The sequence below is a fragment of the Methylotenera sp. genome (genome assembly GCF_029945535.1).
GTDB lineage: Bacteria > Pseudomonadota > Gammaproteobacteria > Burkholderiales > Methylophilaceae > Methylotenera.
The window spans coordinates 1-57,671 of the sequence record NZ_JAQSCU010000008.1 but is presented as its reverse complement, the minus strand read 5'-3'; the positions used below and the strand labels follow the sequence as shown (position 1 = coordinate 57,671).

53 protein-coding genes, 2 pseudogenes and 1 riboswitch (1 of these 56 running past the window's edge) are annotated in these 57,671 nt (G+C 41.7%); of the genes and pseudogenes, 47 read left to right on the top strand and 8 right to left on the bottom strand.

Annotation, left to right across the window (positions count from 1 at the left end; genetic code table 11):
• The 3 genes from PSU72_RS02470 to PSU72_RS02460 all read left to right on the top strand — a co-directional run.
• Positions 1–414 carry the 3' portion of a cytochrome b gene (locus PSU72_RS02470; protein WP_300430318.1) on the top strand. Its footprint begins 147 nt before the window's first position, so 414 of the gene's 561 nt are visible here — the last part of the coding sequence; the start codon falls outside the window, past its left edge; it ends in the stop codon at positions 412–414.
• Between the two features lie 18 nt (positions 415–432).
• Complete coding sequence (locus PSU72_RS02465) at positions 433–984, top strand: YceI family protein (RefSeq protein WP_300430538.1); 552 nt, start codon at positions 433–435, stop codon at positions 982–984.
• An 89-nt stretch (positions 985–1,073) separates the two neighbouring features.
• Positions 1,074–1,790: a methyl-accepting chemotaxis protein gene (locus PSU72_RS02460; protein WP_300430316.1), complete on the top strand. Its 717-nt coding sequence runs from the start codon at positions 1,074–1,076 to the stop codon at positions 1,788–1,790.
• Positions 1,791–1,809: 19 nt separating this feature from the next.
• Here the strand turns inward: PSU72_RS02460 and PSU72_RS02455 are convergent, their stop codons facing one another.
• Positions 1,810–2,220, bottom strand: a complete 411-nt coding sequence (locus PSU72_RS02455) for a helix-turn-helix domain-containing protein (protein WP_300430314.1) — start codon at positions 2,218–2,220, stop codon at positions 1,810–1,812.
• Positions 2,221–2,281: 61 nt separating this feature from the next.
• On the opposite strand from PSU72_RS02455, the gene PSU72_RS02450 reads away from it, so the two are divergent.
• The 4 genes and pseudogenes from PSU72_RS02450 to PSU72_RS02435 all read left to right on the top strand — a co-directional run bounded on the left by PSU72_RS02450 (position 2,282) and on the right by PSU72_RS02435 (position 4,742).
• Positions 2,282–2,899 (top strand): cation diffusion facilitator family transporter, encoded by a 618-nt coding sequence (locus PSU72_RS02450; RefSeq protein WP_300430312.1) that lies wholly within the window; start codon positions 2,282–2,284, stop codon positions 2,897–2,899.
• Positions 2,900–2,965: 66 nt separating this feature from the next.
• The gene (locus PSU72_RS02445) at positions 2,966–3,499 is read left to right on the top strand and encodes a DUF4337 domain-containing protein (protein ID WP_300430310.1); all 534 of its coding nucleotides are present in this window, start codon (positions 2,966–2,968) and stop codon (positions 3,497–3,499) included.
• Between the two features lie 307 nt (positions 3,500–3,806).
• Positions 3,807–4,211 (top strand): annotated as a pseudogene (locus PSU72_RS02440) (integrase core domain-containing protein); the annotation flags it as partial.
• A 177-nt stretch (positions 4,212–4,388) separates the two neighbouring features.
• Positions 4,389–4,742, top strand: coding sequence for a cupin domain-containing protein (locus PSU72_RS02435; protein ID WP_300430308.1), 354 nt, complete (start codon positions 4,389–4,391; stop codon positions 4,740–4,742).
• Positions 4,743–4,810: 68 nt separating this feature from the next.
• Here the strand turns inward: PSU72_RS02435 and PSU72_RS02430 are convergent, their stop codons facing one another.
• The gene (locus PSU72_RS02430) at positions 4,811–5,266 is read right to left on the bottom strand and encodes a GNAT family N-acetyltransferase (protein WP_300430306.1); all 456 of its coding nucleotides are present in this window, start codon (positions 5,264–5,266) and stop codon (positions 4,811–4,813) included.
• A gap of 14 nt (positions 5,267–5,280) precedes the next feature.
• Positions 5,281–5,919, bottom strand: a complete 639-nt coding sequence (locus tag PSU72_RS02425) for a helix-turn-helix domain-containing protein (RefSeq protein ID WP_300388950.1) — start codon at positions 5,917–5,919, stop codon at positions 5,281–5,283.
• A gap of 231 nt (positions 5,920–6,150) precedes the next feature.
• Between PSU72_RS02425 and fae the strand changes: the two genes are divergently transcribed.
• The gene (gene fae, locus PSU72_RS02420; protein WP_013148118.1) at positions 6,151–6,699 is read left to right on the top strand and encodes a formaldehyde-activating enzyme; all 549 of its coding nucleotides are present in this window, start codon (positions 6,151–6,153) and stop codon (positions 6,697–6,699) included.
• A 1-nt stretch (position 6,700) separates the two neighbouring features.
• Here fae and hutG read toward each other — a convergent pair whose 3' ends face one another.
• Positions 6,701–7,510 (bottom strand): N-formylglutamate deformylase, encoded by an 810-nt coding sequence (gene hutG, locus PSU72_RS02415; RefSeq protein ID WP_300430303.1) that lies wholly within the window; start codon positions 7,508–7,510, stop codon positions 6,701–6,703.
• 285 nt (positions 7,511–7,795) lie between these two features.
• Between hutG and PSU72_RS02410 the strand changes: the two genes are divergently transcribed.
• The 16 genes from PSU72_RS02410 (at position 7,796) to ribBA (ending at position 23,422) form a co-directional block, all read left to right on the top strand.
• The gene (locus PSU72_RS02410; RefSeq protein ID WP_013148116.1) at positions 7,796–9,037 is read left to right on the top strand and encodes an FAD-dependent oxidoreductase; all 1,242 of its coding nucleotides are present in this window, start codon (positions 7,796–7,798) and stop codon (positions 9,035–9,037) included.
• Between the two features lie 40 nt (positions 9,038–9,077).
• A complete protein-coding gene (locus PSU72_RS02405) occupies positions 9,078–9,356 on the top strand; it encodes a sarcosine oxidase subunit delta (protein WP_013148115.1) in 279 nt (92 codons plus the stop codon).
• Positions 9,353–12,247, top strand: coding sequence for an FAD-dependent oxidoreductase (locus tag PSU72_RS02400; RefSeq protein WP_300430299.1), 2,895 nt, complete (start codon positions 9,353–9,355; stop codon positions 12,245–12,247). Before PSU72_RS02405 ends, PSU72_RS02400 begins: the two co-directional genes overlap by 4 nt.
• A 1-nt stretch (position 12,248) precedes the next feature.
• On the top strand, positions 12,249–12,929 hold the full coding sequence (locus PSU72_RS02395) for a sarcosine oxidase subunit gamma (protein ID WP_300430297.1): 681 nt from the start codon (positions 12,249–12,251) through the stop codon (positions 12,927–12,929).
• Between the two features lie 146 nt (positions 12,930–13,075).
• Positions 13,076–14,410 (top strand): type III glutamate--ammonia ligase, encoded by a 1,335-nt coding sequence (gene glnT, locus PSU72_RS02390; RefSeq protein WP_013148112.1) that lies wholly within the window; start codon positions 13,076–13,078, stop codon positions 14,408–14,410.
• A 61-nt stretch (positions 14,411–14,471) separates the two neighbouring features.
• Positions 14,472–15,368, top strand: coding sequence for a glutamine amidotransferase family protein (locus PSU72_RS02385; RefSeq protein ID WP_013148111.1), 897 nt, complete (start codon positions 14,472–14,474; stop codon positions 15,366–15,368).
• Positions 15,356–16,048, top strand: a complete 693-nt coding sequence (locus PSU72_RS02380) for a protein glxC (protein WP_013148110.1) — start codon at positions 15,356–15,358, stop codon at positions 16,046–16,048. Before PSU72_RS02385 ends, PSU72_RS02380 begins: the two co-directional genes overlap by 13 nt.
• A 1-nt stretch (position 16,049) precedes the next feature.
• A complete protein-coding gene (locus tag PSU72_RS02375; protein ID WP_300430292.1) occupies positions 16,050–17,411 on the top strand; it encodes an FMN-binding glutamate synthase family protein in 1,362 nt (453 codons plus the stop codon).
• A gap of 338 nt (positions 17,412–17,749) precedes the next feature.
• The gene (locus tag PSU72_RS02370) at positions 17,750–18,046 is read left to right on the top strand and encodes a hypothetical protein (RefSeq protein WP_300430290.1); all 297 of its coding nucleotides are present in this window, start codon (positions 17,750–17,752) and stop codon (positions 18,044–18,046) included.
• Between the two features lie 9 nt (positions 18,047–18,055).
• On the top strand, positions 18,056–18,448 hold the full coding sequence (locus PSU72_RS02365) for a hypothetical protein (RefSeq protein ID WP_300430289.1): 393 nt from the start codon (positions 18,056–18,058) through the stop codon (positions 18,446–18,448).
• Positions 18,449–18,474: 26 nt separating this feature from the next.
• Positions 18,475–18,657 carry a hypothetical protein gene (locus PSU72_RS02360; protein ID WP_013148106.1) on the top strand — a complete coding sequence of 61 codons (183 nt, stop codon included), beginning with the start codon at positions 18,475–18,477 and terminating at the stop codon, positions 18,655–18,657.
• Positions 18,657–20,051, top strand: a complete 1,395-nt coding sequence (locus tag PSU72_RS02355; protein WP_300430286.1) for an APC family permease — start codon at positions 18,657–18,659, stop codon at positions 20,049–20,051. Before PSU72_RS02360 ends, PSU72_RS02355 begins: the two co-directional genes overlap by 1 nt.
• A gap of 62 nt (positions 20,052–20,113) precedes the next feature.
• A complete protein-coding gene (locus PSU72_RS02350; protein ID WP_300430284.1) occupies positions 20,114–20,794 on the top strand; it encodes a hypothetical protein in 681 nt (226 codons plus the stop codon).
• A gap of 11 nt (positions 20,795–20,805) precedes the next feature.
• Complete coding sequence (locus tag PSU72_RS02345; RefSeq protein ID WP_300430282.1) at positions 20,806–21,096, top strand: hypothetical protein; 291 nt, start codon at positions 20,806–20,808, stop codon at positions 21,094–21,096.
• Between the two features lie 271 nt (positions 21,097–21,367).
• On the top strand, positions 21,368–22,243 hold the full coding sequence (folE2, locus tag PSU72_RS02340; RefSeq protein WP_300430280.1) for a GTP cyclohydrolase FolE2: 876 nt from the start codon (positions 21,368–21,370) through the stop codon (positions 22,241–22,243).
• Between the two features lie 102 nt (positions 22,244–22,345).
• Positions 22,346–23,422, top strand: coding sequence for a bifunctional 3,4-dihydroxy-2-butanone-4-phosphate synthase/GTP cyclohydrolase II (gene ribBA / locus PSU72_RS02335; protein WP_300430536.1), 1,077 nt, complete (start codon positions 22,346–22,348; stop codon positions 23,420–23,422).
• 191 nt (positions 23,423–23,613) lie between these two features.
• Here ribBA and PSU72_RS02330 read toward each other — a convergent pair whose 3' ends face one another.
• Genes PSU72_RS02330 through PSU72_RS02320 form a run of 3 tightly spaced genes read right to left on the bottom strand, consistent with a single transcriptional unit; the run spans position 23,614 to position 25,436 of the window.
• A complete protein-coding gene (locus tag PSU72_RS02330) occupies positions 23,614–23,898 on the bottom strand; it encodes a hypothetical protein (protein ID WP_300430278.1) in 285 nt (94 codons plus the stop codon).
• Positions 23,899–23,919: 21 nt separating this feature from the next.
• Positions 23,920–24,987: a DMT family transporter gene (locus tag PSU72_RS02325; RefSeq protein WP_300430276.1), complete on the bottom strand. Its 1,068-nt coding sequence runs from the start codon at positions 24,985–24,987 to the stop codon at positions 23,920–23,922.
• 29 nt (positions 24,988–25,016) lie between these two features.
• Positions 25,017–25,436 carry a group II truncated hemoglobin gene (locus PSU72_RS02320; RefSeq protein ID WP_300430274.1) on the bottom strand — a complete coding sequence of 140 codons (420 nt, stop codon included), beginning with the start codon at positions 25,434–25,436 and terminating at the stop codon, positions 25,017–25,019.
• A gap of 411 nt (positions 25,437–25,847) precedes the next feature.
• On the opposite strand from PSU72_RS02320, the gene PSU72_RS02315 reads away from it, so the two are divergent.
• The 10 genes from PSU72_RS02315 (at position 25,848) to PSU72_RS02270 (ending at position 39,364) form a co-directional block, all read left to right on the top strand.
• Positions 25,848–27,545, top strand: coding sequence for an APC family permease (locus PSU72_RS02315; protein WP_300430273.1), 1,698 nt, complete (start codon positions 25,848–25,850; stop codon positions 27,543–27,545).
• 194 nt (positions 27,546–27,739) lie between these two features.
• On the top strand, positions 27,740–29,932 hold the full coding sequence (locus PSU72_RS02310; RefSeq protein ID WP_300430271.1) for an FAD-dependent oxidoreductase: 2,193 nt from the start codon (positions 27,740–27,742) through the stop codon (positions 29,930–29,932).
• Positions 29,933–30,059: 127 nt separating this feature from the next.
• On the top strand, positions 30,060–32,186 hold the full coding sequence (locus PSU72_RS02305; protein ID WP_300430269.1) for a heterodisulfide reductase-related iron-sulfur binding cluster: 2,127 nt from the start codon (positions 30,060–30,062) through the stop codon (positions 32,184–32,186).
• Position 32,187: 1 nt separating this feature from the next.
• Positions 32,188–33,591: a hypothetical protein gene (locus tag PSU72_RS02300; RefSeq protein ID WP_300430267.1), complete on the top strand. Its 1,404-nt coding sequence runs from the start codon at positions 32,188–32,190 to the stop codon at positions 33,589–33,591.
• A 25-nt stretch (positions 33,592–33,616) separates the two neighbouring features.
• Positions 33,617–34,411: an electron transfer flavoprotein subunit beta/FixA family protein gene (locus PSU72_RS02295; RefSeq protein WP_300430265.1), complete on the top strand. Its 795-nt coding sequence runs from the start codon at positions 33,617–33,619 to the stop codon at positions 34,409–34,411.
• Between the two features lie 2 nt (positions 34,412–34,413).
• Positions 34,414–35,379 (top strand): electron transfer flavoprotein subunit alpha/FixB family protein, encoded by a 966-nt coding sequence (locus PSU72_RS02290; protein ID WP_300430263.1) that lies wholly within the window; start codon positions 34,414–34,416, stop codon positions 35,377–35,379.
• A 207-nt stretch (positions 35,380–35,586) separates the two neighbouring features.
• Complete coding sequence (locus PSU72_RS02285) at positions 35,587–36,708, top strand: aminomethyltransferase family protein (protein WP_300430535.1); 1,122 nt, start codon at positions 35,587–35,589, stop codon at positions 36,706–36,708.
• Between the two features lie 2 nt (positions 36,709–36,710).
• Positions 36,711–37,307: a dimethylamine monooxygenase subunit DmmA family protein gene (locus PSU72_RS02280; RefSeq protein WP_300430261.1), complete on the top strand. Its 597-nt coding sequence runs from the start codon at positions 36,711–36,713 to the stop codon at positions 37,305–37,307.
• On the top strand, positions 37,304–38,257 hold the full coding sequence (locus PSU72_RS02275) for a PDR/VanB family oxidoreductase (protein WP_300430259.1): 954 nt from the start codon (positions 37,304–37,306) through the stop codon (positions 38,255–38,257). The genes PSU72_RS02280 and PSU72_RS02275 overlap by 4 nt, the downstream gene beginning before the upstream one ends.
• A gap of 66 nt (positions 38,258–38,323) precedes the next feature.
• Entirely contained in the window at positions 38,324–39,364 is a 1,041-nt protein-coding gene (locus PSU72_RS02270) for a DUF3445 domain-containing protein (RefSeq protein ID WP_013148087.1), read from the top strand.
• A 20-nt stretch (positions 39,365–39,384) separates the two neighbouring features.
• Here the strand turns inward: PSU72_RS02270 and PSU72_RS02265 are convergent, their stop codons facing one another.
• The gene (locus PSU72_RS02265; RefSeq protein WP_300430256.1) at positions 39,385–40,746 is read right to left on the bottom strand and encodes a PAS domain-containing protein; all 1,362 of its coding nucleotides are present in this window, start codon (positions 40,744–40,746) and stop codon (positions 39,385–39,387) included.
• A gap of 111 nt (positions 40,747–40,857) precedes the next feature.
• Here PSU72_RS02265 and PSU72_RS02260 point away from each other — a divergent pair, with 111 nt between their 5' ends.
• The 13 genes and pseudogenes from PSU72_RS02260 to PSU72_RS02200 all read left to right on the top strand — a co-directional run bounded on the left by PSU72_RS02260 (position 40,858) and on the right by PSU72_RS02200 (position 57,396).
• Positions 40,858–42,642: a histidine kinase gene (locus PSU72_RS02260; protein WP_300430243.1), complete on the top strand. Its 1,785-nt coding sequence runs from the start codon at positions 40,858–40,860 to the stop codon at positions 42,640–42,642.
• Between the two features lie 83 nt (positions 42,643–42,725).
• Complete coding sequence (gene narL, locus PSU72_RS02255; RefSeq protein ID WP_300430241.1) at positions 42,726–43,364, top strand: two-component system response regulator NarL; 639 nt, start codon at positions 42,726–42,728, stop codon at positions 43,362–43,364.
• Positions 43,365–43,381: 17 nt separating this feature from the next.
• On the top strand, positions 43,382–43,840 hold the full coding sequence (locus PSU72_RS02250; RefSeq protein ID WP_300430239.1) for a DUF4440 domain-containing protein: 459 nt from the start codon (positions 43,382–43,384) through the stop codon (positions 43,838–43,840).
• A 153-nt stretch (positions 43,841–43,993) separates the two neighbouring features.
• Positions 43,994–44,353: pseudogene (locus tag PSU72_RS02245) on the top strand (transposase); the annotation flags it as partial.
• A gap of 457 nt (positions 44,354–44,810) precedes the next feature.
• Positions 44,811–46,256 carry a site-specific integrase gene (locus PSU72_RS02240; protein WP_300430238.1) on the top strand — a complete coding sequence of 482 codons (1,446 nt, stop codon included), beginning with the start codon at positions 44,811–44,813 and terminating at the stop codon, positions 46,254–46,256.
• Between the two features lie 604 nt (positions 46,257–46,860).
• On the top strand, positions 46,861–47,052 hold the full coding sequence (locus tag PSU72_RS02235; RefSeq protein WP_300430237.1) for an AlpA family transcriptional regulator: 192 nt from the start codon (positions 46,861–46,863) through the stop codon (positions 47,050–47,052).
• Positions 47,053–47,064: 12 nt separating this feature from the next.
• Positions 47,065–47,364, top strand: coding sequence for a CHC2 zinc finger domain-containing protein (locus PSU72_RS02230; RefSeq protein ID WP_300430235.1), 300 nt, complete (start codon positions 47,065–47,067; stop codon positions 47,362–47,364).
• Entirely contained in the window at positions 47,364–49,496 is a 2,133-nt protein-coding gene (locus PSU72_RS02225; protein ID WP_300430233.1) for a DUF3631 domain-containing protein, read from the top strand. Before PSU72_RS02230 ends, PSU72_RS02225 begins: the two co-directional genes overlap by 1 nt.
• Positions 49,496–49,693 (top strand): hypothetical protein, encoded by a 198-nt coding sequence (locus PSU72_RS02220; RefSeq protein WP_300430232.1) that lies wholly within the window; start codon positions 49,496–49,498, stop codon positions 49,691–49,693. The genes PSU72_RS02225 and PSU72_RS02220 overlap by 1 nt, the downstream gene beginning before the upstream one ends.
• Before the next feature lie 137 nt (positions 49,694–49,830).
• Positions 49,831–52,488, top strand: a complete 2,658-nt coding sequence (locus PSU72_RS02215; protein WP_300430230.1) for an AAA family ATPase — start codon at positions 49,831–49,833, stop codon at positions 52,486–52,488.
• Between the two features lie 490 nt (positions 52,489–52,978).
• Positions 52,979–53,054: riboswitch (cyclic di-GMP riboswitch) on the top strand.
• Positions 53,055–53,277: 223 nt separating this feature from the next.
• The gene (locus PSU72_RS02210; RefSeq protein WP_300430228.1) at positions 53,278–55,977 is read left to right on the top strand and encodes an amino acid permease; all 2,700 of its coding nucleotides are present in this window, start codon (positions 53,278–53,280) and stop codon (positions 55,975–55,977) included.
• Positions 55,961–56,338: a response regulator gene (locus tag PSU72_RS02205; RefSeq protein ID WP_300430226.1), complete on the top strand. Its 378-nt coding sequence runs from the start codon at positions 55,961–55,963 to the stop codon at positions 56,336–56,338. The genes PSU72_RS02210 and PSU72_RS02205 overlap by 17 nt, the downstream gene beginning before the upstream one ends.
• The gene (locus tag PSU72_RS02200; RefSeq protein WP_300430224.1) at positions 56,338–57,396 is read left to right on the top strand and encodes an HD domain-containing phosphohydrolase; all 1,059 of its coding nucleotides are present in this window, start codon (positions 56,338–56,340) and stop codon (positions 57,394–57,396) included. Before PSU72_RS02205 ends, PSU72_RS02200 begins: the two co-directional genes overlap by 1 nt.
• Positions 57,397–57,671: the final 275 nt, after the last annotated feature.

The window sequence follows — 57,671 nt, the reverse complement described above, 5'->3', positions numbered from 1 at the left end:
ATCTATTCTTGGCATAAATGGGCAGGGGTGACGGCATTTCTACTTGTCATGATTAGGCTAGTGTGGAGGTTTACGCATAGTCCACCTCCGCTACCCATTAACATGTCTAAATCCGCTGAAGTGGCGGCACATATTGGGCATGGGTTGCTTTACTTGCTGATGATTGCCATCCCTCTTACTGGTTGGCTGATGAGTTCGGCAAAAGGGTTTCAAACTGTCTATTTTGGCATTATTCCAATCCCTGATTTACTGACTAAAAATAAAGAGCTTGGTAACGTGTTAAGAGAAGTGCATGAAACTTTGAATTTTGTGATGATTGCAATAGTAGTTGGGCATGCCGGCGCAGCATTTAAGCATCACTTTTTTGATAAAGATGACGTACTGACGCGTATGTTACCTAAACGCAAACATTAATTGATGAAAGAAAATATGATGAAAAAACAAATAATGGCTATCTTAATAAGCGGTTTGGCAATGACTTCTTTTGCTAATGCGGCCGAATACAACAGCATTCAAGCAGACAAGAGTAGCCTTGCTTTTGTGTATAAACAGATGGGTGTGCCGATTGATGGTAACTTTAAGAAGTTTGCTGTGCAACTCAACTTTGATCCAACCAAACTTGCTGCCGCTAAAGCAGTTTTAGATATAGACCTTACTAGTATTGATGCAGGATCCGACGATGCTAATGATGAAGTCGCTGGAAAAGAGTGGTTCAATACTAAAGCGTTCCCACATGCCAAATTTGAATCATCGAGCTTCAAATCATTAGGGGTAAATCGATATGAAGTGACTGGCAAGATGACGATTAAAGGGCGCACACAGACGGTTAGCGCGCCCTTTACATTTAACCCCCAAGGTTTGGTGGATGGTGTATTTGTGCTAAAGCGCGCTGATTACGCTATTGGTGAGGGATCTTGGTCAGACTTTGGTACGGTAGCCAATGAGATTCAAATCAAATTTCACTTTTTAGCTAAAGCCAAGTGATTTCTAGTTTAATACTCATTAAGAAGTATAAGTAATGGAGGCGTTCTGTAGGACAATCTCTTCTATACTTTAAAGATTGTGAGCATTGAATGTTACAAAAAGAGATTGGTAGTAACGAAGCAAAGCAAGACAAGATATATGCTGAATTAATAGCTATTAAGAAGAAACTTGAAGATTTGGAGCTTGCAGGCTCAGCTATTACAGAAGGCATTTGGGTTCTGCATATGGTGAATGGTGATCCTGACCACAAAGATAGCAGAATCGAATGGTCTAAGCAGTTTAGAAAGCTATTAGGGCATGAAAGGGTAAGCGACTTTCCTAACGGCTGGGATAGCTGGCTAAATGCGATACATGCTGATGATAAACAACAGGCATTGGATGCCTTTAGTGCGCATTTGAATGATGGCAGTGGACATACTCCCTATAGCGTTGAGTATAGGCTAAAGACTGCAGGTCGTGGATATGTCTGGTTTCGTGAGCGCGCCATCACGGCTCGCAATGAGTCAGGTTTAGCGCTTCGATCTGCTGGAGCAATTCGAGATATTAGTGATGAGAGAGCAGCCAAAGAGCTACACCAGCTTAATGTTGTTCGCAATGAAGAGAACATGCGACAAATATTGAATGTGGCTGATACTATTAATCAAATCGCCATGCAAATTAATATTCTAGCTATTAATGCTGCGATTGAAGCTGCTCGTGCAGGTGACGCGGGTAAAGGTTTTGCTGTTGTGGCTAGTGAAGTGCGCAAACTGGCAGAACGAACAACTCAAGCGATGAACGAAATACGTTCTATGGCAAATAAATAGATTTCACAGTAAATAATCTTTAATTGCAACAAGACCGCTGATCTAGCGTTTCAATCAACCTGCAATGTTCTGCAGTATGGCTCTGGCAAGCGACTATTTTTGTTAGTACTTCCTGCATGGCCTGTAAGTCTTTAATTTTGGTCTCCACTTCTGTCAGATGAGCCTGTGCAAGTTGGTCGGCCTCTTTGCATGGGTGCTCTGGATGATCTGCAAGTTCTAGCAGCGTTTTGATTTCTGCAATCCCAAATCCCAGCTCTCTGCCTCGTCGAACGAATCGCAGCCGCTTGATAGCTGACTCATCATAGTGACGGTAGCCATTCACTGACCGTGACGGTTTATTGAGTAAGTTAATCTTTTCGTAATAGCGTATGGTTTCAAGATTAACCCCAGACTCTTTGCTTAAAGCCCCAATCGTATATTTTTCTAACATGGCTTGACCCTGTAGTAGCTACAGACTTTATGATACTCGTTCTAAATTGGAAAGGGTATTTATGAGCGCACATTGTTGTCAACCTCCTGAACCAGAACAAGGCAAAAGTCTTGATGGACGTTATCGCAAAATATTATGGATTGCTTTGATAGTCAATATCACCATGTTTGTGGTTGAAATTGTGTCAGGGGTAAAAGCTAACTCAGTCTCTTTGTTAGCTGACTCCTTAGACTTTCTTGGTGATGCAGCAAATTATGGTATTAGCCTATGGGTACTTGGAATGGCGCTTACAGTGCGAGCTAAAGCTTCATTAATTAAAGCTTTATCAATGGCTGCTTTTGGGGTTTGGGTATTAGGTAGCGCAGTATGGCATTTTGTCTCGGGTGTAATCCCCAGCGCAGAAACAATGGGAATCATTGGTGTGGTCGCGCTAGCCGCCAACCTTGGTGTAGCCGCTTTGCTTTATGCCTATAGAGACGGTGACAGTAATATGCGCAGTGTTTGGCTTTGTACTCGAAATGATGCACTTGGTAATGTCGCCGTTATTCTTGCGGCAATAGGTGTGTTTGGCACAGGTGCTGCTTGGCCAGATTTGTTAGTAGCAATAATCATGGCAAGCCTCGCCTTGCATTCCGCTTGGAGTGTCATCATGCATGCTCGTAGTGAGTTGTCAGGCTAATGTAAGCATTAGTTGGTAAAACTATGATGGTGTAATTTCTACACCATCATAGTCAGGACTACTTAAATGTTAGAAGAAAAGAAAGATGCTTGGCTGAATTACTTAGCATTAACCACCATCATATTTGCAGTATGTGCAACGCTCTCCACCTTCAAAGGTGGCGGGTTCTCCACCAAGTCCGTGATTACTCAGGCACAGGCATCTGATGAATGGGCTTACTATCAGTCAAAAGGCATTAAATCTTATATCTGTCAATTACAGTCAGAAAAGTTGGAGCTAGATTTAATGGGTCTTAAGCCAGATGCAGCAAAGCTGTCTACTATTTATACGGATAAAATAGCAGATTACAAAAAGAAGATTGAAAAGTACGAAAAAGAAAAAACCCAGTCCCAAGAGAAAGCCAAAGCGCTAGAAGCGGTAAGAGATGAAGCGCAAGTTCACTCTAAAGCGTTTGGAATAGCCGTGATTTATTTACAGATTGCTATTTTACTTTCCTCTATCGCTGGGCTTTTAAAGAAAAAAACCATTTGGTATGGAGGAGTTGCAGCAGGATTGGTCGGACTAGTCTATTTTGCAGACGGCTTTCTCGTCTTTATATAAATGCTTAACTTATCTTAATTTAAGCATAAGTAAGCGGCCTAAAGTAGCCAAGATCGACGACATGCTTATGGCAATGCTAACCTCGGCAGCGCCAGAGCATATCGTATTGGCACCTCTGCTTAAACAGTCCCTTAGGAAGTAAGGCATTAGCAGTCTTTTAAAAGCTTACTTTTTAAAATTGTGGAATATTAGTCGAATAAAAGGCTTAGGCAATAAAAAAGAGCTAAGCCGTTAAGCTTAACCCTTTGATATTACCTACTATATTTGGTGCGCCCGAGATGATGAAAGTGGGCACTGGGTAGATGTTGTTGACGATTGCACGCGTGTCAGGGCTTTAAAAGTCTACGAGCAACACAATCAGTGAAGTTCCATCTACTTTATTAACTAAGTGGTTGATAAATTCCCATTTAGAATTAAAACCATACGTACCGACAACGGTCATGAGTTCCAAATCAAGTTTCATTGGCATGTTTCAGATCTAGGCATGATGCATGTTTATATTAAACCTGCCATGCCAAAGCAGAACAGCAAGGTTGAGAGGTCTCACCCCACCGACCAGCGCGAGTTTTATCAAATGTTGGATTACGACGGCGACGTGGACTTAAGAAAGAAACTTGGGCAATGGGAAGATTGTTACAACTACCTGAGGCCCCCTTCAGCACATGCAGGAAAAACTCCTTATGAAATGTTAAAACTGCGTATGCTGGGGTAGTATTACGATGTCAGCCTAAGTCGGATAAAAGACACAAATTAGTGATGTAGATGATATAAATGGGTGAATTCAAATGAATAGATATGCTACTTAAATAGTACGTCTAAGTGGTGATTGTTAGTTTGGGGAAGTCGCGATTAAATAGTCGACACTTAAACAACCATCAGGAGAAGCAAAATGAGCAGTAAACCATTTAAGTTTAAAAAACAAGCGATCAAAGACTCTCAGCCATCAATGAATGTGGCTGGCGTTCCTGCTTGGCTTGGCGACACATTTATATCTGCGGATGCGGATAAAAGAATTTGTGCAGGTTTCTTTCGTTTAGAGAAAGGTAATCCTCTGAACTATAGCTATGATTATGAAGAGATGAAAATTGTTGTAGAAGGTACATTTATTATTTCTGACGATACAGGCCAAAAAGTGACTGCAACCGTTGGTGATGTACTTTACTTCCCATCTGGAAGTAATATTAAGTTTGAAACGCCAGACCATGCAATTGGCTTTTTCTGCGGCCAACGCGTACCACTGTAAGTAGTTGATTATTACCTCTGTAATTCATTTGCAGAGGTAATATCACTGGCATATATAATTTAATCAGTTTATATAAATACTCTACGCGCCTGTAATTGTGTAGTTTCCCACTTTAAGTGCTCGTAATAACCTAGAGCTTCTTTATTCTCAATATCTACCAAAAGTTGCGCGCGTGTTGCGCCATTTTCTTTTGCCCAATCTAAAGTTCGCTGAAGCAGTTGTTTGCCTATTCCATGGCTGCGATAGGATGAATGGACCACCATGTCCTCAATCCAAGCCGAGGCTGCACCTTGTGCAGTAGAAATCACTAGTTGAGCAGTGACCATGCCAATCACTTTGCCGGCGGTATTCTTAGCTACTTGTACAGTCGCAGTGTTGCGATTTTTAATGATTAACTCTAGCCCTTTTTTTTGTTTAGATAAATCTGGGCTAAAGTCTTTTTCAATGGTAAATAAGTCTGATAACAAGCTAACTAAGTCATCAATGTCAGATTCATTTGCTACTTGATAGTTAATATTTTCCATGAGTTGAATTTTGCCTACTCTTCAAAATTTTCTTTATCAGGTGCATCGTAATGAATAATGGCTAGAAATTTAATCGGGGTTTCAATCAAGTTTTCAGGGCGATGCGGAATTTCTCCCTGAAAGGTAAGAGAATCACCTTTGTTTAATACAAACGTGTCTTTACCAACTCTATATTCGAGTGTGCCTTCAAGCATATGAATAAACTCAGTGCCAGGGTGCTCAAAGGCTGGGAACTCTTCACATGAATCTTCAAGTGAAATTAAGAAGGGTTCGAAAGTCTTGTGAGGGCCTTGGTCATAGGCCAGCAATTGGTAGGTGTGACCAACTCGCGTGCCTCTTCTAACCACTTCCATGCCTTCACCTTTTTTAACAAGCTGGGCGGCACCACGCGGTAGATTATAGTTTTGAAAGAGTTTAGATAAAGTTACACCTAAGGCATTGGCAAGCTGCTCTAAGGTTTCTAAGCTAGTAGCTGCTAGGCTATTTTCAATCTTACTCAGCATCCCACGACTAATGCCAGCACGTTCAGATACGTCTGCTATGGTGAGATTATGTTCTAGCCTCAGTTGGCGTATGGTTGTGCCTAAATGTCGACCGAGCGATTTATTGCGCTCATCTACTTTTACATCTTCAGTTTCTTTTTTTGCAGCCATATAATTGTCCGAAGCTATTAACAATCCTAATATTACAAGAGACTTCACCTAACTTGTAAATAAATTCTTTTTATTCACTAAAGTTGCAGAAATTATAACAAACATTCATAAAAGTTTCACTCAGGTAATAATAGTTAATGTAAAATTAAAAAATGATATGTTTTATTGATGTTTCTTTAATGTATGCATTTTATGCTTACTAAAAAATTACTTAATTATTAGGAGAGTATTGTGAGTGAACGTATTGTAATGAGAACGGGTGAGGCTTTGGTAGCAGGCGGGCCTCCAGGTACAGCGGCTGAGCCAGAAGTGATCATTGGTGAGTTAGACGGGCCAGTAGGAACGGCAATTGCAACTTTGACAGGTGATCAGGTTGCAGGGCACACGCGTGTTTTTGCTTTATTGAATACAGATATTCAAGTAAGACCAGTGACATTAATGGTAAGTAAAGTGACTGTTAAAGAAACTAAATATACCAATATTTTAATGGGTACCGTGCAGGCTGCAATCGCGAATGGTGTGCTTGATGCAGTTCGCGCAGGTGATATCCCTAAAGAGCGCGCTAATGATTTGGGTATTATTGTTTCAGTTTGGTTGAATCCAATGGTGACAAAAGACGATAAATTAGACCATAAGATTTTGTTTGATATTCACCGCAAGGCTACTGCAATGGCTATTCACAAAGCCATGAACAATAAACCTGATATTGATTGGTTGCTTGAGAATCAAGACAAAATTACTCACAAATATTACCAAATGGGTTTAGACGGTAAGCTTTAAGCTACTTTTGAGCCTCAGCCCAGTTGAGGCAAGTCTTGAGTAGATCGGCTAGCAAGGGCTTAACTTTCAACGCCAGTTCGGCATCATATTTATATGGAGGATTTTCCTCCATATAAATGCATTGGCTCATTTCCAGCTGTACTGCATGTATATTCATACTACGCACTCCATAATGCCTTGTGATGTAACCACCTTTAAAGCGTCCATTGAATACATGGCTATAAGCTTTAGCATGAATCGATTCACGCATGGTTGCTGCTAGGGCATCTTGCAATGAAGTGTCGCATGAGCTTGAATCTGCAGTACCAAAATTCAAATCAGGTAATTTCCCACTAAAGAATCTTGGCACCTGCGATGCAATAGAATGCGCATCCCACAATACCGCCACACCATGAATAGCTTGTATTCTTTGAAGCTCAGTGGTTAGTTTTTGGTGATAAGGCTGCCAAAATTGTTCAATACGACTTTCTATCTCCTTTTCATCTGGTTGTTCTTCATCCAGATATATTGCGCTTTTGGCAAAGGTATCAATTGGGCATAAACCCGTCACATCCTGCCCTGGGTAGAGTGAAGTATTCTCAGGTGATCGATTTAGGTCTATCACATAGCGTGCGTATTCAGCTGATATAACAGAAATATCTAACTCTTTAGCCATGTCATACAGGATAGGCAAATGATAATCAACGTCTGGTAATAGTGCCGCATCAGGCGTTAGCCTGCGTTTAATATCTTTAGGTATGCCAGTGCCAGCATGTGGCATAGAGATCAGCAAGGGCGAGTTTCCGCTGTGAAAATGATAAGTTTTATCCATTGCTACCTTTTCCTTTACATATTCTCTAACTACTACTTTAGTAGTACTACCAAATTCCTAATTTACCTAACTTATTCATATATATAGTAAACATACTATGACTTTATCATAAGTTTCATTGTAATTAAAAAAGTTTCATTTATGTATTGACATACGATATTGTGATATGGCTTAATACGTCAACAAAGTTTCATACAGATTAAAAAAGTTTATGAAGCTTAATGAATGGCAAAGCAGTCGTTAATTACTTTAAAGATTAATAATTAGGTTTCATGGAGTTAAGAAATGCCCTTAAGATTACTTAAATTCGCACTGTCAAAAGAGCATCCAGCACCACGCTTTTTTAAGTCGCACGAGACCCCAAAGAAATCATACGACGTAGTGATTATCGGCGGCGGTGGACATGGTTTAGCAGCAGCTTATTACTTGGCTAAAGACCATGGTATTACTAATGTGTGTGTGCTTGAAAAAGGTTACATAGGCGGCGGTAATACAGGACGCAACACGACCATCGTTCGTTCAAACTACCTCACACCAGAAGGCGTTAATTTCTATGATGCCAGCGTCAAGATCTACGAAGGTCTTTCTGAAGAGCTAGATTTAAATCTTTTCTATTCAACACGTGGTCACTTCACCCTTGCACATACTGAATCAGCGATGCGTACTATGAGGTGGCGTGCTGAAGTAAATAAACATGTAGGCGTTGAGAGTCGTGTAGTTGGTCCTGATGAAATCGCTAAAGCTTGTCCTCAGTTAGATTTAAGCTGTAGTGGTCAAGCGCCAATCTTAGGTGCTTTGTTTCATGCGCCTGGTTCAGTGGCTCGTCATGATGGCGTAGCTTGGGGTTATGCACGCGGTGCAGACCGTTTAGGTGCCGAAATTTACCAAAATACTGAAGTGCTTGGTATTGATGTTAAGAATGGCAAGGTCTGCGGTGTTAAAACCAATAAAGGTTACATAGAAACTAAACAAGTGCTATCAGCAGTGGCTGGCTTTACGCCACGTATCACAGAGATGGTAGACCTTGAAACACCGATTGTTATTCATCCATTACAAGCCTGCGTGACTGAGCCTATGAAACCTTGGTTAGACACTATTTTGGTTTCAGGCAGCTTACATGTGTATGTGAGTCAATCTTCTCGCGGAGAGTTAGTGATGGGGTCATCGCTTGACCCTTATGAAGTGCATTCAACGCGTTCTACATTAGATTTCGTAGAGGGACTTACTTCTCATATGTTGGATATGTTCCCTTTCTTATCCAATGTAAAAGTTGTGCGCCAATGGGCAGGTATGGCTGATATGACGCCAGATTTCGCACCGATTATGGGTAAAACACCTATCGAAGGTTTTTATCTAGATGCAGGTTGGGGTACTTGGGGCTTCAAAGCTACACCTATTAGCGGCAAAACCATGGCACAAACCATTGCAAATGATAGTGCACCAGATTTAATTCACTCATTCCGCTTGTCACGTTTTGAAGATTACGAACTGACTGGGGAAAAGGGTGCGGCGTCAGTGGGCCATTAGCGGCTTATTCACGCGAGTTAAATAATCAGAGGAATATGAAATGAAATTACTCACCTGTCCCATGAATGGAACAAGACCGCTAAGCGAGTTTGTCTTCGGTGGCGAATATAGACAAGCGCCAGATCAGGATACTTGTACTGATGCTGAGTGGGCTGCTTATGTGCATAACCGCAGCGGTGCGCCTGGCGACAAAAAAGAATGGTGGTATCACTCACCAAGCGGCACATGGTTTATTGCAGAGCGCAATACGCTGACAGATAAAGTCACACGTACCTATCTTCTTGGCCAAAACAATACAACTCAGGAGGAAGGCAAATGATTTTTCGTACACCCAAGCAAGCCGGGGAATGGGTTAACCGAACAAAAAAAATCAACTTCACTTTTGAAGGTGAAGCGTTTTCAGCATTTGAAGGCGATACCATTAGCAGCGCATTGTGGGCTGCTGGTCAAAAAGTATTAGGTCGTAGCTTTAAATATCACCGTGCACGTGGGGTATTGAGCTTAGCAAACCATGATGTGAACGTTCTTGTGACTGACGGCATAGATACTAACATTCGTGCCGATGTGGTTGAAGTGAAAGAGGGCATGGTCTTGACCGCAGTGAATACCAGTGGAGGCGTTAAAAAAGATAAGAATAGCTACATTGATTCTATTTCACCATTATTGCCGGTTGGTTTTTACTATAAAGCTTTCCATACGCCACGTCGATTATTTCCATTTTGGGAAAGCGTCATTCGTAAGGCTGCTGGTTTGGGTATCGTCAATTTTGATTACCCTCGCATCTTAAAACGTAAAACACACTCCCATTGTGATGTGCTGGTGATCGGTGCAGGTCCAACAGGTTTAACAGCAGCTTGTGCTGCAGCAGAAGCTGGCCTTGAAGTGACGATTGTGGATGAGAACCGTCAGCTTGGCGGCAGCTTAGGCTATAACCGTGCTGGTGACTCAAGCGTGGTTTCACAGCTTGATATTTTATTGGCTAAGGCTGCCAATATGCCAAATATTAAGGTAATGGCAGGTGCTTATGCCGCTGGTTACTACCCAGATCATCTTATTCCTGTAGTAAGCGATTCTGGCATCAATAAAGTCCGTGCTAAGGCTGTGATTGTTGCCAGTGGTGCTTTTGAACAACCACCAGTATTCAGATACAACGATTTACCAGGTGTGATGTTAGGCTCTGCTGTGCAGCGTTTAATCTACCGTTACGCAGTGAAACCGTTTAATAATGGCATCGTCGTAACAGCCAATGATTACGGCTATCGTGTTGCCTTAGATTTGTTGCAAGCTGGTACCAAAATTGCAGCTTTGGTCGATATGCGCCAAACAGGCAGTGCTGCATATAGTGCTGTACTTGCAAAGCGTGGTGTTAAAGTTTATATCGGTCATTGTGTTTATGAAGCGATTGCATCTTCAGACAAATCTGGTGTTCGCGGTGCAGTGATTTGCGCGTATGACGAAAAGCAAAATATTGCCTTAACTGATAACAAATTTACACTTGAGTGTGATGGTGTTGCGATGAGCGCAGGCTGGGCACCAGCAGGTGCTTTACTGTATCAAGCTGGTACAGGCATGCAGTTTGATTATGACGTAGAGCAATTTGTCCCAAGTCGCTTACCAAATGGTATGTTTGCCGCTGGTAAAGTGAATGGTGTCTTTGAGCTTGAGCAGCGCGTGCGTGATGGTGTTCGTGCAGCGAATGATGCAATCCGTCATTTAGGTCTGCAAGCCCCACAAAATGAGGCTGAGAAGCATGTAGGCATTTCTCCTAGCCATCCTTACCCTATGGTGCCACATCCTAAAGGTAAAAACTTTGTAGACTTTGACGAAGATATTCAAATCAAAGATTTTGTGAACGCGGCTAAAGAGGGCTTTGACAATATCGAGCTAATGAAGCGCTTTACTACAGTGGGTATGGGTCCTAGCCAAGGTAAGCATTCCAATATGAATGCGATTCGAATCTTAGCTAAGATTCGTGACTTGCCAGTGGAGAAAATTGGCACAACGACTTCAAGACCATTTTTTCATCCAACACCAATCGGACACTTAGGCGGACGTGGTTTCCATTCACACCGTTTGACTTCCTTGCATGATTGGCATCAGGCAAATGGCGCAGTGTTTACAGATATTGGCGCATGGAAACGTGCGGCTTATTACCCCGCAGCTGGTCAGTCTAAAGAAGATGCAATTCAAACTGAAGCACTTGCAGTGCGTAAAACCGCTGGCATCATTGATGGTAGCTCATTCGGCAAGATTGAAATTCATGGTCCAGATGCAGCTTTGTTCTTAGAGCGTTTTTTCACTGGTGTTTATACAGACCAAAAAGTAGGCTCATGCCGTTATGTGATGTTGCTTGATGAGTCAGGCGTAGTGGTTGACGACGGTATTGCAAGCCGCCTTGCAGATGATTTGTTCTATCTTTCTATCGGCACATCCAATGCAGCCGCTGTTTACCGCGAAATGCAACGTTCGCAACAGATGTGGCAACTTAATCTTGGTTTAGTGAATGTGACTGGGGCTTTTGGTGCTATCAATATTGCCGGCCCAGCTGCGCGTGAGATTCTCTCAACACTGACCGACTTAGACCTGTCCTACGAGTCATTCCCGATGAGTAGTGTGCGTGAAAGCCAAGTAGCTGCTGTAGAAACACGCATGATTAGAGTGGCATTCGTAGCAGATAACGGATATGAATTACACGCACCGATGGGGCAAATACCATATCTTTGGAATGCCTTGATAGCCGCTGGTAAGAAGCACGCGTTACGTCCATTTGGTAGTGATACACAACGCTTGTTACGTCTTGAAATGGGTCATGCGATGCCAGGGGTTGATACTGACGGCTTAACTAATCCATTTGAAATTGGTGCTGAGTGGGCAATAAAAATGAGCAAGCCTTACTTTATTGGGCAACGAAGCTTAACAATTTTAGCTAAACGTCCATTAAGAAAACAATTAGTGCCTTTTGTATTGGCTGAAAACTACACAGGTGAAATGCCTATGGATTGCAACTTGGTTGTAGATGGACGCGATATTTTAGGTCGTGTGACGAGTATCAGTTACAGCAAATACCTTGATCGTTGCATAGGTTTTGCCTATGTGACACCTTCTAAAAAAGAAGCAGGTTCAGTATTCCAAATTCGTGTGGATAGTGGCGCATTAGTCGCCGCGACCGTGATTAGAACCCCATTTATTAAGACTTTAAAGGGAGCATGATATGCAACAGTTTGACGTCAAAAGTATCATCCAAACATCACCTGTAGCGCATGCTCAACCAAGAGACTCTGCTAAATGGGAAGTGATTAACGGCATGGATACAGCAGTGGAGTTTGCAAGTACCGCGATTGAAGATGCCAGAAAAAAAGTGCTAGGTGTTGCTGATGTAAGTTGTTTATCGCGCTATGGCGTGAAAGGGCCTAACGCAACGCAATGGTTGCTTGAGCGCGGAATAGCGATTCCAACTACACCGAACTCATGGACGATATGTGAACAAAAAACATTGGTTTTACGCCTGGGTTCAAGCGAATTCTTGATTGAAGACCAGCTGGGCGGTTCAGCCTGTACTCGATTAGCCAGTGATGCAACGCGTGTAGCAAGTGTTTACAAAGTGCCACGTGCAGATGCTGCATTTATTGTCAGTGGTAGCGAAGCACTTAACTTGTTTTCTGAACTTTGCTCACTCGATTTACGTGAGAAATCACTTGCTACAAAAGACCTCATCATGACTCAAGTAGCAGGGATTTCGGCCACCGTTATACGCCAAACCTTAAACGGAGAACCAGTCTACCGTGTTTGGTGTGATGGTACTTACGGACCTTATATGTGGGAAGTGTTAATAGAAATTGCGACAGAACTAGGTGGCGGTGCAGTAGGGCTTGCTCAGTATCAGAACTCTTAGTATCAAAACTGGAGTTTAGTGTCAGAACAAGAGCTTGCGATAAAAAATAAAGCTAGTGCTGAGAAATCGTTGGAGATGACTTAATTTAAGGTTGATGCGGATACATTTTATTAATGTAGAAACATCGGATTTTCAGGGAGAAATGAATGAAAACGTTTGATGAAGCAAAAAAGTTTCTAAAAGATAATGATGTTAAGTACATATTAGCTCAGTTTGTGGATATACATGGTGTTGCTAAGGTTAAGTCAGTGCCAGCCGAACATCTCGGTAGTATTCTTAAAGGTGGCGCTGGCTTTGCTGGTGGAGCAATTTGGGGTATGGGCATTGCACCTAATGGTCCAGATTATATGGCGGTCGGTGATTTATCAACCCTCACATTAGTACCTTGGCAACCAGGCTACGCGCGCATTGTTTGTGATGGCCACGTTAATGAAAAGCCTTATGGACATGACTCACGTGTAGTCCTCAAAGCGCAAACTGACCGTCTTGCCAAAAATGGCTGGATTCTTTACACAGGACTAGAACCAGAATTCTCTTTGCTGCGTAAAGATGAAAAAGGCGGTATTCACCCGTATGACTCAACTGATACATTGCAAAAACCTTGTTATGACTATAAGAGCATGTCAAAACAATCAGCGTTTTTGGAGCGATTAACAGAAACGTTAATTGCAGCTGGCTTAGATATTTACCAAATCGACCATGAAGATGCAAATGGTCAATTTGAAATCAACTATACCTACGCAGACTGTTTAAAAAGTGCAGATGATTACTTGATGTTCAAAATGGCGGCCAGCCATATTGCCAATGAGTTAGGCATGATTTGCTCGTTCATGCCGAAACCTTTTGGCAATCGCCCAGGCAATGGTATGCATATGCATATGTCGATTGGCGACGGCAAGAAAAGCTTGTTCCATGACGATAGCGATACAACTGGCCATGGTTTATCAAAATTAGCATATCACTTTATGGGCGGTATTCTTGCGCACGCGCCTGCAATCACGGCCTTAGCTTGCCCAACGGTTAACTCATATAAACGTCTAGTGGTGAGCCAGTCTCTCACCGGCTCTACATGGGCGCCAGCGTATATTTCTTATGGCAATAACAACCGTTCAACGATGGTACGTATTCCATATGGTCGTTTAGAGCTGCGCTTACCAGATGGTAGCTGCAACCCATATCTAGCGACGGCTGCAGTGATTGCTGCGGGTCTTGATGGTGTTAAACGTGAACTGCATCCAGGTGCTGGTCATGCCAATAATTTATATGACTTGTCTCCTGCACAAATGCGCGAGCAGGGCATCGGAATATTGCCACAAAGTTTGAGTGAAGCTATAGACGAATTTGAGGGGGACAAAGTCATTCGTGATGCATTGGGTGATTCGCTATCTGAAGAATTTATCAAAATTAAGCGTGCGGAATCGATGGAGTATCAGCGCCATGTTTCAGATTGGGAAATCAATCGCTACGTAGAGTTTTTCTAGATTTTAGTGACTGGTTTTATTGTAAGAGCAAAAATTTAACTATATTTGTAAGGAGAAAAGTATGTGTGGAATTGTCGGATTATTAGTAAGAAATCCCAAATTGCGTGACTCAATTGGTGAGCTCATGATGCCTATGCTAATCGGCATGACTGAGCGTGGGCCTGACTCAGCTGGTATGGCGATGTTTACGGCGCCAGTAGCCGCTGATGCGAGAAAATTCAGCCTGTATTCTGGTGCTACAGATTTCAACTGGACTAAATTAGGCCATGATTTTGAGAAACACTTAAGCATCAAGGCTAAGATTGAACCAAAAGAAAATCATGCTGTGTTAACGACAACGCTTGAGCCAGCAACAGTAAAAATGTGGTTGAAAGAACATTACCCACAATTACATTTGTTGTCTGTTGGTCAGTTAATGGACATCTATAAAGACGTAGGCACACCACAACAAGTGGCTGACCGTTATGACTTTAAAAACTTCAAAGGCACGCACTTGGTTGGTCATACGCGTATGGCAACTGAATCTGCTGTGACGCCTGCACATGCACACCCATTTACCGCTGGTGAAGACTGGTGCTTAGTACATAACGGTTCTTTATCAAACGCGAATAGTCTACGCCGTAAATTGCAAAAAGAAGGTATCGAGTTTGAAACAGATAACGATACTGAAGCTGCTTGCCGCTTTTTGCAATGGCGTATGCGTGAAGGTGATGATCTTAAAACTGCATTGAATCATGGTTTTGAAGAGCTGGATGGTTTTTACACATTGTTAATGGGTACAAGTACTGAGCTTGCTTTAGTGCGCGATCCATATGGCTGCAAACCAGCGATTATTGCTGAACATGATGACTATGTTGCAATTGCTTCTGAGTTCCGCTCATTAGCCCATTTGCCAGATATTAAAAACGCGAAGGTGTTCGAACCTTCACCTAAGGAGATGTATGTATGGAAACTCTAAAATTTGACTTAGACACCAAACCATTACGTGAAGTGAATCAATTCCTTCATGGTGATGCGAGTAGTCTGAATGGAAAAAAGGTTGTCATTGAGAATCCAAATGGCGCGCATAACGTAGCAGTAGGTTTGAAAGCCGAAGTGGACGTGACGATTAAAGGCCATGCTGGCTATTACGCAGCTGGTATGAATCAAATCGCTAAAGTGACCATTGAAGGCAGCGCAGGTAGTGGTGTGGCTGAAAACATGATGTCAGGTGTTGTGCATGTGAAAGGTTTCGCTTCAAATGCGGCTGGCGCAACTGCCAACGGTGGCTTGCTGATCATTGATGGTGATGCTGGCTTACGTACAGGTATTGCGATGAAAGGCGTTGACATTGTAGTTGGTGGTTCAGTGGGTAGCTTCTCAGCTTTCATGGCGCAAGCAGGTAACTTTGTCATCTTGGGTGATGCAGGTGAAGGTCTTGGCGACTCAATTTATGAAGCTAAGTTGTTTGTGCGCGGTAAGGTGAAAAGCCTGGGCGCGGACTGCGAAGAAAAAACAATGAATGCGGAAGATAAACAAATTCTAGCTGATTTGTTGAAAAAATCAGGTCATGCAGATGTCAGCCCAGATAGCTTTAAGCAATATGGCTCTGCCCGTACCTTGTACCACTTCCATGTTGATAATGCAGGAGCATACTAAAATGAGTGACGATAAATCAAAAGAAGTACATAAAATCCCTCAAACGACACCGCGTTATTCTGCAACGTTTGATGAATATACTAACTCGGAAATCAGACGTGCTGCCGCAACAGGTATCTACGATATTCGTGGCGCAGGTTCAAAACGCAAATTGCCGCACTTTGATGACTTGCTATTCCTAGGTGCATCAGTCAGCCGCTATCCGTTAGAAGGCTACCGTGAAAAATGTGGTACTGATGTAGTTTTGGGTACACGTTTTGCTAAGAAACCAATTCATTTAAAAACACCAGTGACAATTGCTGGTATGAGTTTCGGTTCATTATCAGGCCCAGCTAAAGAATCATTAGGTCGTGGTGCAACAGCTGCTGGCACAAGTACAACGACTGGTGATGGTGGCATGACACAAGAAGAACGTGGCCACTCTACAACACTCGTTTATCAATACCTGCCTTCACGTTACGGTATGAACCCAGACGATTTACGCAAAGCAGACGCGATTGAGTTGGTGATTGGTCAAGGCGCTAAACCAGGTGGCGGCGGTATGTTGCTAGGTCAAAAAATTACAGCACGTGTTGCAAAAATGCGTTGCTTGCCAGAAGGTATCGACCAACGTTCCTCATGTCGTCATCCTGACTGGACTGGTCCAGATGACTTGGAAATTAAAATTGCTGAACTGCGTGAAATTACAGACTGGGAAAAACCAATCTACGTAAAAATAGGGGCAACACGTCCTTACTTCGATGTGGCGCTTGCTGTTAAAGCCGGTGCAGATGTCATTGTGTTGGATGGTATGCAAGGTGGTACTGCGGCGACTCAAGAAGTATTTATTGAGCATGTTGGTATACCAATCTTGGCTGCAATTCGTCCAGCAGTGAAAGCATTGCAAGATTTAGGTGTTTATCGCAATGGTAAAGATAGTGTGCAATTGATTGTTTCTGGTGGCATTCGTAACGGTGCTGATGTCGCTAAAGCAATTGCTTTGGGTGCTGATGCAGTGGCGATTGGTACAGCGGCTTTGATCGCACTTGGCGATAATGATCCGCATCTTGAAGAAGAGTACCAAAAGTTAGGTACAACTGCTGGTGCTTATGATGACTGGCACGAAGGTAAAGATCCTGCAGGTATTACTACGCAAGATCCTGAACTAATGAAACGTGTTGACCCAATCAAAGCGGGTCATCGTTTGGCTAACTATATTGCAGTGATGACAATGGAAGCACAAGTAGTTGCACGTGCTTGCGGCAAATCACATTTGCATAATCTAGAGCCAGAAGACTTGGTGGCATTAACAATCGAAGCTTCAGCAATGGCACAAGTGCCTTTAGCTGGTACTAGCTGGATTCCAGGAGTTTCTAAATTCTGATTCTTTTCTAAAAGTTTCCCTCCCAATTTTATTGGGCTTTATGAGGGTATGCGTAATGAATAGTTTTTTCTACTTTAAGGCGGGCTTATCCTCCAACTACCAAATTAAGGTAGAAAAAACGTTCATATTAAATGCGCATACTCTCACTTTTTATTTGTGCGGCTTAACCATAGCCGCATTTTTTTCGCCTAGAGGAATAGCTTTATTACAAAACCCATGTCGATACTTAATTAACCTACCATTTTGGTGACTACAGTAATCGTTCTTTCAACAGGTTTTATGTCACACGTTCTATTTCACAAGTATTCCAATATATAAAAAATTATGAGGAGAGTGTTATGAGAGATGATAATAAAAAAAGAATGAATGACATGTATACACGAGACTGCCTGATGGCTTGGTTCGATGTTGCATTGTTATGGGCAGCTGTAATTTTTGTGCTAATTGCGATATTAGGCATAGTGAAAGACGACAACATTCGCACCGTACTTTACGTGGCTAGCTTTATGTTGATGCTTTTCAATACAGCGTCAGTTTTTGCCATGACCAAGCACTTCAAAGAAGATAAAGACTTCATCTATGGTTTAGATATCAAACATCTAGACGCCAACCGTGCCGCTAAAATCAACCATTAGGAGAACCGTATGAGTAAAAATTATACCCCTCCAAAACAGGGCATGTTCGGTCAAATCTTTGACACAATTTTAGTTTTAGTCTTGGTTTACGCCAGTTTAATGGTGCCATTGCTATTCAAGGCAGAAGCGAAAGCTGAAGCTGCCGCAGCAAATGCAGCAGCCGTTGTAAAAGTCAGCTGGGAATCTTTAGGCCAGAATGAGATACAGCAACAGCAATGGGTAAAACTTGGTTATGACCCTGAAAAAGCTGCAACGTTAATTAACAGCAGGTTCGATTACAGCATCGATCCAATGATGTTGATTATTACCATACTTGTGGTTGCTGGTTACTTCATTTTTATGTTGAAGGTGTCAGATAAACAATACCGCGAAGTCATTAGAGAAAAATTCGATAATAAATAGTTGCTCACTTTAAAGGGAGAAATATCATGAAATTTTGGGATATTCTGGTGTATGCAGCATGGAGCATATCAGCGGTCATGTTGGTTTGGATGGTAGTAGATGCATTTATGATTTCTTCGCAATACGACGAAGAATATTTGATGAGCTCACGTGAAGGCGGTGAAGACGATGTCGTTCATGGCGTTCATATGGAAGAGGAGCGCACATAATGGCTAAAGAGAAAATTACGACTAGCAATAGTAAGCCTATCGCTATGCTTAAAGTACTCAACCCATTTCACATATGGGCTTTGGGTGTTGGTATTGTGTTGGTGGGTGAGTTTATGGGCTGGAACTTTACAGTAGGTAAGGGCGGCGCTTACGCTTCGCTGATTGCTTGTTGGGTGATCGGGTTGTTATACACCTGTGTAGCGATGATCGATTCTGAAGTGACTTCAACAGTGGCTGCAGCAGGTGGGCAGTATACGCAGGCTAAGCACATTATTGGCCCACTGATGGCGTTTAACGTCGGATTGTACCTGGTGATGGCATACACTATGTTATGTGCTGCTGACGCGCTGGTGGTGGGGGATCTGATGAAATCAGGTGCAGAGGTGATGGGTTATGCCAACCTTGATACCAAGCCGTTCGTGGTGTTGACTGTGGCCTTTTTGGCATGGCTTAACTATCGTGGCGTATTTGCAACATTGACGCTTAATTTGGTCATTACTTTTCTTGCCTTTACTTCTTTAATCGTGCTGTTTCTGGCTGTTGATCCTCTTCATCAAGGTGTCGTGCTGCAGCATCAGGCATTACTCACAGATTTGCCTTATGGCTGGATAGGGGTGGTTGCTGCGCTTCAATTCGGTATGTGGTATTACTTGGGTATTGAAGGCACATGTCAGGCAGCAGAAGAGGTTCGTTCTGCAGGCCGTTCTATCCCGCTTGGTACGATGGGCGGCATGATGACATTGTTAGTCGCTGCCACAATTACATGGTTTGTGGCAACAGGTTTGATGCCTTGGCAATACTTAGGACAAGCAGTGACACCTATGTACGATGCGGCAACCTTGTTAGGTAGCAGTCAACTGCAATTGATGTTATTTGTGGCGACAGCTTTTGCAGCAATTGCTTCAGCAAACGGTTGTATAAATGATGCGTCACGCGCTTGGTTCTCGTTAGGTCGTGACCGTTATATGCCAGTGTTCTTTGGCGCCATCCATCCTAAATATCGCACGCCTTATCGCTCAGTACTATTTTTAGTGCCAATCGCGATTTCGTTTGCGTTTACAGGGTTGTTGGATCAAGTGATTACGTTCTCTATCTTATCAGGCTTGCTTGGCTATACGTTTATGACATTTAACATGATTAAATTCAGAAAAATGTGGCCATTGGGTTCGATACACCGTGGTTATATTCATCCGTTCCATCCGATACCGGCGATTACCTTGTTAACCTTGTGTTGTGCAACTTATTTTGCAACATTCTTGGGTTATGGTGCTTCACTGCTATCTATCATGGCGTTCTATATCTTGGCATCCATCTGGTTTGTGTTGCGTCGTTATAAGTTTGTAAAACGCGCAGACCAGTTCACGATGCCTTGGCCTCGTCCAAAAGGTTATTAGCCTTATCAAGTGATGTAAACCATTGGCAGCGGCTTAAACCCCGCTGCCACATAAGGCTTAATATGAATATAGTCGTTTTACTATTACTCATTGTGATGACTGTGATGCTGTATCGCAAATACAGTCATGCTGTACATTACAAGACCGATGCTAGAGGTCGGATCTTTGACGAGTGTTCACCATTAGTGACAAATGCGCAGCAACGTTTAGACAAAGCAAATTTACCAGTACTTGAAGGTGATTACGACGGTTATAAGGTGTCGCTGAGTATTGTAGAAGATACACTGGGCTGGCGAAAAGTGCCTCCGCTCTGGCTGTTAGTTAAGGTGGAAGCTAATGTGCATAGTACTGGCACTTTAGACTTCATCGTTAGGCCTTCTAATAACGAGTTCTATAGCCCTTCATGGCAGTGGAATGGGAATTTAGCTATTCCAGCAAATTGGCCACAACATGCCATTCTTAAATATCAACATCAAGCAGCTGATTTGGCTTTAATTAATACTTTCATTCCACAACTGTTTGTCGATGCGAATATGAAGGAGTTATTGATCATGCCTAATTTCACTAGATTGACCTATATGGTGAAGCAGGCTGAGCGGGGCGAGTACCTCATCATGCGAAATGCTATTTACGAAAATACACCTATTTCCAGCTCTGTAGTTGAGGCCTTATTAAAACAGGCTATCGCTATACGTCTAAATATTGAGAATTCAGAAGCCGATGCATTAATTCAAGCGGCATAAAAAGGTAATCTATGACAACTAATGATAACCAACCTTTACAAAAACCTTTAGACGCAAAACTGGTATTACTTGTCGCTATTTTCCTGCCAGGTATGGGGCAGGTAATCAATAATGCACCTAAGAGAGGCTTCTTTATGGCGTGTTTTATGATTATTCTCGGGCTTATTACCTTCAACTTAGCGCAACCACATATTTCAATGGTTGGTAAGTTATCAGGTGGAATTTTCATCTATGCGATTTCTATCTTAGATGCCTATTATTGGGCGAAATATCGCATGGAAATATTTTCAAGCGAGCATTAATTAGACATTTATGTTTGTTTGGCATACCTACCCAAACGTAGTAGTACTTAAAGAGAATTGTTAAGAAAGCAGCCAAGAATGAGAATGTATTACGTAAGTTTGACGATAAGTCATCTCCTAACCTTACGTTGAGTAGCAACCTTAAAGGAGGCAAGCAGTTTACATATTGGGTTTGCACTTGCCTCCTTCTTTTTAAGTGTTTTTAAATTGCATCTCAGTACATTATTCAAGTGATTGGTATGAATAAAGTAATTTTAGAAAGTAGATACATATGAATTTGCCTATAGATTTTTCATTACAAGATGTACAAAACTTAGCAGACACTCGCCAGCTGGCGATTGATAAAGTAGGTATTCGTGGAATACGACATCCAGTTATTGTAAAAGATAAGGCTGGCAGTGCTCAGCACACTGTTGCAATGTTTAATATGTACGTGCACTTGCCTAAGCATTTTAAAGGCACGCATATGTCTCGTTTTGTCGAGATACTCAATGAAAATGAGCGTGAAATATCGGTAGAGAGTTTCAAGAGTATCTTGCAAGAAATGGCGATAAGGCTGGAAGCGAAATCTGGTCATATCGAAATGACTTTCCCGTATTTCATCAATAAATCTGCGCCGGTTTCTGGTGTGAAAAGTTTACTTGATTATGAAGTTACTTTAATTGGCGAGATCAAAAATGGCAAACATGATGTAAAAGTGAAGGTGTTAATTCCAGTCACCAGTCTTTGCCCTTGTTCTAAGAAAATTTCAGCTTACGGCGCACACAACCAGCGCTCCCACGTCACTATTACTATCGCCCTACACGAGTTTATGTGGCTTGAAGATATGATCAAGATGGTCGAAGCGCAAGCATCTTCTGAACTTTACGGCCTGCTTAAACGACCCGATGAAAAATATGTGACTGAACGGGCTTACGATAATCCTAAATTTGTAGAAGATATGGTGAGAGACATTGCGACAGTATTTAAAAATGATCCTCGCGTTAAAAGCTATGTAATTGAATGTGAGAATTTTGAGTCTATACACAACCATTCAGCATATGCATGTATCTCAAGTGAACCCACAGTAAATATTGAAGATAAACCTGTTAAACGATATGAAGCTAACGCTGTAAGCCCATGTGTTTCTAGCGAAAGTGGTTATTGAGAGTAAGTGATGAACAACATTGTTAACCTAAAATATTTAGAGCACGCACTCACGATACCTTCGTTTGAGCTGTTGGATAAGCCTAGCGTAACTATTAGCCCAATGATTGAAATTATTGAAGAAATGCGCCAAGGCCGTATGGTGGTGCTTTTGGATGATGAAGATCGAGAGAATGAAGGCGACTTAGTCATGGCGGCACAGTTTGTGACACCATCTGATATCAACTTTATGGCTAAACACGGACGCGGCTTAATTTGCTTAACGTTGACTGAAGAGCGTGGCAAGCAGCTTAATCTTGAGCCTATGGTAACTAAAAATGGTACCAAGATGGGTACCAACTTCACTGTTTCCATTGAAGCTGCTGAAGGTGTTACTACCGGCATTTCAGCGGCAGATAGGGCACATACTATCCAAACCGCAGTCGATGTAAATGCTCGACCAGTCGATATTGTCAGCCCTGGCCATGTATTTCCTTTAATTGCACAAAAAGGTGGCGTGCTGGTACGAGCAGGGCATACAGAAGCAGGCTGTGACATTGCTAAACTTGCTGATCTTGAGCCTGCCGCTGTGATCTGCGAAATATTGAAAGATAACGGCGAAATGGCAAGGCTGCCAGACTTACTTGAGTTTGCAGCAAAGCATGATTTGAAAGTGGGTACGATTGCCGACTTAATTAGTTATAGAAGCCAGACTGAGCGTTTGGTGACTAGAGTAGCTGAACGTAACATCGAAACAGCTTATGGTGAGTTTAAACTAATAGCGTTTAATGATGCCACCGCCAACGAAACACATTTGGCGCTTGTAAAAGGTAAGGTAAGCGCTAGTCAAAGTGTGCTTGTCAGAGTGCATGAGCCTTTAACTTTAATTGATTTGTTAGATGCAAGTAGTAAGAGCCACAGCTGGAGTTTGCCGCATGCGATGGAACACATTAGCAAAGCAGAATCTGGCGTCATTGTTATGCTTAGACGACAAGAAGAAAGTGAGGATATGGTTCATGCAATCAAATCAGCAGGTCAACCAGTTAGCAATCAATATACGCTTAAAGATTATGGGATTGGTGCGCAGATACTACGAGATTTGGGAGTGGTAAAAATGCGCCTGATGGCTGAGCCTCGTAAGATCCCAAGCATGGCTGGATTCGGCTTGGAAGTGACTGAGTTTATAAGTTACGAGGTTTAAGTTGTATCTTGAGTCGCGGTGCTTAGAAAGTGGCACTTAGTAATGGTACCTAGAGTGCCGCTATTTTCCGTAGTTGGAAACAAATACTCTGGCACAAATCAAGCAGATAAAACTTACTGCGCCAATCACTACTATCGCTAAAATATCAGCCCCCGCATAACCCCAAAACTCACTCATCGTTATTCCTTTTGTTAAGGTAGAAGTAGTCCAGTATCTACCATTCTGGTTATTCCAAAATCTGAAACCTGGTATTTAAACAACAGCTTGGCTTTACCATTAATTGTTTCAAGTTTATTTTCAATACGCTTTATCAATCCCGCCGCCGCTAATTCATCTAAAGCAATGCGTATGGTTTTTTCCCTGAAGTCACCAGATTCATCATACTCAGTAAATACTTTCTCAATGAGTTGTTGATCCCAAATCCCACCAGATTTAGAGATGGTGACTAATAGAAATCCTTTGTGATGAAGCTTCATGGATGTGCCTGACGAATATACTTAGGAATACACTTTGGCATCGCTATTGTCACGTAACTCTGCAACGGATTCAGCAGATTCGCTGAACATCACAAAGCTACCTAATACCGTTAAAAACAAACCTACGATGAAATACCATTGCGGTAGTTGCAGCGTAAAAGCTGCAATGAAAATAAGTGCAAAAACCGCATACAGATTGCCGATCGCTTCACCTCGACCTACACCAATTAAACTAAAACTCTTATAAAAAGCCGTATAACAATAAGCATGGCAAGCTGCCGCAAGTACTATCCATAACATGGCTTTGCTATGCGTAAACGTATCAACAATCAATGCTTTGATGGGTAAGTCAGTAAATGTGGCGAGGAAAGGTAATATGAGTAATCCCCAAAATAATATTTCAAACGAGAAGCGACAATGGATACCAACATCGGGGTCAGACACATCCATTGCACGTCCTGCGACCGCACCCTCTGTGCCCCAGCCAATCGCTGACATAATGCCACCTACATAGCCTAACCATGCGTTGGGATTGCTTGCATCCATTTCACCAAACAGGCTAGGGCCATAAATCACCATGCCACCAAAAATAATGATGCACATGCCAATCGCAGCGCGTTTAGAGATTTTTTCTTTGTACCAAAGCCTAGCGATAATTGCGCCTATGACTGGATAAAATAAAGATGAGATTGCAGCAAAGACAGGTCCAACAAAGCCCATTGCCATGTAAGAGCCAAAAATGGCTAAAGGACCGCCACAAAGTGAGGCGAGGGCATACCATTTAGAAATTTTGCTAAAACGTACCATCGTTCGGCCGTAATCTTTAACCTTACCTAGTACCAAGTTCCAAAGTAGTAAAAAGAAAAATACGGTAATGGCATGTATCCACGTCATCACAGCGGTTGCCGCTAATCTTAACGATTGTTGATTCGCTGAAATATCGACGTATGGATGTTCAGACCAAAGTGCCGTGCCAGGCACATACCAAGCACCCCAAAGAATGGCTGTCCAGAGTGCCCACATAAAGCCCCAGCGTTGATTTCTAGCATAATGTTTATGTAAAGCTTGTTTCAGAGCGGCATTGTTCACAATAAAACTCTTTCAGATAGATTGGATCGCTAATCAGACCTGTTCACAAGGCGCTCTGCCGCAGCTGTGAAATTTCGCATTAGCTTGTTTTTTGTTGACGCTTCAAGTCCGATTTGATTGATTGCCTTGTCCATACACGCTAGCCAAATATCTTTTGATTCAGCATTAATCTCTACATGCTCGTGCATGGTTCTCACATTGGAGTGGCCATGTTTCTCAACATATAGCTTAGGACCACCTAAGAACCCTGAAAGAAAGTTGAATTGTTCTAGACGTGAGTGCGCTAAGCCGTTGCCGCGTAGATGCAATAAAAGCAACTTATGAGCAAAATTTTCAGTTTCAACAATGTCATAAAAAACCTTTACTAAGTTTAAAACGCCAGTCTCTCCCCCAACTAGATCATATAAAGAGCTATTTGCAGTATCACTGATTACAGGCTGAATATTCATCTTTCGTCGCTTTCTTGAGGCTGTTATTTAGCTTATATGCACGACGTAATAGTAAACAGAGGAATTGCGAATAAACACTATCTTGAAGGTGTAATACTTAAGAAGTATTTGGCTGGGAAAAATATAGCGCACAATGAATAGGGGCTAGTGTTTGGCAAACTACTACTTTAAGAGTAATCCGTTATGAGAATTGTACTCAACTTATGATTGTCATCAAATGTAAACCAATGCGGAAAGTTTTTTTAGACTCCGTAGATATTTTATTTATAGATGTTTTATTGACAAGTGTTTTATTTAATAGGTGACACGGGCTGATTTTATTGCTTCACCCAGGTGGGCAACTCTACAAAGCGCATTTAGCTTTAGCGGTATTTAGGGTTGTATTGGGAATTTTATAAAAGGGGACTTAAATTGAGTGTAAATTCTGCGGTTGATGCGATATCAGCTGATCTTTCGGAAAACGTTGCAGCACAAAACGCAACGTTACATAGAAAGATCGGCTGGCAAGGCGCATTCTGGGTGGCGAGTGGCGTTCCGGCACTTGTTCTGTTTTCAATTGGTGCGATTGCTGCAACAGTAGGCAAGCCAGCATGGATGATTTGGGCGATTTCCATCGCTTTTGGTTTTATTCAAGCGTTTACTTATGCGGAAATTGCAGGTTTGTTTCCACATAAGTCTGGTGGAGCTTCAATCTATGGTGCGGTTGCATGGGTAAAGTACAGTAAGTTTATTGCACCAGTCTCTGTTTGGTGTAATTGGTTTGCTTGGTCGCCGGTGCTAGCCATTGGTTCTGGGCTTGCAGCAGGCTATATGTTGAGTGCCTTATTCGCGCCAGATGCTGTGATTAACACTTGGCAGATTACCCTGCTAGACTTAGGCATGGTGAAAGACGGATTAGCACTGAGAATAAACGCAACGTTTATTGTAGGTGCAGCTGTTCTGCTGTCTGTATTTGCTGTGCAGCATGGCGGTATATTACGTTCAGCTAAAACAACCATGATCCTTGGCGTGATTGCATTGATTCCATTGATGTTAATTGGTTTAGTACCATTGCTGACAGGAGACATCTCTCAAGCTAACTTCTTACCATTAGCACCACTTGCGCATGACGCAGCAGGCAATGTGACTGATGGTGTATGGGGCATAGAAGGTTGGAAACTAATGGCTGGCGGGCTCTTTATTGCGGCTTGGTCTACTTATGGTTTTGAAACCGCAGTTTGCTATACACGTGAATTTAAAAATCCAAAAACAGATACCTTTAAGGCTATTTTCTATTCAGGTCTGCTTTGCGTGGCTGTATTTACGTTAGTGCCAATCGCTTTCCAAAGTCATTTAGGTTTGGGTCATATGGTAACACCTGCTATCGTTGATGCAGCTGGTGTTGTGATTACTCCAGCAGTCTATGATGGTATGTTAGAAGCTTCAATCTATAGTGGTATGGGCGTGGCAGCAGCATTTTCTGACATTGTAGGCGGTGGTGCATTTGTTGCGAATGTCATGGTAATTATGATGGTGTTAGCTTTAATGCTGTCTATCATGACTTCCATGGCGGGTTCTTCACGCACCTTATACCAAGCCTCTGTTGATGGATGGTTGCCTAAGTACTTGTCTCATGTCAATGATCATGGCGCACCTACAAGAGCGATGTGGACAGACCTGTGCTTCAATCTACTGCTTTTGATGATGTCAGATTATGTGTTTATTCTTGCAGCATCAAACGTAGGCTATATCATTTTCAACTTCCTTAACCTTAACTCTGGCTGGATCCATCGCATTGACAGACCAAAATGGGATAGGCCATATAAAGCGCCAACAATACTCTTGGTATTAGGTGGCATTCTTGGCTTTGTTAACCTGAGCATCATGGGTTTAGGTGCCGATGTATGGGGTGCTGGTACATTGAAGGTCGGCTTGTTATTTGCTGCCTTGATTCTTCCTGTATTCGTTTACCGTCACTATATTCAAGATAAAGGCGTATTCCCTAAACAGATGTTGGAGGATATGCATTTAGATGAACATGAAGATGGTGTAGCAAATAGAGCTGGTGTACTGCCATACATTGCATTAGCTGCAGGTATTGGGTTGGTTTGGTACTTACATAGCCTTTAATTAGCACTAAGTTTTAGTTAATTTCTTAGGTTATCTAGAAAGCGAGCGGGCATATTGTCCGCTCGCTTTTTTTATTGCAATTGCAGGATTTTTTGAGTAACACCTAAGTAGTAAGCCATGAGGGTAATTGTTTACATAGCGCATCAGATTGAGAATAGCCATACAGTAAATTCCTAAACACATCGGAGAGTAATATGGCACGTGATCCAAAACATGACATTCTGTTTGAACCCATTCAAATAGGCCCAAAAACTTTACGCAATCGTTTTTATCAAGTTCCACACTGTATTGGTGCTGGCTCGGATAAACCAGGTTTCCAAGCAGCACATCGCTCAATGAAAGCCGAAGGCGGCTGGGCAGCAATGAATACTGAGTATTGCTCTATCAACCCTGAGTCAGATGATACACATCGTTTGTCAGCGCGTATTTGGGATGAAGGTGATGTGCGCAATTTACGTGCAATGACGGATGAAGTACATAAATATGGTGCGCTTGCGGGTGTAGAGCTATGGTACGGCGGTGCGCACGCACCAAACATGGAATCACGTGCAACAGCTCGTGGACCAAGCCAGTTCGCTTCAGAGTTTGAAACCTTATCCTACTGTAAAGAAATGGACTTTAGCGACATTGCTCAAGTTCAGCAATATTATGTAGACGCGGCTAAGCGCTCACGCGATGCAGGTTTTGATATCGTTTATGTTTATGGCGCTCACTCATACTTACCACTTCAGTTCTTAAATCCGTACTACAACAAACGTACCGATAAATACGGTGGTTCATTAGAGAATCGCGCACGTTTCTGGTTAGAAACTTTAGAAAAAGTTAAACATGCGGTTGGCAGTGAATGTGCCATTGCAACACGCTTTGCGGTTGATACTGTTTACGGCCCAGGTCAAATAGAAGTTGAAGTTGATGGCATGAAATTCGTAGAGTTGGCTGATCCATTAGTGGATTTGTGGGATGTGGATGTCGGCGACATTGCTGAGTGGGGCGAAGATGCAGGTCCATCACGTTTCTACCAACAAGGTCACCAAGTGCCTTGGACTAAATTCGTAAAACAAGTTTCCAAGAAGCCAGTATTGGGCGTAGGTCGCTTTGTAGATCCAGAGAAAATGACTGAGATTGTGACCAAAGGTTATGCTGACATTATCGGATGTGCACGACCTTCAATTGCTGACCCATTCTTGCCACAAAAAATTGAGCAAGGTCGTTATGACGATATTCGTGTATGTATCGGCTGTAACGTTTGTATTTCTCGCTGGGAAATCGGTGGTCCTCCAATGATCTGTACGCAAAATGCGACTGCTGGTGAAGAGTACCGTCGTGGTTGGCACCCAGAGAAATTCCCTAAAACCAAATCAAAAGATTCAGTACTCGTAGTGGGTGCAGGTCCATCAGGTTCAGAAGCAGCACGTGTGTTGTTAGAGCAAGGTTTCACGGTTCATTTGTATGACAAAGCTGAAAAAATTGGCGGTCACTTAAATTCAGTGACAACATTGCCAGGTTTGGGTGAGTGGAGTTATCACCGCGACTATCGTGAAACACAAATCACTAAATTGGTGAAAAAGAACAAAGAAAGTCAGGTTGCACTTGGTCAAAAACCAATCACAGCCGACGAAGTGTTGCAGTATGGTGCGGACAAAGTCATCATCGCGACAGGTTCTTCTTGGAACACAGATGGTAATAACTGCTTAACACACGACGCTATTCCAGGCGCAGATGCCTCATTACCAGACCAATTGACACCTGAGCAAGTGCTAGAAGGTAAAAAGAAAATTGGTAAACGCGTCGTGATCTTAAATGCAGATACTTATTTCATGGCACCCAGTTTAGCTGAAAAGTTGGCGACAGCAGGTCACGAAGTAACTGTGGTTTCTGGCGTGCACATGGCTAACTACATGCACTTTACGCTTGAATATCCAAACATGATGCGTCGTTTACATGAATTACATGTTGAAGAAATTGGTGATCATTTCTGCTCGAAAATTGAAAGCGGTCGTCTGGAAATCTACAACATCTGGGGTGATGGCTCTAAACGTACCTATCGTGGCCCTGGCGTTTCGCCACGCGATGCAAACACAACTCACCGTTGGTTAGAGTTTGATTCATTGATCTTAGTCACAGGTCGTCATTCAGAAAATGCATTATGGAATGAGCTTAAAGCACGCGAATCAGAGTGGGCTGCCAACGACATCAAAGGCATTTACTTGATTGGTGATGCTGAAGCGCCACGCTTGATTGCTGATGCAACCTTTACTGGTCACCGCGTAGCACGTGAGATTGAAGAAGCTAACCCGCAGATTGCAGTGCCATACAAACGTGAAGTAGCTGTATGGGGCGCACCGCATATGCCGGGTGGCACCTTCAAGATCGAGTACAAAGTTTAGATTGGATTAATTAAGCTCGTCGTAAAGCCTTACGACGAGCTTGATGAAGCCCTTTTAAATATAGTCATCTACAAAATATAAATTCAAAAAATAACAACTCTTAATACCCATCAATAGGCGGAGCTAAATGGATAATTCTAAAGAAATCACCCGAGTGCTGTTTGAGAACTTTCAGCCACAGGCGATACATTTATTCTATGCCATAGGTTACTTGGCGATTGCAGTTTTCATTTACGGTGTCTATGTTCAGATTCGTAAATATCGCCGCGGCAAACCAGATGGTTCATGGACTGAGCTGTTTAAACGTTTTGTTGAGATGGTTAAAACGATGGCGACGCATCGTACCTTGGTGCGACGTGACAAAAGCGCAGGGCGCGCGCATGGTTTGATATTCTTAGGCTTCGTGTTGTTGTTTATAGGTACAGCTACCATTACTCTGGAATATGACATTCTGGAGCCGTTGTTTGGCATTAAGTTTTGGTACGGTAACTTTTACTTATTATTCTCACTAGTGCTGGATTTGGCTGGTCTAGGTTTAATTGTTGGCCTTATCTATATGATGTATAGACGTAAATGGCTCCACTTACCTAAGCTTGATTACAAAAGAGTGGATAGACAAGAAGGTGATCCCGACTTTGATCGCAGCCAATATCGCCGCGAAGACTGGGCATTTCTATGGTCATTCATCTTAATAGGCATCACGGGCTTTATTTTAGAAGCCACACGTTTAGTTTGGCTCAATGATCGTCCAGCGGTTTGGGATTATCGTATGTGGTCGCCAGTGGGCGCTTTGCTTGCGCACATCATGCAGGCATTAGGCATGACATCTGAAAGCGCTGGCGCATTCCGCCCATATTTATGGTGGTTTCATGGTTTACTTTCACTGACATTTATTGCCTGTATTCCGTACACAAAAATCAAACATATTTTTACAGCTGCAGCCTCTTTGATGTTCAAAGACCCGTTAGCGGGTAGAAGATTGCCAAAAGTACCAGATGACCAGAAAACGGCAGGTTATAAGACGATTACTGACCTGACTTGGAAAAACTTATTGCATCTTGATGCATGCACTAAATGTGGCAGATGCCAAGAAGCCTGTCCAGCCAACGCAGTTGGCGCGCCATTGTCGCCAAGAGATGTGATTCTCTCTTTACGTGAGTTTGCCAATCATGCATTGAGTGCTAAAGAGTTGCCTAAAGAAGCAGAGCTGGATATTCACGGTAAAGATGTCGGGCAAGTGTTTATGGAAACACTCTGGTCTTGCCGTACTTGCTTGGCTTGTGTGGAGATTTGCCCAGTAGCTGTGGAACATGTGCCTATTATCGTGCAGATGCGACGCAATCTTGTTGAAGCAGGTGAGATGGAGCCTTTGTTAGAAAAAACACTGCAAACCATCCATAAAACCGGCAACTCATTTGGTGAATCTAAACGTAAGAGAGCGAATTGGACGAAAGAGCTTCCATTTGAAATTAAAGACGCACGTGCAGAACCAGTCGACGTGTTGTGGTTTGTTGGAGACTACGCGTCATTTGACCCTCGCAACCAAAAGGTCACGCAGTCGTTCGCCAAATTAATGCATCACGCAGGGGTTAATTTTGGCTTGCTGTTTGAATCTGAACTTAATGCCGGTAACGATGTACGACGTGTTGGTGAGGAAGGTTTATACGAACTGCTAGCTTCATCCAATATCGGAACGCTGCAAGCTTGTGACTTTGCCTCTATCGTGACAACGGATCCACACTCGTTCAATACGATACGCAACGAGTATCCAGATTTTGGTGGGAAGTTTGAAATTGAACACTATACAACTTTGGTGAAGCGCCTCATTGAAACTGGTCAAGTCAAGCTCAAGAAAAAGCTTGATTACCGCGTCACTTTTCATGACCCATGCCACTTAGGCCGCTATAACAAAGGCTTTGATGCGCCACGTGAAGTGATTAAATTATTGGGTTGTGAATTAGTTGAAATGGGACGTAACCGTGACAACTCATTCTGCTGCGGTGCTGGTGGTGGTCGCATCTGGATTCCTGATCCAGTCGGTATTGAAAAACCTTCAGCTAACCGTATGAAAGAAGCTGGACAAATCGAAGGTTTGCAGGTGTTTGTGGTGTCATGCCCGAAAGATCTCACGATGTTTGAAGATGCGCTTAAAACATCAGGCTTTGAAGGGCAATTTGTGGTGCGTGAACTGATTGAGCTAATTGACGAGTGTATTGAGTACGAAGTTTGGGAAGATAGCGCTGTGACAGCTTGATATGAAGCTTCCTGAATGTGCGGCAGCATTAGTGGATTTAGCATTGAAAGCTGGAGACCCATATAGTGCTGCTGCCGTTCATGTGATTGCAGCAGGCAAAGCTAGGCGTAAGTTGGAAGAGCTCATGTTTAGTAAGCGACGAGATGCCTTGGCGCTAGCTAGATGGGAGCACACACCAGCATCAGTGTTAGAAGCGCTTTGTGGCGCTTCAGACGAGGCGATAGTTGTTCGATTAGACAAGAACCAGAATACGCCGGCTCAAGCGATATCTAGGCTTTATGTTACAGAGAGTCTAAGTAGTAAAAATAGTTTAAGTTTGACTGTTTTAGTTGCACAACATCGGCATGCATCACTTGCTGTTTTGAGAAATATTGCACAGTTTGAGAATGATGAAGCAAGTTTGTTAGCCGTGAGTAAAAACTTGGCGTCAAACAGTGAAGTGCTAAGTATGTTGCTAAGTCGCTTTGAGTCGAATTCGATACTAGAGGCATTGCAAAAAAATATAAGTGAGCATCCATCTACCTCTCCTCAGTTGCTCGAGCAGTTGTATGACAAAGGTGATGTGTATGTAAAAGCTGCGGTGATTGGGCATGCCAATTGTTCGCAGCGACTGATAGATCAAGCAGTGCAAGAAGAAAGTGTCTTAATTCAACGGCAATTAGCGGCAGATAGGCGCTTAAGTAATGATGTGATCAGTCGCTTGAGCTTACATCAGGATAAATCGGTGCGATGTGCGGTAGCTTCAAATTTGACCGCTCCGAAGGATGTGATTAAGTCCTTAGCAACTGATGATAGTGATGTGGTCAGACGTGTTGTTGCATCAAGAAGTGATTTAACAGCACATAGTATTAACAGCTTAATGAATGACCCGGATGTATGGGTCAGGCAGAAGTTAGCACGTAATTCGATTGTTCCATACAGGGTATTGGCTAAGTTGTCTCAAGACCTGCAAGCAGATGTGCGAAGAGGCGTGGCAAGAAACGCTAAATGCTCAGTCAAGTTGTTACGAGTATTAGCTAAAGATGAGGATTATTGGGTACGTTCTGCAGTGGCTTATCAGCGCAGAACTCCCAAGCAGTTGTTAGTTGATCTTGTGGAAGATACAGCGGTAGATGTGTTGAGTGGTGTGGCGAATAACCCCAATACGCCACAGAAACTGTTGAAAAAGTTAACGGTTTCAAAAGAAGCGGATGTAAGGCGTGGCGTGATTTTAAACCAGAGTGCTACGCGGTTGACTTTGTTGCCATTATTAGAGGATGCCTATTATTTACATCGGTTAATGCTAGTTGCTAACACTAAGTTGAAAGATAAAGATAAATGGCATTTGTGTTTCGATCCAGATTTTCAGGTCAGATTTGCGGCATTTAGATATTTTGCGAATAGTTTTATAAAAAGCGGTAGTTGATAAAAGTTTCAAGGAGAAGATAAGTATGAAAATTTTAGTTGCGGTAAAACAGGTAGCGGCATTAGATGAAGACTTTGAAATCCGCGCGGATGAAAAAGATGTCGATGAGGATTTTCTTTTGTATGACTTAAACGAGTGGGATGACTTTTCACTTGAAGAAGCCATGAAAATCAAAGAAGCTGGCACGACAGAAGTCGAAGTGGTGGTAGTTTCCGTAGGACCAGATCGCGTTGATGAGAGCCTGCGTAAATGTTTAGCTAAAGGCGCTGACCGTGCCATCAGAGTTTGGGATGACAGTATTGAAGGTTCTGATGCGATTGCCATTGGACGTATTCTTGCTGCTATAGCTAAGAAAGAAGCGCCGGACATGATATTTGCTGGCGTGCAGTCATCTGACCAAGCTTATGCCTCAACAGGCATTTCAACAGCAGCTTATCTCAATTGGCCACATGCAGCAGTGGTGGCTGATTTGCAATATCAACCGGGTAACAAAAGTGCTGTGGTTCGTCGCGAATTAGAAGGTGGCTTGTTGCAGGAAGTAGAGATTAATTGCCCAGCAGTATTAACCATACAACTAGGTATTAACAAGCCTAGATATGCCTCATTGCGTGGTATCAAACAAGCGGCTGCCAAACCTATCGAAGAAGTTACTCTAGCTGATATAGGCTTATCAGGTTCAGATGTCGGGGTAGGTAACTCAATGTCACACGTTCGTCGCATGTATATTCCAGCTAAAGGCCGTGCAGAGATGATTGAAGGTACGATAGCTGAGCAAGCGGCTAAGTTGATTCAAATTATGAACGAATTTAAAGGAGTTTAAGCATGAGTACAATTTTGGTAATTGCAGAGCACCGTCGTAATGAGTTGCGCCCTGTCACCTTTGAGCTCATCTCTGCGGCACAAGGTTTGAAAAAATCAGCAGATGACAAAGTCTTGGTTGCGGTTGTCGGTAGTCAGGCTGAGACATTTACAGCAGCGCTATCTGTGAGTGGTGTAGATGAAATATTGAAAATTCCAGCCCCAGTTTCAGAATTCGATCCTGATGTTTATGAAGCCGCTGTATCAGCGCTGATTGAGGCTAAACAGCCTAGCGTCGTCTTGTTGCCACACTCAGTCGACTCACTTGGTTATGCTGCTACATTAGCTAGTAAAGCCGGTTATGGATTCGCTACAGACGTGTTCATCGTCGAATATCAAGGCAGTGATTTAGTTGCAACACGTGGCGGATATAATCAAAAAGTGAACGTTGAAGTGGATTTTCCAGGTAAGAGTATTGTGGTAATGACCATTCGTGCCAGCGTGTTTAAACCTTTAGAAGGTTCAAGCAGCCCAGCTGTGAGCAGCTTTGACTTACCAACTGTTCAGTCACGCAGCCAAAATAAAGACTTTGTAGAGCAGGGTGGTGGGAATGATATTGATATTACAACCGTTGATTTTATTATGTCTATCGGTCGTGGAATTGGCGAAGAAACCAACGTTGAGCAATTTAGAGAGTTAGCGGAAACAGCTGGTGCTACTTTATGTTGCTCACGTCCTATCGCCGATGCAGGCTGGTTACCAAAATCAAGGCAAGTCGGACAGTCAGGTAAGGTGGTTGGCTCATGTAAACTTTATGTGGCTTTAGGTATTTCTGGTTCGATTCAGCATATGGCGGGTATGAAACATGTACCGACTATTGTCGCTGTGAATACTGACCCGAGTGCTTCAATTTTCACTATTGCTAAGTACGGTATCGTTGCAGATATTTTTGATTTTGAAGAAGAGCTCAACAGTCAATTGGCAGCTTAGTAACAAATGAATTACAAGTATTAAACTCCTTAAATGGCGTGCTGCTAAGATCAAGTCTGTACGCCATTTTCCTTAATTTCGTCTAAATCCATCCTAATGTATTTACTACCTCCTTAGTAGTACACCTTCAAGAGAATTTTCTCTGAATTTCTATTCCGATAATGTGTAATCAATCTCTTAACAATTACATCTTATTAAGTAAGGAAAATAATGCGAAATTCTATTCTCAACGGTAGACACGCGGCGCTTGGATCAAATTTAGATGGCGACACATGGAATGATATGGCTATTCCTTGGAGCTATCACACTGACCCAAATGAAGAAACGGTTGCGGTGCGAAGTCGTGTAGGCTTATTTGATGTTTCAGCACTTAATCTTGTGGATGTCACTGGCGCTGATGCCGAGGCGGTATTAAATGCGATGGTTGCCAAAGATATCAGCAAGCTTAAAGTCAATACTGGGATTATCGCTGTTGAGGTCAATGAAGCAGGTATTTTATGCGATGACATTATGATTATTCGTCTAGGCGCTAATGAGTTTAAAGTCTCTCATGGAAGCGGTAAAACACCAGACAATCTACGTAAGTTGTCTGCTGGCAAAAATATTACAGTTCAAAAAGATAATGATACGCATGTGCTGTCATTACAAGGCCCAAAATCTCTTGAAATACTTACTCCACATGTAGGCATCATATTGTCTGAATTGCCCTATTTTGGTTTTGTAAAAACAACGATATTTGGCATTGACGTGATTATTGGCCGTGGCGGATATGCGGCTGAACGTGGTTACGAGATTTATAGTACTGCAAAAGACATTGTGACCATTTGGGACAAAGTTCTTGAGCTTGGAAAGCCATTTGGCATCATGCCAGCATCATGGAATTGCTTAGAGTTAACGCGTGTAGAAGCTGCGCTGCAGTTCTTCCCATTTGAAATGCCTGAAGGTGACACAACGCCTTGGGAAGCAGGTTTAGGCTGGGCTATTGATCTTGATAAAGCAGTTGAATATACAGGCAAAGAGGCGGTATTAAAGTCAAAAGGGCAAGAACGCGTTAAGCAAGGCGGAATTATTTGCCAAAGTGCAAGCGCAGTTGAATCTGGAGCAAAGATCATGAAAGATGGTGTTGAAGTTGGTGTAGTGACTAGCGGCAGTTACAGTCAATATTTAATGCAATCCATCGCGATGATACATATCAAACCTGAATACTCAGCAATTGGTACTGAGGTAGAAATAGTCGGTAAAAAATCCAGCTGCAAGGCAAGAGTGGCTCAAACGCCATTTTATGACCCTATGCGCTTACGCACCTATCCTGAAAGAGTGAAAGGTTAGTCATGGAACGTGGATATTGGATTAGAAGTAAGCCCGTCTACACTTCATTACTGTGGCATGAAAAAGCTACTTCGCATTTAGTAGTAGCACAAGGTCAGGGCGGAATGGCCGTGTTGAAGTTGTTTCAGTTGATGCATCCTAAGCAAGCAATCACAGTGTTATACACGCCTTATGCTGAAGCAGATTATTCTAAAACGCTTGTCAAAGTAGTGCCCGAGGGCTTGCATATATTAGAGACTGAACAAGAGGTTTTAGCTAAGTTAGAGATTGTCTTGCAGGGTATGTGTATGGGTATGCGTCTTTATATTGCTGGTTCTGAAGACTTTATGTGGTCAGTAGCGAAAGTAGCGAATAAATTCGGCATTGAAGATGCCGGCATGATGAAAGAGCTGACTGGCACATTGGCAAGACCCATTTATTGCGTACATTGCAAAGCGACAACGCATGGTGTCACAACCAATATAGGGGAATGTAGCGGCTGTGGTCGCATGCTTTTCGTTCGCGATCACTTTTCACGCAAGCTAGGCGCCTACATGGGCTTGATGATCGACGCTGAGTCGCCAGGTGAATTACCAGAAATTGAGGAAATATATCCATGAGTATGATTGACATCAAAGTTGCTGCCGTCGAGCAAGTAACGCCACTAGTTAAGCATTTCACTTTTGTTAAAAGGGATGGATCACCATTTCCTGCATTTTCAGGTGGAAGCCATGTAGTTGTATCTATGAATGTCGGCGGAAGGGTGCACCGCAACCCATACTCGCTCATGGGTTCGCCAGCAGACACTGGCGCTTACCATATCTCAGTTCGCAAGCAGGAGCAGTCTAGAGGAGGCTCAGTGTTTATGCACGAGAACGTTGAGGTTGGTACCTCACTGCAAATCACTTATCCAGTAAATCTTTTTTCACTGGCTAAAAAAGCCCATAAACATATATTAATTGCAGGCGGAATTGGCATTACGCCATTTATGTCGCAATTGATTGATTTGAATAGATTGAATGCAAACTTTGAGCTGCATTATGCATTTAGATCACCTGAACATGGGGCATTTGCAGATCAATTAAAGGCTATTTGCAGTAGCAAACTTCATTGTTATGCGGATAGTAAAGGTGAGCGTCTTGATCTACTTGCCTTGTTAAGCAAGCAACCATTAGGCACACATGTGTACGTTTGCGGACCAAATCCTATGGTTGTTGCAGTCATTGAAACTGCAAGAAATCTGGGCTGGCCTGAAAATCATATTCATAGCGAACAGTTCCTGTCACCAGGTATCGGTGAGCCATTCAAAATCCAACTGGCGAAATCTAACATTGAAGTGCATGTCCCTGCAGAAATGAGCATGCTGGAAGCTATAGAAGCTGCCGGTGTCGAGGCGGATTACTTGTGTCGAGGTGGCGTTTGTGGGCGTTGTGAGGTCAATGTACTTGAATCAGATGGCGCGCTGTTGCACCACGATCATTTTTTAACCGATGCAGAAAAAGCTGCTGGTAAAAAAATCATGCCTTGCGTCTCTCGCGCTAGGTGTGACCGATTGGTTTTGGATCTTTAGATCACGAGAATAGTTTGATGTTTTAAGACCAGTTGATATTGAAAATTGAAAATTAAGGTGAACAAAATGGCGTTAGCATTTAAACAAGAAACATTTCGCAATGACTATAAATACAGTAACTCTCCTAATGCAATTAAACGCTTTCCGTTTCCGTTTGCAGAAGATCAGTATATGTACTCGGTCAATATAGAGCCGCACGTTAAAGGTAAGACGGGTAGCGTTTCTGAATTCGCTTTTGATGTAGATGAGCACTATGTTGGGGAATGCTTAGACAAGCAGCTAACGCTAGATCTAGATCGTGGTAGATATGCAGCTTTACCGCACATGATGGATGCGCAATGGGACTTTGTTGAACTGACCATGGAAGCGCTTTCCAATGATTACCCTGAACATTTTTCTTTAAAAAAAGAGGGCTTAAATTGGACATGGGAAAACAAACCCTTAAACATTAAGCAAAGCTTCGTATTTGGCGATGCTTCGACGATGCCTATGGATCCATTTGAATTTATGAGCAAACAAGTGCAGGGTGACTTCGTGTTACTCGACCAACGTGATGAAACCTTATATGCAGATGCTGGTTTTGTGACCAGTCAGGCCGATTGGTCTTTAGCGTTTGATGTGGGAATGTCATGGAGAGAGTGGCATGCGCCAGTGCCACGGGCGACTGAACTAGGTGTGATGGATAGAGCGCTTAAATATTTGCTTAATCTACAATTGGGTAGCCCAGTACGTAGACTTAACTGGACGATGACAGTGAATCCACGTTTGGACACTTCACCTGAAAATTATCCATTATGGGGTACTGACAGAAATACGGTAAATCCTGAGAATGTTGCAGACAAAGTGCATCTTCGTGTGGAGTTACAGTCTTTATTTAGATTGCCACGTAGCAATGGAATTGTTTTCAGTATTCGCTGTTATTTGATGAGTTTAAGAGAACTTTCTAGCTATCCAAGATGGGCAAAGCGTTTGCATCGTGTTCAAAAGACTATGCACCCAGATTTGATTGAATATAAGGGTATGACAAAGTTTCATCCAATGATGGTTGAATGGCTTTCTCAGTTTGATGATGGTTCAGCTATGGCTGTAGGAACACAACCTGAGTAATTTTTATTGCTACTTCATTCTTAATGAAGTAGCGATTTCACTCGATATTGTTGCTCTGGAATTTCGGTAATAAACCCTTCCAGAGCTAACAGCTCACCTGTGCTAGAGAATATACCTCGTCCGTATTCTTGTACGAGTTTAGTCTCACCTTTACGAGTAACAATGCGGTAAATGAGTTTGAATTTTTCACTTAGTCCAAGTTGCTGATTCACTGATTCCCATACATCAGCACGGTCATCCGGGTGAATGATTAAATTGAAATTAAGGTTATTACTATTAATAAAGTCTTGAGGATCATAACCAGTGAGGTCGATACAACCGTCACTCACATATTCAAATGTCCAAAAACGGTCGTTTCTACCTCGATAGACTAGTGCAGGGATATGGCTTAATAAAGAATTAGATGCACGACGACTCGCTAATACGCTTGCCTCAGCCTCTTTATTGTTTTGGATGTTGGTCATGGTGCCGATGACGCTAGTTCTTTCACCAGCAGATGCCGAGGTGGTTTTAGCACGCATAACAACCCAGTTAGGGAAGCCGTGAACAGAAAGAAGCCGAGCTTCTAGAGTGCAGTTAGGTCTTTTACCCTGCGTTAAGGAGTTAAGTCTGGCTTCTAGCATAGGTCTGTCTTCGGGATGAAAAAAGTCCAAAAGTGATTTGTTTAGGCAATCTTGAACTTTGAGCTCAAGTAAACTTTCCCATGCCGGATTAAGGAAAATTATTCTCCCCTCAGCGCTCAGTTGAAAAACGATTTCCTCCAGCCTATCGATAATGAGGTGGTAATTAAACTGAGACTCAAAATCGTTAGTGAGTGGACTAGTTGCAGAAATTGGTGTGAATTGAAAAAGTGTAAGGCTGTTTTGACCATCTTCGCGCATACGTGTGAGGCTGGCGTTCGAAGGCAACGTAGTACCATCAGCGCAAATTAGTCGAATTTTTGTTGGGTCACTTTTAGTTTTACCAGTTGTAGCCTCTGCGTTGAGATTCGCAAAACTTTGGTGATCTGTGGGATGTATCAAATTAGTAAAGGGCATGCCGATAATCTGATCTGCCATATCGGCCATACCTAGCATTTGGAGAAATGGTGTATTGATAAATTTAACGACATACCCATCCAGCATGGCAGCTGGTGAAGAGAGTGTACTGGAAACCTCTCTGCCCCATGCCGCTTCTTGATTTAAGTTCTGATTGATACGTGATTTCTTTGAGGTGAATAAAGGCTGAATAACAATCACAAGTGCCGCAGAAAATATGGCAACAGCTGTTGAAATTAACATGACAACATGTAGTAAAAAAGGCCCTTGAATGTTGTACCATGAACCAAGTATCACAAAGAAAATAATAGCAATGATCAGCGTGGAAAAAATAAATATACTCATTACGTTATGCCCAATTTTGAAGCTGTAATATGACAGTATTAGAGTATAAAAAGAACCAGAGTAAATATGCAAAATATTTTGAATATTCTTAAATTAATACGCAAATTTGTTATGAAACATAAGCTTTATGCAAATTTACATGCATTAGTTGTTTCTATGGTATTGACGGTTCTATTGATGCAAGCAGGTTCACTATTTTTGTTTGATTATATTCCCGATCATCTTTCCGTCATTCACCGTGCCTATCAGGATCAATCAGCTTGGAAGCTAGGGGTAAGCCAGCTGGAAAGCAACTTTAATCGCAAGGAAGAAATTTTTAATCGATTGAATGAGAGCCAAAATGAATTTGAGGATGTTTTATATTCATGGGCTAAAAATCAAAAAGATACAAAATTAGATGTTTCGTATAAAAAACTACTGACTGCGCGAAAAGATTTTGCAGATGCAAGAGTGCATGGAGATGCAAAGGAAATATTGATAGATAAAGGGCAGGGCGTTATTAAAGCATACGATGACTTTGTTATGGCTGCGGAAAAAGATATCGTTATTAAGCAGTCTTTAGTTTCCTTACTTCAATTGGTTTGCTTGGTACTCGTATTTTGCATTGGGGCATGCATCATGTTGATGTCGTGGAATATTCTGGTTAATCGACTTGGCAAAATAATAGCCTCTGTTCCAAACGATTTAATTTTGAGTGAAGGTAATAAGCAATTTGATGATGAGTTTGAGCTGCTAGAAAGGTTATCAGCTGAAATGGCTGCTCGCCTTGAAGGTATTCAGGTAGAAACTAAGTGGATCAATAAAACCAGCACTGAAAAAATGCGGAAAATGATTCTTTCACAAGATTTTTTATTAAAACTGACTAAGTTGATTGGAACCTCGGGGCTGAGTGAGCTTACAATCAAAAAGACGCTTTACTCACTTGAGCGTACGTTAGGCGTGAGTAATGCAGCATTGGTTTTTAGCGAGAAAGGGTCGAGAATCTCAGCGCAACGAGCGCTCTTTTCTAGCTACTGGCCACTGACTTTTGATGAGAGCATGTTTGATGAAAATAATAACCAAATTTTGGTTAATCATGAAACTAGGTTAATTAAGGGTGAATGTGTGCAATGCGTCACAATTCCACTACCAAGCCCCAATGGTTGGTTGGGTATATTATTATTAGAGACAGAAGCGAATCATTATTTTGAAGACACTGAATTACAATTATTTGAAGTGACAGCTCAGATGTTAGCTTTGTCCATGGGTTTTCAAGCCAAAGAGCAAGAAAGTCGTCGTGTGGCATTACTAGAAGAGCGCGCAGTTATTGCTAGAGAGTTGCATGATTCACTTGCACAATCATTGTCGTATATGAAGTTTCAAATTGCACGTTTGCAGACTAACTTTGGTATGCAATTGATTGAGTCTGGCGCAGACAGTATCGTCAATGACATGCGTGAAGGTTTAGATAACGCTTATCGAGAATTGCGAGAGTTACTTACTACATTTAGAGTGCAGATGGATGTTCGCGGACTTGATCATGTGCTTGAAGAGGCCATTGAAGAGTTCTCACAAAGATCTAGCTTAAACATTACACTGGATAATCGTTTGCAAGAATGTCGGCTGAGCGTCAATGAGGAGTTTCATTTATTGCATGTGGTACGAGAAGCCTTGTCAAACATCGTGCGCCATTCAGGCGCTGAGAAAGTAACCATTGCACTCGTTTTACAGTCATCTGGAGACGTAATAGTGACAATTGATGATGATGGTAACGGCGTAGCGTTCGACAAGACTAAGCTGCACCACTACGGTTTGGCTATTATGACTGAGCGTGCACATTGCTTAGGTGGGAAAATTGACATTCTCCCCAGACGACTTGGTGGAACACGTGTCAGACTGTTATTTCATCCAAAATAGCTATAAATAAATAATCATAAATAATGAAGATTATTATCAATTAAGGCTTAAATAAAAATTAATTTAGAAAAGTGGAGAGCAATATGACCAAACCTACCTCTGTCATCATTATCGATGATCACGCTTTGTTCCGTCGCGGCGTCAGTCAAATGATCTCGGCAGATCCAGCGTTCGTTGTCATTGGTGAGGCTGCTTCTGGTGCAGAGGGCTTGTTATTAGCAGAGCAGTTGAAGCCAGATTTAGCGCTGATTGATTTAAATATGAAGGGCATGAATGGTATCGAAACGCTCTCTCGTATTAAAGAAGCAAAGTTAGAGTCGAAGTGTATTGTCTTAACTGTATCCGATGCGGAAGATGACTTGCTAGAGGCTTTGCGCGCAGGTGCTGACGGGTATCTGCTAAAAGATATGGAGCCAGAAGACCTTTGTGATAATCTTAAAAAGGCTATGACGGGTGCTACAGTTTTGCATCAAAGTCTGACCGAAATACTTAAAAATGCGCTTTTGCATCCAACCCTCAATAAGGCGGAAGGGGATGTATCACTTACAGATCGCGAGAGGGAGATACTCGAATGCCTTTCAAATGGACTCAATAATAAAACAATTGCACGGTCATTAGGTATTAGTGACACTACTGTAAAAGTGCATATAAAACACTTGTTAAGTAAGCTAAAGCTAACAAGTCGCCTCGAAGCCGCAGTATGGGCGCATAGGCGTAAGTAGTATGTGGGTGCAATAAAATGCAAAATTTTAGCCAAACAAATGATATTAAATTTGCTCGTAGGCTACACAATGAAGCGATACTGGATCGTGATGTAAATGCTATCTGTTCATTTCTAACCACAGATTACTATGTGGTGACAGGTAAAGGAGTGAAATCTCAAGGCATTGAAGAGCAACGCAAGCGTTGGCAAGCGGCTTTTGCGCAGGACCCTATAATGCTATACCGTAGGAAAACTAAAAAAATACACACCAGAAATTCATTGAAGGTTGCTGAAGAGATCGGTATTTGGACAGGAAAATACACCGCAGAGCAAAAAAAGGTCGCTTTAGTTGCAGGCGTATATGCTGCAAAATGGCAAAAACAAACAAATGGTCTCTGGCTTATTCAGGCTGAAATTTTTACGACATTACGTGTCTTTTATCAGACTCAAGAACATATTGTTATTAAAAGCGAAAAGTGGACTCCACAAGATTAGAGGCCCTGAGATATAAGGCTACACTTTATATCGTCCCACTACGCTCCAAATTAGAGTAACTACGAATTTAACGCTAGCTACTATTATTGGCCATTGGAAGTACCAAATAATAGCCAATGCCAACTAACTTTTTCTTTTTAATTAAGTCCACACAATGAATACCTTTGCCCCGCAGGGCAGCGTCTCACATTTCGCATGGCAACGACGGAGCATGGTCTAAATCTACATCGCTTTTAGAGTTCAAAATGCCAAAACTATTCAATTAAACCGCAATGCACACCTAGTAAAGAAAGGCGAGTCACTCGCTGTGAACATGAAGAGGTTCTTGAAGCCATGCAAACACGTCTGGAGCTTCAGCCTGAAATGATGCGTATCCGACGCCAAACCGATGAACATCCCTTTGGCACTTTAAAATCATGGATGGGATACACGCATTTCCTCATTAGTACGCTGCCGCGTGTCAGTAAGGAAATGAGCTTGCATGTACTGAAGCGGGTGAAGTCCATACTTTGATTTTAGTAATAAAAAACGGTTGTCCGTGTCAGCAAAGAACTCACTTTAATTATTTAAAAATGCAGCCGTAATACTGATAGTATTTTTATCGATAAAAGCGCCGCATTTTTCTGGTTTGATTAAATCTTTTTAGGACGTGGAGGGCTTGAATGACAAAAGGCTCACAGCGATTAAACTGTAAGCCCTTGTTTTATATGGTGCGCCCGAAGAGATTCGAACTCCTTACCCCTTGGTTCGTAGCTAGTTATTACTTTCTTTTACTAAAAACATTAAAACATCTTGCTGGACTTTCTAGCACCTCAATTATTTAAATAATCTTTTAAATTCATTGGCATAATTACTGTATTGCACATTAGTTAGTGTCCTATATGTATTATTACGTTACAATAAAAGCCAATATACGGTTTACCCATGAGTTTACCCATAGGATTTTATCTTGTAAATATGTGAGGTTTTTATGAACAGATACCCATCAGCAGGAAAAGGCAATAATTGGACTGCGTTAGAGCTTAAATCGATTACTACTGGGTGGAAGGGTGACAGCATTAGTGATGGCGGTGGGTTGACTGGAGAGGTTAGGGTTACTAGTAGCAATTCAGTCACAGTGCCATTTAGATTTGCGTTTAAGTTAAACGGTAAGGTTTGCTGGCATTACTGCGGCATATATCCACATGACAGCATGGCAAGAATTCGTAAGATTAGAGATGAAGCACGCGTGTCAATTAAGGCGGGTATTGACCCTCGCGCTAAAAAGTTAGCCGACAAGATAATTGCACAGAATGAAATTGATGCAACTATTGCCAAAGAAAAGCAGAAACTAATTGATACTGAAATTGAACGCGCTAAGAACCTTAGCTTTCAAGATTTATATGACGCTTGGTTTAAAGATGGCGTTAGCCGATCAGACGGCAACAAATACATTGCGCAGTCTTTTAATAAGCATGCTTTGCCTTCACTAGGTAAAGTTTACATTAGAGATTTAACTGAGCATGATTTACGTGATTTGTTCCGCAAGATTATTCTAGGTGGAACGGTTGCTACGGCCGTGGAGTTATCAAAAGACATTGGGCAAATGCTGCGGTGGGCTGAGAAACGTAAACCTTGGCGAGCACTATTGATTGACGGCAATCCATCGGAATTAGTTGAAATAAAGAAGCTAGTGCCAAAAGGCTATACAAAAGAACGCAAGCGAATGTTGAGTATTGATGAAATCAAAAAGTTAAAGTGTATTTTTGACAGCACCACGCAATCCTATTTAGGTGCACCTAGTAAATACGGAACTGAGCGCCCACTTAAAAAAGAAGTGCAAATTGCCATGTGGTTATGTTTAAGCACTATCTGCCGTATTGGCGAGTTATTGATGACTGAATGGAAGCATGTAGATTTTAAAGAATGTACTTGGTTTATTCCCGCCGCCAATACTAAAGGTGAGCAGGGGGCTAAAACTGATCAACTAGTTTACCTGTCTGATTTCGCATTAGATCAATTTAAGCAGTTGCAGGTATTAACAGGCGATACCCCATGGGCATTTCCTGCAATTTTTAAAGATGGGCATGTTTGCGTTAAATCAGCGAGTAAGCAGATAGGTGATAGACAGGTTCAATTTAAGCAGCGCAGCAAAAAGCTAGCAGGTCGCGTTGAAAATAACACTCTAGTTCTGAATGATGATGAAGAGTGGACACCACATGATTTACGTAGAACTGGTGCAACTTTGATGCAGCAACTAAAAGTGCCTCGAGATGTAATTAACCTTTGCCAAAACCATGTTATAGGCTCAAAGGTAGACCGTGTTTATTTACTTGATGAGTATGCCGACGAAAAACGCGAAGCATGGCAAAAACTTGGTAATCGATTAGAGGCTATACTTAAGGCTGATAATGTTGTGAGTTTAAAGGTTGCATGATGCAAAAATGGGCTGATTGGTTAAATTAACTCTAAGCATAGTAGGAAGTGTTGACGTTTAATACTTCACCAAATTAAATTCCACGTTATTAGGTTACTAAACAAACATTTTCAAAAAAATTATTTCAGTTTAACTTTATTAGTTATTTTATAAATCCAAAAGTTTTATTGTTTACTTTCTGATAAAAGCAGTTACTATAATTTCTTAGCTTTCTTAGGAAGCTACTAGATGGACTGTATTAACTGAGTTTTTTGCCGCAGATATTGTGGTTTTTTAAGATAGTTTCTTTTGTACACCGCAAAAGGAAAAGCCCTAATACGATTACCGTCGTAAAAGGGCTTAGTGCCAAGTCATATTTCAGACTAGACGGGATTGCACTGTTTACCTGATCTTGATTAAAACACTCTATCAAGGGGGTATTTGTTTGGTGGTTCGTTTGGCTAATGTATTTATTTTGCCGAATATGTGAATATTAAACCAATTGTTTGAGGCTGTGTTGACTAAATTATCACTTTATTGATAGTTCCTGACACAGTTTTGGATACTTAAAACAAACATTTATCACCTTACTTGGTGACTTTTCAATCAAGTAGGAGTAATAAACATGAGTAAAAGTTTCAAACGCCTAAAAAGCGTTATAGGTACGGTTGGTTTAAGTCGTAGCACTATCTATGCACTTATGGCGGCTGGCAAATTTCCCAAAAGCATATCACTTGGCGAACGCTCGGTTGGTTGGCTGGAAAGCGACATTCAGGCATGGATTGATTCCCGTATATCTGCAACTAACGAAGCATAGGGGTTTAATCACATGATCAACGCGAAACCCAAATACGCGGGCAATTTTTCACGTAAAGCTTTGCCTGAAGCAATCACATATTATGAATCACAAAATATAAAACTCAAGGGAAGTGGCTCATGGCGTGATGCTATATGTTGCTTTCATGCTGACACAAAACCCAGCTTACGAATCAATGTAGAAAAAGGCGCATATCGCTGTATGGTTTGTGGTGCGCATGGTGGTGATGTTCTTGCTTTTCACATGCATAAACATGGACTCCACTTTGTAGAAGCCTGCAAGCAATTAGGTGCTTGGGTTGGGATGGCATAATGAATGAACTCATCGTAATCAAACAGGCTGCAAAAGCAATTACAGAAAATCAACGTAAGAATGGTTATATTTCAGAAGCCTTGCATAATTATACGGATGTAGATGGCAACATTCTTTATGTGCGTTTACGCATGGTTAATATTAATGGAGATAAGTGGATTAGGCCACTTTCTCGCAATATCGTTGGCGATTGGACTGAATTAAAAGAGCCTATTTTTTCCGATGGAAAGCCGCTATATAACTTGCACTCGATCGCCAATAATCCTAATAATGCGATTTATCTAGTTGAAGGTGAAAAATGCGCCGATGCACTTATTAAACTTGGATTGATTGCTACAACCAGCGGCGGTGCAAGTAGTGCTAAAGATGCAAGCTGGCAAATACTTGCAGGGCGTGAAATTATTATATGGCCTGACAATGATCAAGCTGGATTGCAATATGCAAGTGATGCATTTGTTAAACTCACAAGCGTAAATGCAACAGTTAAGCAGGTTGATATTGATCTGCTTAATCTTCCTGTAAAAGGTGATTGTGTTGACTGGATGCAACAGTTTGAGGGTAAACACGGGCGCAATGCTATGAAAATGGATATTGATACTTTACCGCTTAGATCAGGCGCTCAAATCAATATAATAAGTGATTGTTTTCAGTCTAATGGTGCAAAGGTATTTCCTCAATCTGATGATGAGGTGATTGCATGGCTGGCAACGCTTAGTACGATTGAATATGACCGTGCTAGAAAAGACCAAGCCAAAGTATTAAAAATTCAAATAAAAACGCTTGATAATATAGTGAAAGCCGAGCGTGAAAGTTTGAATCGAGATGATTCCCCATTTTCAGATATTGAGTCTTGGAATGAGCCAATAAATCCAGCGCAATTACTTGATGACATCACTAGCACGATTCAACGATTTATCGTTTTAGATAAACACCAAGCCCAAGTCGCTTCGTTATGGATTTGTGCATGCTGGTTTATTGATGTCATTGATTGCGCCCCAATTGCTTTGATCAATGCACCTGAAAGAGCTTGCGGTAAAACTCAATTGCTTACTGTATTAGCGAGACTTGCACCTAGAACCGCTCAGGCTAGTGGTATTAGCCCAAGTGTATTATTTCGCATGATCGAAGCTTACCAGCCTACTTTATTTATTGATGAAGTTGAAACTGTACTTAAAGAAAATGAGGAGTTACGTGGGTTAATCAATGCAGGTCATACCCGTGATAGTGCCTATGTATGGCGAAGTGTTGCTAAGGGCGATGATTTTGAGCCTAAACGCTTTACTGTATGGGGTATGAAAGCTATTGCAGGGATTAATGCAATTAAACTCGCAGAAACGGTAACCAGTCGTTCTATTGTGTTTGAACTTCGCAGAAAAACCGCTAGCGAAAAAGTAGAAAGATTGCGCCATGCTGAGGCTGGATTGTTTGAAACATTAGCCAGTAAGTTAGCTAGGTTTGCTGAAGACCATGTAAGTGAAGTGCAACAAGCGCGCCCTGTATTACCTGATGCACTAGGAGACCGTGAACAAGATAACTTTGAACCTTTATTACAGATTGCTAGTGTTGCGGGTGATCATTGGCCTGATACTGCATTAAACGCAGCATTAAGGCTATCAGGTGCAACGCAAACACCTATCAGTAGTGCTAATGAGTTACTCGCAGATATTCAAGAAGTGTTTGAAGCAAAGCGAGTAATTAAGTTAACCACGACAGAGCTAATCAATGCTTTATGTGAAGACACTGAAAAATCATGGGCAACATATAACCGTGGCAATCAGTTAAGTCCAAAGCAGCTTTCTAACAAGCTTAAAGATTATGGCATTACATCAAAGACTATTCGCATTAATGCCTATGAAACTGCTAAAGGCTTTGAGTGTGATCAGTTCAATGATGCGTTTGCACGGTATCTCTCAGACACCCTAAATTTGCCATCACAAAGTAACAATTCGCTAGAAACCAATAAAGACGAGCTTTGTAGTGTTACGGATAGAAAATATGTTACGGTAACACGCTTTCAAACAGTAACGCTAGAACCCTCGCCAATGCTAAGTTGTGACAGTGTTACGGATAAAACACCAATTTTAGGTGATATCAGTAGCACACATAATGAAAATGAGGCGATGAGGTTTTAATGATAACCACAACTCAAACAGCAAATGAATTATTAGATGCTATGCGTGGTTGTGGTTTTACCCTTAACTTAGATGGCGATATGTTAGAGGTAAATCAAGCGCGCTGGATTGATGACGAACTGGCGGGCTTGATCAAAACGCACAAAGCTGGCTTAATCAAAATACTAGAAAATGAGGCTATAATTTTCACTAGATAAATATAAATCGTGGTTTACATATCAGACACTCACAATCGACAATTAATGCCCAAACCTAACATTCAAGTTTGATTGTTAATTTGATAGATTTTAAAAAAAGCAATTAACAATAGAGACGTAAACTATAAGGGGCAAGTATGGCATCTGCAATAAATGATTTTAGGACTTTTGTTGACTGGCTCCATACGCCTGCAAATAACGCTTCTCCAAACGTAAAACGTTTAGCAAATCTCATTTTGCTAAACTTTGATAGTGTACTTGCCACCTCCAGACAGCGAAGCCAACGATCTGTTTATCTTGCAAGTCTTTGTAGAGAGCATCTAGCAACAGCCTCGGATGAAATGCCAGATGCTCCTCAAGTGATGCAAAATTCACTCTGGCCTTGGGTAAGATTAAATCAATTTACCATAGGTCCCTTCAGAGGTTTTCGATCTCCCGAGACTTTCGACATAAGTAAAAGAATCAGTTTATTTTATGGTCCAAATGGCAGTGGGAAATCGAGTTTTTGTGAAGGTCTAGAGTATGCTTTGCTTGGTTCTGTAGAAGAGGCTGGAGCGAAACGCATTGACCAAGAATCATATTTGTCCAACTCTCATGAAGGCAGATATTCAACTCCTACATTAAGTGCATCTGATGACCAAAATCAAGAAATCGCAGTTATTTCTAATTTAGATATTTACAGATTTTGTTTTATTGAAAAAAATCGAATTGATGCATTTTCTCGAATAGCTGCTAGGACTCCAGCCCAAAAAGCAGAATTAATAGCTACCTTATTTGGGATGGATAAATTCAATGACTTTGTTAACAACTTCAATGAGTCAATGGATGATCAACTTATACGGGACAATGTGCAGAGCAGAATCCTTGAGGCTCGTCGCAGAGCGCTCACTCAGGATCAAATTTTAGTCGACAATCAAGCGGAGAGTTTATCGGCTTTAAATGATGAAGAGTCTCAGCTTGCCAATTCATATAGCAATGGTATGACTTACCAACAATTGAAGGCACTAATTGGAACAACAGATACTCCAGCCAGATTACAAGAGTTGACCAACCTCTTGGATGTATTACCCCCGGCAATATTTGATGTGACCGTTGAGTTCCTGCAACAGGCCTATGCAAATGCAGATCAGGCACATGCTGAATTACAAGCTCTAAGAACTGAATTAGCTCAAAATGCTAGTTTGATTTCATTTCATGACTTATATAAAGCAGTCATCGCATTACAGCCTACTGAGGGCGATCATTGCCCCGCATGTGATACACCACTTAATGGGGAAAATCATGTTTTACATGACCCCTATCAAAAAGCAGCCCAAGGCCTAGAGTCTTTACGAGCATTAGCAGAAATGCAAATTCGACACGGTGAACTATTAGAGAGATTGGATCTTACTTCTCGTCATTTACATTCAACTTTATTGAAGCTTCGGGAGTTTTTAGTTGCAATAGGGGAACAAAATAGTGCTGCAGGTTCCTATCTTAATGGATTGCCAGAATCTAGCGTAGATCGTTGGTGGGTGGACATATACGATCTGGAAAGTTCAGTACTTCCAAACCTTGAAGATATTCAAATTATCGCAAGACGTTGTGAGTCTCGAGATATTGAAACACGAGCGCTGCTTGAAAATAGGCAACGGAATATCAATGAACGCAACCAACTTCTAACTTTTCAGCTATCAGTACAGCAACAAGATGGAAAAAGACAAGCCTATCTTGATAGACTGCAGGCTGCTAACCAAAGTGTCGCTGATTTCGAGCAGTTGAATGCTGAGCTAATTCAGGCTGTCGGGGTTGAGGCTGACTCTATACAGCGTGATGCCCCGATTAAAGTAGCATATGATCAGTTTAATCAATTGCTCAGGCGCTACCGTAGCTCTTTACCTGGCCGATTAATTGCCGGACTAAATCAATCGGCAATGGATCTCTATAATGCATTCAATCGGAACGATCTTGACCAGGATAAATTAGCAGCCCTTTATCTTCCAGTTACAGCAGACCAAAAAATTGAAATTGCTTTCCTTGGAAATCCTGATCGCAGGGTAGATGCACTGAAGATTCTAAGTGAGGGGCACATCAGATGTCTAGGATTAGCAATCTTGCTTGCCAAGAGCCTAAGTATAAATACGCCGTTGATCGTATTCGATGATGCTATTAACGCAATTGATCATGACCATCGTCGTGGGATTCGAGAGACAATTTTTGAAAGTGAATATTTCATTGATATGCAAATTATTGTGACGTGCCATAGCAATGAATTCATCAAGGATATTCAACAAAACCTTAATGAAGCCTCACGTCGAGACAGTCTAGTCTATATATTCAGAAATCATTCTGGGGACTATAGGCCAAGAGTATCTGGAAATATACGAAGCAGGAATTATGTTCAGCAGGCACGCGATGCCAGAGAGGAGCTTAATGATCGGGGTGCTTTAGATGCTTCACGTAAGGCACTTGAAATGTTTTCTGAGAAAATATGGAGATGGCTGGGTAGTTACGATCACGGCATGATTACTTTACCATTGGCTGGGGCTGGTGCAGAACCTGCTCTCAGAAATCTTTGTGAAGCACTTCGAAGAAAATTGATGGATCTACCAGCTTTTAATCATCCAAGCAAAGATCCAGTTATAGAGGCTTTTACTACGATATTGGGTATACCCCAGCAGAATCTTGTCTGGCTCTATCTTAATAAAGGTACTCACGAAGAAGCTGATCGGGACGATTTTGATGGTGGTCATGTTGAGTCAATTGTAACTATTCTAGAGCTGCTCGAAAGTCTAGAACTTCGACCAAATAGATAATGAGGTAATATCTTTTTTTAAATAGAAGTTTTTCAGCTTCCCTATCTATAGGCATAACTACCCAAACTCGAATTTCAGATTTTGGTCGAAACTTGCCCCATAACCATTTAATTGAATTGTTACAAAGCAGTCATTGACACCTGATTAAAATGAATTGCCGTAAAGCAGACTGATATAAATGGGACTTTGGGCCCATACCAGCCATTCAAGTAAATTTGGTGCATGTCCAACGATGGATTGGACATGCACCGATGCAAACAGCTACCTTATATTTAAAAGTCGATGGTTTATTCTAAGCGAACATAACTAATAAACATGGACTTCATGTTCCAGTCTTGCCAATTAAGATTTTAACTGGCAAGACTGAAAATAAAAGCTTCTTGCCAGACCTGATAATTATTTTGTAAGACAAAAACCGTCATAAATAATGGACTAACCCTACTTATATAATTTATTACTAGGAAATATAATCCTAATAGTTAGTTTAAAAATTTGTTTAGGGCAAACCCATCGTGAGGTGGTGACACAAAACTTCCAGCCTTATTAGTAAGGTAGTGGGTACTTAATGTTAATTAACTTACAAAAGCACTTCTTTCCTCAGAATCAATAATTACAACTATCCATTAAAATTTCTTAAAATGTTTGCTATCTCATAAGCGAAACCATTAGTTAAATTAAAACTATATTACTTTGTACTCAATACCTGAATCATGTCTTAATTTATCAAAATTTTGACAGGTGAGAGAAAAGACTACATTGCAAATAATGTAATCAAAGGATTATGCTCCAATGGACGTAGGCAACATACACTATAGCAACCAGACAGGTAGTAATAATTCCTTATTGCACCCTCGAACAGTAGGTTGGTTTGGTACTACGTCTGTAGCAATGGGAGGTATCAATCAAAGCTTGTTTTTACTCGGAGCATTACTTATAGGGCAAGGCGATATTCCAGGTCAAGGAAGCGCAGCTATAATTCTCCTTGGTATTGGTCTTATCTTAAGTTGGATGGCTACTCCTGGCTGGACTGAACTCGTATTGATGTATCCCAACAAGGTAGGAGGTATCGCAGCTACTTGTGCAGAGGCTTTTCGTCCGTATAGTCCAGTTTTAGCTAATTTAACGGGGGTATGTTATTGGTGGGGTTGGGTACCAACTTGTGGGCTGACTGCACTACTTGCATCTTCAGCAATTCATCAGTGGTATTTGCCAGAAATTTCCGTGCCCGTTTTGGCAACCCTGATCGTTTTATTTTTTACTTTTTTAAATTTGTGCGGCGTAAAGTGGGTCATGCGCTTGGCGATGCCAATAGCCTCTTTTTCCGCCTTACTAGCTTTTGCGTCAGCGACTATACCAGTCTTTAGTGGCAATGTAGATTGGCAACAAGCATTTACCTTTCATCTAATAGTGCCATTCGATGGCTGGTTTGGACATGTGACAAGTGTTATGGCTGGGTTGTATTTAATTGGATTTGCAGCTCCAGCATTTGAACAGGCAGCTTGCCATGTTGGTGAAACAATTGATCCAAATAGAAATGTGCCGAGAGCCATGTTTGCAAGTGCTGCGTTGGCATCATTGTATTTTATTGTGCTTCCAATTATATGGCTTGGGACACTTGGACCAGAACCTTTAGCTAAGGAGTTGGCACTTGAGCTTGGTCCGACTTTTGCTCCCCTTATAGGCGGCGGAGCTAAGGCAGTTGCTATTTGGTTTATGATTTTTAATATGCTGCATGGCACTATAGCGCCTTTAGCTGGTGCGGCACGGACTTTAGCACAATTGTCAGAAGACGGCTTGCTACCAGAGTCCTTTAGCAAAAGACTTAGCTCTGATGCTCCATGGGTAGCAACACTCTTAACAGCAGCAATGTCTATTTTATTTCTTTATATTGGTGATCCAATTTGGCTCATAGCTGCAGCTAACCTTACTTATCTGATTGGTATTGCTATGCCAAGCGTAGCCGTTTGGATCTTGCGAAATAACGAACCAAACTTACCAAGACCTTATCGAGCACCACGTGGCACTATTATGCTTGGATTAATTGCTGCAGGAATTTGGTTGTTAACGATTATTCTAGGATTTCAACAGTTTGGTTTGCCAACAGTATTGATAGGAATCGGCTTTGCATATTCGGGATCGATCTTGTATGCATGGAGGAAATATTCAGATCGAAAAAAAGCTGGATTACCTGGAGTGGCAAGAACGCTACACTTAAAACTGACAGGAGCAATGTTGCTAGTACTCGTTCTTGATGCGGCAGGTTACTTGATAGCAGTAGACCAAGTTTCTATTAAAGATCCAGCAATGATTGCCATGCTTGAAGATATTTTTGTTGCAGTCGCATTGCTAACGATTGCTGTGGGTTTAATTTTGCCAGGCATGATAGCTCATTCAGCAGTCCAAGTCTCTAATGCTGCAGAGCAACTGTTAAAAGGAACACTTACTGATTTTACTAAAGCAATGCATGCGCTGGCTGAGGGTAATCTTGAATCTGCTAAAGCACGATTAGAGTTTACACCAATAAAAGTTTATTCAAATGACGAAGTTGGAGATATGGCAATACAGTTCAACAAGCTTCAAGATGAAATTGGACAAGCTGCGGGTGGGCTTGAAGGGGCTCGCATAGGATTAATTGAATCTCGCAAATCAATCATCGAAGCCAATAAGAAGTTGAGTGATGCTTTGACCGCTGCAAATCTAGCACGAGAAGAAGCGAGTCGTGCGAATTTAGCAAAATCCGAATTTTTATCTAGTATGAGTCATGAACTTAGAACTCCACTTAACGCCATTCTTGGGTTTTCGCAACTTTTTCGCATGAATCCTGATATATCTGAGCAAGCAAAGGACCATGCGCTAGAGATTGAGAATGCAGGAAGGCATCTTCTATCTTTAGTCAACGACGTAATGGATCTTTCACGTATTGAGTCTGGGAATATAGATGTCACTTTAGAGCGCATAGCTCTAAAGCCTGTCATTGAAGATTGTTTGTCTATGATGAAACCTTTAGCTCATAAGTATAAGGTAAATTTAGATTCATCTAACATGCCAGATTTTGATCCTACTGTTATTACAAATCGAAATCGGTTAAAGCAGATAATTGTAAACCTAGTATCTAACGCCATTAAGTACAACAAAGTAGATGGTACTGTGGAAATTTATTATCAACTGCTAGCAGATAAAGTGCGCCTCTTCGTGAAAGACAAAGGAATAGGTATCCCAAAATATAAACAATCACAGTTATTCACGGCATTTGATCGACTTGGTCACGGGTCTGGCACGGTGGAAGGCACAGGGATTGGGTTGGTGATTACGAAGCAACTAATTGAGGCAATGCATGGGAGTGTTGGTTATGAAAGTGCTGAAGGAGTAGGCAGTTCATTTTGGATAGACTTGCCGCTTAATTTGAATGAAGATCTTTCTCTAAATGAAAGTGATGAAATACCACTTAATCTAACTTCACAAAGGAGAGAAAATGGTACTTTATATTGAAGATAATCTTACGAATATGCGTCTTGTCGAGCAGATTTTTCGTTTACGTCAGAACGTTAAATTTCTGCATGCTAGCACTGCAGAAATTGGCATTCAAATGGCATTACATGAGAAACCTAAATTGATTTTAATGGATATCAATTTGCAAGGCATGGATGGCTTCGCAGCTCTGCGCGCACTTAAAGCTATGCCTGAAACAGCGCATATTCCAGTCGTAGCAGTGACAGCTAATGCAATGAAAGAGGATCAAAGTAAGGGAATATCTGCAGGATTTTCAGACTATATTACCAAACCTATCGATGTTACCGAGTTTCTTAAAACTGTAGATCGTTTCCTATTAATTAATTATCCGAGTATGTGATGAGCGAAGAAATATCAAAGAATGCAAGAATATTTATTGTTGATGATGAGCCAACTAATATAAAGCTTTTAGATAGTGTTCTAAAAAGTCAAGGTTATCAAAATCTTGTACCAATCATTGATTCTCGGAATGTGCTTGATGAATATATCTTAGAAAAAGCAGATTTAATTCTGCTTGATATTAATATGCCACATTTAGACGGCTATCAAGTAATGGAGCAATTAAACTCACTCAACGATCCGCTGTTACCACCTATTTTAATTTTGACTGCTCAAAGTGACCATGAATACTTATTAAGGGCGCTAGCAATGGGAGCACGAGATCTGGTCAGAAAGCCATTTGATCTTACTGAGTTGTTGATGCGGGTGCGTAACCTGCTTGATGTTCAATTAGGTCGAAGGATGCTAGTGAATCAGAAATTAGTGCTAGAAGAGATGGTTAGAAAGCGTACTGAAGAACTTAGCGAAACGAGACTCCAAGTAGTTCGCCGACTTGGTCGTGCAGCGGAGTATCGCGACAATGAAACTGGTTTTCATATTATTAGAATGAGTAAAATGTCGACATTATTAGCTAAAAGCTTAGGATGGAGCGATGGAGACTGTGAGTTAATCTTACATGCAAGCCCGATGCACGATATAGGCAAAATTGGAATACCGGATGCGATTTTACTTAAACCTGGCAAATTTGAACCAAACGAGTGGGAAATTATGAAAACACACGTCAACATAGGTGCAGAAATACTTAAGGATGGGAATTCAGATTTGTTGATTTTGGCAAGCGAGATTGCTTTAAGTCATCATGAAAAATGGGACGGTTCTGGATATCCTAATGGATTAGCAGGGGCATCAATACCTCAATCTGGACGCATCGTTGCTGTTGCTGACGTTTTTGATGCACTGACTTCACCTCGCCCGTATAAGAAGGCATGGTCAATTGATGCGTCGGTGAATTATATTAAAGAAAATGCCGGAGTTCATTTTGATCCGGAAGTGGTAGAGCACTTTAAAAAATGTTTACCAGAAATTCTCAAAATTCGAGATAAGTACTTAGAAGTATAGGAAAGAGAGTTAGGTTCAATTAACGAAATTAAATTCCAGAAACTGCTACCAGATATTCAGATTGTTATGTGTTTAAGAAGTTAGAAAACTTGTCTTTGCATTACCTGTCATTGCCTCACAAATTTAACGAACATCCTGCATTGATAGAAAATAAGATTTATTGATTAACTGCCATTGATTGTAAGCTCCGTGTTTGTGATTTAGTTAAACTTAAAGTAAGAGATGTTGAATTGCATTAATAACTGACCCACCAATTGCATTTAAAATTGACCCAC

What these genes read in the sequence shown, in the direction of transcription:
- PSU72_RS02465 (WP_300430538.1), top strand. Translation starts at nt 433, where the DNA reads ATGAAAAAACAAATAATGGCTATCTTAATAAGCGGTTTGGCAATGACT.
- PSU72_RS02460 (WP_300430316.1), top strand. Translation starts at nt 1,074, where the DNA reads ATGTTACAAAAAGAGATTGGTAGTAACGAAGCAAAGCAAGACAAGATA.
- PSU72_RS02455 (WP_300430314.1), bottom strand. Translation starts at nt 2,220, where the DNA reads ATGTTAGAAAAATATACGATTGGGGCTTTAAGCAAAGAGTCTGGGGTT.
- PSU72_RS02450 (WP_300430312.1), top strand. Translation starts at nt 2,282, where the DNA reads ATGAGCGCACATTGTTGTCAACCTCCTGAACCAGAACAAGGCAAAAGT.
- PSU72_RS02445 (WP_300430310.1), top strand. Translation starts at nt 2,966, where the DNA reads ATGTTAGAAGAAAAGAAAGATGCTTGGCTGAATTACTTAGCATTAACC.
- PSU72_RS02435 (WP_300430308.1), top strand. Translation starts at nt 4,389, where the DNA reads ATGAGCAGTAAACCATTTAAGTTTAAAAAACAAGCGATCAAAGACTCT.
- PSU72_RS02430 (WP_300430306.1), bottom strand. Translation starts at nt 5,266, where the DNA reads ATGGAAAATATTAACTATCAAGTAGCAAATGAATCTGACATTGATGAC.
- PSU72_RS02425 (WP_300388950.1), bottom strand. Translation starts at nt 5,919, where the DNA reads ATGGCTGCAAAAAAAGAAACTGAAGATGTAAAAGTAGATGAGCGCAAT.
- hutG (WP_300430303.1), bottom strand. Translation starts at nt 7,510, where the DNA reads ATGGATAAAACTTATCATTTTCACAGCGGAAACTCGCCCTTGCTGATC.
- PSU72_RS02410 (WP_013148116.1), top strand. Translation starts at nt 7,796, where the DNA reads ATGCCCTTAAGATTACTTAAATTCGCACTGTCAAAAGAGCATCCAGCA.
- PSU72_RS02405 (WP_013148115.1), top strand. Translation starts at nt 9,078, where the DNA reads ATGAAATTACTCACCTGTCCCATGAATGGAACAAGACCGCTAAGCGAG.
- PSU72_RS02400 (WP_300430299.1), top strand. Translation starts at nt 9,353, where the DNA reads ATGATTTTTCGTACACCCAAGCAAGCCGGGGAATGGGTTAACCGAACA.
- PSU72_RS02395 (WP_300430297.1), top strand. Translation starts at nt 12,249, where the DNA reads ATGCAACAGTTTGACGTCAAAAGTATCATCCAAACATCACCTGTAGCG.
- glnT (WP_013148112.1), top strand. Translation starts at nt 13,076, where the DNA reads ATGAAAACGTTTGATGAAGCAAAAAAGTTTCTAAAAGATAATGATGTT.
- PSU72_RS02385 (WP_013148111.1), top strand. Translation starts at nt 14,472, where the DNA reads ATGTGTGGAATTGTCGGATTATTAGTAAGAAATCCCAAATTGCGTGAC.
- PSU72_RS02380 (WP_013148110.1), top strand. Translation starts at nt 15,356, where the DNA reads ATGGAAACTCTAAAATTTGACTTAGACACCAAACCATTACGTGAAGTG.
- PSU72_RS02375 (WP_300430292.1), top strand. Translation starts at nt 16,050, where the DNA reads ATGAGTGACGATAAATCAAAAGAAGTACATAAAATCCCTCAAACGACA.
- PSU72_RS02370 (WP_300430290.1), top strand. Translation starts at nt 17,750, where the DNA reads ATGAGAGATGATAATAAAAAAAGAATGAATGACATGTATACACGAGAC.
- PSU72_RS02365 (WP_300430289.1), top strand. Translation starts at nt 18,056, where the DNA reads ATGAGTAAAAATTATACCCCTCCAAAACAGGGCATGTTCGGTCAAATC.
- PSU72_RS02360 (WP_013148106.1), top strand. Translation starts at nt 18,475, where the DNA reads ATGAAATTTTGGGATATTCTGGTGTATGCAGCATGGAGCATATCAGCG.
- PSU72_RS02355 (WP_300430286.1), top strand. Translation starts at nt 18,657, where the DNA reads ATGGCTAAAGAGAAAATTACGACTAGCAATAGTAAGCCTATCGCTATG.
- PSU72_RS02350 (WP_300430284.1), top strand. Translation starts at nt 20,114, where the DNA reads ATGAATATAGTCGTTTTACTATTACTCATTGTGATGACTGTGATGCTG.
- PSU72_RS02345 (WP_300430282.1), top strand. Translation starts at nt 20,806, where the DNA reads ATGACAACTAATGATAACCAACCTTTACAAAAACCTTTAGACGCAAAA.
- folE2 (WP_300430280.1), top strand. Translation starts at nt 21,368, where the DNA reads ATGAATTTGCCTATAGATTTTTCATTACAAGATGTACAAAACTTAGCA.
- ribBA (WP_300430536.1), top strand. Translation starts at nt 22,346, where the DNA reads ATGATTGAAATTATTGAAGAAATGCGCCAAGGCCGTATGGTGGTGCTT.
- PSU72_RS02330 (WP_300430278.1), bottom strand. Translation starts at nt 23,898, where the DNA reads ATGAAGCTTCATCACAAAGGATTTCTATTAGTCACCATCTCTAAATCT.
- PSU72_RS02320 (WP_300430274.1), bottom strand. Translation starts at nt 25,436, where the DNA reads ATGAATATTCAGCCTGTAATCAGTGATACTGCAAATAGCTCTTTATAT.
- PSU72_RS02310 (WP_300430271.1), top strand. Translation starts at nt 27,740, where the DNA reads ATGGCACGTGATCCAAAACATGACATTCTGTTTGAACCCATTCAAATA.
- PSU72_RS02305 (WP_300430269.1), top strand. Translation starts at nt 30,060, where the DNA reads ATGGATAATTCTAAAGAAATCACCCGAGTGCTGTTTGAGAACTTTCAG.
- PSU72_RS02300 (WP_300430267.1), top strand. Translation starts at nt 32,188, where the DNA reads ATGAAGCTTCCTGAATGTGCGGCAGCATTAGTGGATTTAGCATTGAAA.
- PSU72_RS02295 (WP_300430265.1), top strand. Translation starts at nt 33,617, where the DNA reads ATGAAAATTTTAGTTGCGGTAAAACAGGTAGCGGCATTAGATGAAGAC.
- PSU72_RS02290 (WP_300430263.1), top strand. Translation starts at nt 34,414, where the DNA reads ATGAGTACAATTTTGGTAATTGCAGAGCACCGTCGTAATGAGTTGCGC.
- PSU72_RS02280 (WP_300430261.1), top strand. Translation starts at nt 36,711, where the DNA reads ATGGAACGTGGATATTGGATTAGAAGTAAGCCCGTCTACACTTCATTA.
- PSU72_RS02275 (WP_300430259.1), top strand. Translation starts at nt 37,304, where the DNA reads ATGAGTATGATTGACATCAAAGTTGCTGCCGTCGAGCAAGTAACGCCA.
- PSU72_RS02270 (WP_013148087.1), top strand. Translation starts at nt 38,324, where the DNA reads ATGGCGTTAGCATTTAAACAAGAAACATTTCGCAATGACTATAAATAC.
- PSU72_RS02265 (WP_300430256.1), bottom strand. Translation starts at nt 40,746, where the DNA reads ATGAGTATATTTATTTTTTCCACGCTGATCATTGCTATTATTTTCTTT.
- PSU72_RS02260 (WP_300430243.1), top strand. Translation starts at nt 40,858, where the DNA reads ATGAAACATAAGCTTTATGCAAATTTACATGCATTAGTTGTTTCTATG.
- narL (WP_300430241.1), top strand. Translation starts at nt 42,726, where the DNA reads ATGACCAAACCTACCTCTGTCATCATTATCGATGATCACGCTTTGTTC.
- PSU72_RS02250 (WP_300430239.1), top strand. Translation starts at nt 43,382, where the DNA reads ATGCAAAATTTTAGCCAAACAAATGATATTAAATTTGCTCGTAGGCTA.
- PSU72_RS02240 (WP_300430238.1), top strand. Translation starts at nt 44,811, where the DNA reads ATGAACAGATACCCATCAGCAGGAAAAGGCAATAATTGGACTGCGTTA.
- PSU72_RS02235 (WP_300430237.1), top strand. Translation starts at nt 46,861, where the DNA reads ATGAGTAAAAGTTTCAAACGCCTAAAAAGCGTTATAGGTACGGTTGGT.
- PSU72_RS02230 (WP_300430235.1), top strand. Translation starts at nt 47,065, where the DNA reads ATGATCAACGCGAAACCCAAATACGCGGGCAATTTTTCACGTAAAGCT.
- PSU72_RS02225 (WP_300430233.1), top strand. Translation starts at nt 47,364, where the DNA reads ATGAATGAACTCATCGTAATCAAACAGGCTGCAAAAGCAATTACAGAA.
- PSU72_RS02220 (WP_300430232.1), top strand. Translation starts at nt 49,496, where the DNA reads ATGATAACCACAACTCAAACAGCAAATGAATTATTAGATGCTATGCGT.
- PSU72_RS02215 (WP_300430230.1), top strand. Translation starts at nt 49,831, where the DNA reads ATGGCATCTGCAATAAATGATTTTAGGACTTTTGTTGACTGGCTCCAT.
- PSU72_RS02210 (WP_300430228.1), top strand. Translation starts at nt 53,278, where the DNA reads ATGGACGTAGGCAACATACACTATAGCAACCAGACAGGTAGTAATAAT.
- PSU72_RS02205 (WP_300430226.1), top strand. Translation starts at nt 55,961, where the DNA reads ATGGTACTTTATATTGAAGATAATCTTACGAATATGCGTCTTGTCGAG.
- PSU72_RS02200 (WP_300430224.1), top strand. Translation starts at nt 56,338, where the DNA reads ATGAGCGAAGAAATATCAAAGAATGCAAGAATATTTATTGTTGATGAT.